The organism is Caballeronia glathei (genome assembly GCF_000698595.1).
Taxonomy (GTDB): Bacteria; Pseudomonadota; Gammaproteobacteria; order Burkholderiales; family Burkholderiaceae; genus Caballeronia; species Caballeronia glathei.
The window spans coordinates 1-57,671 of the sequence record NZ_JFHC01000040.1; the positions used below are offsets into that span (position 1 = coordinate 1).

The window sequence follows — 57,671 nt, forward strand, 5'->3', positions numbered from 1 at the left end:
CGACAAGTACAAGGACTATGTCTGAGCACGCTGAAGCCTGACGCCCCGGCATCGCGGCCGATGCTGGCCGCAATGCCGGGGCGGCTTCAGAACGAATTGTTCCGCAATCCGCTCGACGAGGTGCCATCCGCCGGACGAGCCGGACCCGCGCAAGCGCGCCCGGCACGCCGCTTTTCCGAACATGCCGTTGCAGGGTCTGCCCATGAACTTCGAATCCGGCTTGCCGCTACCCGCTGACAGCACGGAACCCTCCGCTACTCCGGAGCCGTCCGGCGAAACTGCGTCGCGTTCCGAAAACCGGAACCCTTTCATCGACGAAAACGCCGGGCGAAACGCCCGTTGCGCGCCGGAAAACGCACGGCACAAGGGCTTTGAGTACAATGTTGCCGATCCATTTTCCGGAACGGCAGACATGAAAAAAGCGGATACCCCGACCCTGCGTGCGTTTGCGCTTCTCGAACACCTGGTCGCCGCGGACGGTCCCGTTTCGCTCGCGGACATCGCGCACGAAGTCGATGCGCCGAAGGCGTCGCTGCACCGCATGCTGGCGTCGCTCGAAGCCGGGGGCCTCGTGATCCGCGAGCCCGGACAGAAGAACGCCTACGTGATCGGACCGCGGCTCGCGCAGCTCGGCCTCGGGGTGATGATGCATTCGGGGGCGCGGCGTCTGCGGCACGCGATCCTCGCGCGCCTCGTGTCCGACCTCGGCGAAACCTGCAATCTCACGATGCTGCACGAAACGGAAGTGCTCTATCTCGACCGGATGGAAGCGCCGTGGCCCTTGCGGCTCGACCTCAAGCCCGGCTCGCACGTGCCCGCGTATTGCAGCGCGAGCGGCAAGCTGCTGCTCGCCATGCTGCCGCCGGAGCAGCGCGCGGTGCTCGTGCGCGCGCTGGAACTCAAGCGCTTCACGCCCAATACCATCACCGACCCCGAACTGCTCGAAGCGGAACTCGACCGCGCCGCGCACAAGGGCATCGCCATCGACAACGAGGAATTCGTCGTCGGCATCGTGTGCGTGGCGGCGCCCGTGATGGACGCGCAGAACCAGTGCGTCGCCGCGATCGCCGTGCATGCGCCCGTCTCGCGCGCGCCGCTTTCGCGCGCGCTCGAATTCGTTCCGCGCCTGCAGGAAGCGGCGCGGGAGCTTGCCTCGACGTTCTAGGGCGCGCACGTTCGACGCGATCGCGAAAGCAGCAACGCGCGACGCGTCCGCTATCGCGCCGCCTCGGGATTGTGCAGCAGCGGCGCGAAACGCAGCGACGCCTCCTTCAGCTTCGGCACGGCCTTGAGCAGATCCTCGAGGCTCGAACGCGCCGTCGGCGCATGCACGGCGAGCGACGCGAGCACATGCTTGCCCTGCGCGTCGCGCACCGGCACGGCGACGGCCACCATCCCCCGCACGAACTCCTCGTTGTCGATGCCCACGCCGCGCGTGGCGAGCCGGTCCAGTTCCGCTTCGAGCAGGCTCACGTCTGTCAGCGTGCGATAGGTCATGCGCGTGAGCGGCAGGCGCTGCAGCACCGCGCTGCGCTCGGCGCGCGTCATCTGCGAAAGGAACAGCTTGCCGCTCGCCGTGCAGTGCAGCGGCACGCGCATGCCCGGCTGCATGTGCAGGCGCAGCGGCTCGGTCGTTTCGACGCGCTCGACGTAGAGCACCATGTCGCCGTCGAGCGCGGTGAGGTTGCAGGTTTCGCCGAGCGTCTCGACGAGCGCGCGCAACAGCGACCGGCACGCGCGCGTGAAGCTGCTGCTGCCGAGCGTCGAGAGCGCCAGTTGCGCGGCGCGCGGGCCGAGCGTGATGCCGCGGTCCGTGCCGCGCGAATCCGGCAGGTGCATCACGTAGCCCTGCGCTTCCAGCGATTCGACGAGGCGCATGAGCGTCGCCTTCGGAATGTGCAGCCGCGCCGACAATTGGGAGAGCGTGAACGGCTGCCCGGCGACGGCGAGCTGATCGAGGATCGCAAGCGCGCGCAGCACGCGGCTGTCGTCGTTCGAGTTCGGGGTCTTCTCCTTCATCGGATCTCGGTCTCCTGCCATGAATGCGCATTTCTTGCCGGTCGTGCGCAGCCGCATACGCTGGCAAACGATGTTTTAACCAGAACGAAATATATCAGTTTTTGCTTAATACAAGGGCTCCGCGGCAGGTTCGCCAAACCCTCGTCTGTCGGACCGGCGCAAGCGCGCCCTTCGCATCCGGCCCATCCCTCGATACGTCTTCGTCGCGCTCATCCCCGCCCATCAACCCGGTGCACGGCTCATTTCTGATCCGGATTCGCAAGTTTTCGTTTCACTTTCGGCTTCTGCTCCTCGTTCTTCTTGGTTTTTCGCGCCAATTGCAAGACATTGTTCTTCAACAAAACGAAACAACTCGTTCCAACGGGTTCGAAGATCCGGCGTTCACAGGCGTCATGCCGCAGGTGTCGCCGGACCATTTCAGGAGACGGGATTCATGTCGTTCGAAGTTGACTACATCGTGGTCGGCGCGGGCTCCGCAGGCTGTGTGCTCGCCAACCGTCTGAGCGAGGACGCGGGCAACCGGGTGCTCCTGCTGGAGGCCGGCGGGCCGGACAGCAATCCGTGGCTTCACATCCCGGTCGGCTACTTCAAGACCATGCACAACCCCGAGTTCGACTGGTGCTATCGCACCGAACCGGACGAAGGCCTCGCGGGCCGGCAGTTGCAATGGCCGCGCGGCAAGGTGCTTGGCGGATCGAGTTCGCTCAACGGCCTGCTCTACGTGCGCGGACAGCGCGAGGATTACGACTACTGGGCCTCGCTTGGCAACAAGGGCTGGAGCTACCGCGACGTGCTGCCTTACTTCAGGAAGTCGGAGGATCAGGAGCGCGGCGCGAACGAATTCCACGGCGTGGGCGGACCGCTCAAGGTCTCGGACCTGCGGTTGCGCCGGCCGATCGCCGACCACTTCATCGCGGCCGCACAGGATATCGGCATCCCGTTCAACGAGGACTACAACGGCGCCACGCAGGAAGGCGTCGCGTATTTTCAGCAGACGGCCTACAAGGGTCTTCGATGGAGCACCGCCAAGGGTTTCCTGCGGCCCGCGAGGAGCCGCGCGAACCTGATCGTCGAGACGCGCGCGCAGACCACGCGTGTGCTCTTCGAAGGCGGCCAGGCGGTCGGCGTCGAATACATGCGTGGCGGCGAAGTGCATCGGGCGCGCGCTCGCGCCGAGGTGATCCTCGCGGCGGGCGCGATCGGTTCGCCGCAGATCCTGCAGAACTCCGGCGTGGGTCCCGAGGACGTGCTGCGCCGCGCGGGCGTGAGGGTGCATCACGATCTGCCGGGCGTCGGCCGCAACCTGAAGGATCATCTGCAGGTGCGGCTCGTGTTCAAGACCCGCGAGCGCACGCTCAACGACGAAGTGAACAGCCCGCTTCGCAAAGCCTGGATCGGCCTGCAGTACGCGCTCTCGCGCACTGGCCCGCTCACGCTCGCGGCGAGCCAGGTGGCGATCTTCACGCGCTCGGCGCCGGACGTGGAGCGCCCGGACATCCAGTTCCACATGCAGCCCCTGAGCGCCGACAAGCCGGGCGAAGGCGCGCATCCGTTCTCGGCGTTCACCGCTTCGGTGTGCCAGTTGCGGCCGTTCAGCAGCGGCAGCGTCGAGATCCGGTCGGCGCATCCGCTCCAGTACCCGGCCATCCAGCCCAACTATCTCTCCGATGAACGCGATCACCCGGTCGTGATCGGCGGCATCAAGGTCGCGCGGCGCATCGCGCAAGCGCCTTCGCTCGCGCCGCACATCGTGTCGGAATTCGTGCCGGGCGCGCAGTTCCAGTCGGACAGCGAATTGCTTGACGCGGCGCGCCGCTACAGCCAGTCGATCTATCACCCGGCGTGCACCTGCAGGATGGGCCGCGACGCGCTGGCCGTGGTCGACGAGCGTCTGAAGGTTCACGGGCTCGCGCGGCTGCGCGTGGTGGATGCGTCGATCATGCCCGATCTCGTGTCGGGCAACACCAACGCGCCCGTGATCATGATTGCCGAAAAGGCGGCGGACATGATCCTCGCCGACCAGAGAAGAAGCCGGGTTGTCGATGCGGTAATGGAGGAAGCAGTTTGACACCGACGTGGAAAACCACGCGGCATTTATAAAAGGAGACGCACATGGAAGAGACGAAAAGCAGCGATGCGAAGCAGATCAGGCGGGTGGTCACGGCGAGCCTGATCGGCGCCACCATCGAATGGTATGACTTCTTTCTGTACGGCGTGGTTGCCGGGATTGTCTTCAACAAGCTGTATTTTCCGAGCGGCGACCCGCTCGTGTCGACGATGCTCGCCTACGGCACGTTCGCCGTCGGCTTTCTGAGCCGGCCGCTCGGCGGCGTGATCTTCGGCCACTTCGGCGACAAGCTCGGGCGCAAGAGCATGCTCGTCATGACGCTGATGATCATGGGCGTCGCCACCGTGCTGATCGGCCTCGTGCCGACCTACGCGCAGATCGGCCTGTGGGCGCCCGCGCTGCTGCTCCTGTTGCGCGTCGCGCAGGGCATCGGGCTCGGCGGGGAATGGGGCGGCGCCGTGCTGATGGCGTTCGAATATGCGCCGAAGGAAAAGCGCGGCTTCTACGCGAGCATTCCGCAGATCGGCCTTGCGCTCGGACTGTGCATTGCGTCGGGCGTGGTGGCGGCGCTCTCGTCGCTGCTCACCAACGAGCAGTTCCTTTCCTGGGGCTGGCGGCTGGCGTTCCTGCTCTCGGTGGTGCTCGTCGCCATCGGCATGTACATCCGGCTCAACGTGATGGAAACGCCCGAGTTTTCGCGGGTCAAGCAAAAGGGCGAGCAGATCAAGCTGCCGATCCGCGAGGTGCTCGCCGAATACCCGGGCAACGTGCTTGCGGGCATGGGCGCACGCTTCATCGATGGCGTGTTCTTCAACGTCTTCGGCGTGTTCTCGATCGTCTATCTGACGCAGACGCTCAAGGTGACGCGCACCGACGCCCTGCTCGGCGTGATGGCGGCGGCCGTCGTGATGATGTTCGCCATTCCGCTGTTCGGCCGCCTCTCCGATCGCATCGGGCGCACGCGCACGTACTTCTGGGGATCGCTGCTGACGGGCCTGTCCGCGTTCGCGGGCTTCTGGCTCATGAAGCACGGCAGCGACAACATCCTGCTGGTATGGCTCGCGATCATCATTCCGTTCGGCGTGTTCTATGCGTCGGTGTACGGGCCGGAGGCCGCGCTCTTCGCAGAACTGTTCGACGCGAAGGTCCGCTATTCGGGCATCTCGTTCGTCTATCAGTTCTCCGGCATCTTCGCGAGCGGCATCACGCCGATCATCGCCACCTTCCTGCTGAAAAAGGGCAACGGCGAGCCGTGGCTCATCTGCATCTACGTGCTCATGTCCGCGCTCGTCAGTGCGCTGTCGGCGGCGTGGATCGGCAACCGCGGACGTCAGGCGGCCCGGCGCGTGGAGTGGGAAGCGCAGTAAGCCGGCACGGGGGCGGTGCGGCGCGCAGAACGTCGAGCAGGTGCCGGCGATGGCCGGGCGTTATCGTTGAGCGCCCGGCAGGCGGCAGACGCGCGATGCCGGTTTCGTTCCGCGTCCGGACGCGTCGATGCTTTGGCCATTTCGAGCGAGGAAAGCCCCGCACACCCGGACGCAGGTTCTCCCTGATCCTGACGGTGTTCCCGACACCGTTGGCCCCTTATGCCGCACCGCCGACACGGTGCGGCTTTTCCCCTCCTTCCAGCGCCTCCGCCCGCGAGGCCTTCCCCTCACGCGATCCGCCACTTAAACGCCGGAGGTGTGGGTCTCCGCACGGAGCCAATATCCGGCGAAGCCTTACATTGGTAACACCCGGGAGCCGGATCGATCCACGGGGCTGCATCGCTTGCCAGCACGTGGTCAACGGCGCGAAGCGGGCACCCCGATGATCGTCCAGCTGTCCCGGCCGGCAGGCCGTAACACGCATTGCCGCGGGAGAGCCAGCAGTGACGCCGGCGGCGTTGCCTGTCTGGATGCCTTTCCACTCTACAGAACACGGCAGCAGCGACTGTGAAGCTTCTCCATGTGATCATTGCGCTTAACTCCGACGGCGCGGAACTCATGCTCCAGCGCCTCATCGAGTCGCACATCGAGCAGCCGCGCTATCGCCATATCGTCTGCTCGCTGACGACCGCCGGGCGCATCGGCGAACAGCTGTCCGCGCGCGGTGTCGACGTGCACATACTCGGCATGCGCTCGGCGCTCGACATTCCACGCGTCGTGTGGAAGCTCGTGCAGCTGATACGCGTGTCGCGTCCCGACATCATCCAGACGTGGATGTATCACGCCGATTTTCTCGGCGGACTGGCGGGGCGGCTCGCGTCGCACAAGCGGATCGTCTGGGGCGTGCGGACCACCGACGTGAAATCCGGCGGCTCCCGCGCCACCGTCGTGCTGCGCAAGATCTGCGCGTGGCTCTCCTACGTCGTGCCGCAGACGATCGTGTGCGCCGCGGAAGCCTCGCGCAAGGCGCACGTTTCGGTCGGCTACGACGCAAGGCGCATGCTGGTCGTACCCAACGGTTTCGATGTCGCGCGTCTCGATGCCTCGCCGGCGCAGCGGGAAACGCTGCGGGACCAGAACCGTTTCCCCGCGGACGCGATCGTGATCGGCGTGCTCGGGCGCTTTCACCCGGTCAAGGATCATCACAATTTCGTGCGCGCGGCGGGCCTCGTCGCGGCGCGCTTTCCGAATGTCTATTTCATGATGGTCGGCCGCGGGCTCGACGCGGACAACCCGGAACTGGCTGGCTGGATTGCAAAGACAGGGCACACGTCGCGGTTCATGCTGCTGGGCGAGCGGCGTGACGTGCCGGCCTGTCTGTCGGCCATGGATGTCTTCTGCCTGTCCTCGCGCACCGAAGGGTTCCCGAACGTGGTGGGCGAGGCCATGGCGATGAGCCTGCCGTGCGTGGTGACGGACGTAGGCGATGCCGCCATGCTCGTCGCCAATACGGGGGTGGTCGTCGCCAAGGAAGATGCCAATGCGCTCGCCGCCGGACTGTCGCGTCTCGTCGAGATGACGCCGGAGGCACGCAGGCATCTCGGGCAGATGGCGAAAGCCCGCATTCACGCGGAATTCACGATGGCACGCGCTCGCGAGCGATTCGAAGATCTCTATCAGCGGCTCGTCGAGGAACGGTGAACCGAACCCGCTTCCGGTATTCAGGTTTTGCAGATTGTCGAACTTTGGGCAGGCGTTGGGACATGGCTTGGACGTACACACACGGCATTGAACGGGGAGTCACATGAAAAATAAAGAAGACGGGTTCGGCTACAACGAACGGCTGTTCTCGGGAGGCATCCGGGGCCGCTTTCACCTGGCACGGTTCAACTGGATATCGAGCGAGCTCACGAAGCGCCGCTGTGCCGCCGGCACGGTGCTGGAGCTCGGGTGCTTCGACGGAAAGCTGATCGATCATCTTCCCGTCAAGCCGAAGCGCTATGTCGGCTTCGATGCGAACTGGGAAGGCGGCCTCGACCTCGCCGCCAAGAAATGGAACCGCCACGCGAATTTCGATTTCCGCGAAGCGCATGTGCCGGAAGACATGGCGCTGGAGCGGCGCGACAAGTTCGACATCGCGGTCTCGATGGAGACGCTCGAGCACGTGCCGCCGCATCTCGTAGATGGCTATCTGCGCAAGATCGCGGATCATCTCGACGGTCATCTGTTCGTGACCGTGCCGAACGAAAAGGGCCTCGTGTTCATCACGAAGTGGACCCTCAAGCGGCTGCTCAGCAAGGATGCGCACGCGTATACGGCCGGGGAGCTGGTCAACGCGACGCTGGGACGAATGGAGCGTGTCGAGCGCGACGAACACAAGGGGTTCGACTACGCGGCAATGGTGCAGGCCATCGACAAGCACTTCGACGTGATCTCCGTCTCCGGACATCCGTTCGGCTTCCTGCCCCGCTGGCTCTGCTTCAGTATCGGCATCGTGGCGAAATCGCGGCCGCCGGCGGGCGCGCGCGCCCGGGCGCGGATGAAGGGCGTCGATTCCCGCGTCGAAGCCTGACCATGAACACGCTCCCCGGTGCATCAATGGCCTCGTCATTCCGGTAATCGACTTGCGTACATTCCTGGCTTCAAGGCGCCTTTACTGGATCATTGCGGGGGGCATCGTCATCGGCGTGTGGCTGGCCGGTTCGGGTGTGTGGAATATCGGGCAGCGGGCCGGGCAGCCGGACCCGCTGCCCGCCATGGGCGCGCGTACCGCGATCGTCCTGCTGAGCGCGGGCACCGACCCCGCCGGTTCCGGCAGCGCACTGGTTCCCACGTCGAGCGCGATGTACCGCATCGAGAAGACCGTCGACGTCTACGACGCGTGCAAACACGGACAGCATTCCTGCACGGTGATCGTGAGCGGCGGCGATCCGGACCGCCAGGGCGCCGCGGACGCCGAGATCTACCGGCCGGTGCTGCTTTCGCGGGGCGTCGCTCCGCGCGATCTCGTGCTCGAAAGCTACAGCCGCAACACCTACGAAAACGCGAAATTCACGAGCCCGCTCCTGAAGGAAGGACAGTTCGACAGCGTGGTGCTCGTCACGTCCGCCTATCACATGCGGCGCGCCCAGCTCAATTTCGACCGCTTCGGCATTCACACCATCGCAGCGCCCGCCCACGCGGACTCGGCCCGGCCGTCGCTCGTGCCCCTGCGAAGGAATTTCGCCGTCGCGTTCCATGCGCTGCACGAACTGGCCGGGATCGCGCAGTTCTGGGTATACCGGTGGATCGGGATTTTCTGATCGGGGAGAAGCCGCATGCGCGTTGCGCAAGTCGCGCGCGTTACGGCGGCCGGGTTGCAGCGCCCCGGCGCCCCGGGGCACCGCGCAATCACATGTTCGACGCCCAGATCACGCCGTTCGACGCGTAGATGGCGAGGCTGCCGTCGTCCTGCATGTACGCGTAGGCACCGGGATGCCCGGAGGTGCCGCTCTCCCAGACGGGCACGCCATTGGAATCGAACGCCACGAGGTTGCCGTTTTCCTGCATCCGCAGCTCGGCGGAGGCGGAGCCGCCAGTGCCGGCGGACCAGATCGCCGTGCCCGCCTGCGAGATCGTGAGATCGCCGTCGGCCTGCATGTTCAGACTGGTGCGGCTGTCGCACGAGGTGAGCCTCTGGCCGCGCGCGATTCCCTGGCCCGGCGCGAGCTGGCCGCAGGCCGAAGGCGCCTGAATGGGCGGCAGGGCAGCGAGCGCCTCGAGGTCCATCGCATTGGCGATCGCCTGGAGCCCGGCTTCGTTCGGGTGCAGATTGTCGCCGCTGTTATAGCCCGGCAGGAAGTTGGCCGGGTCGGCGGGATCGCCCACCGCGCTCGCCTGGTCCAGCACCGCGTCGCAGCCGCTCGACGAATCCTGCACGAACGCGTTCACCTCCTGGCGCGTGCTTTCGATTTCAGGCGACGCATTGAACGGCGTGAGCGTCGAGCAGATCACCTTGACGTTGGCGCGATGAGCGCGGTCGATCAGTTGCCGCAGCGCGCCGATCAGCTGCGTCGAGGTGGCAGGCGGGTCCCTGAGCAGGTTGTTGACCGCGTCGTCCGAGATGACCACCCACTTCACGCCCGCCTGCTGGAGCACATCGCGATCGAAGCGCCTGAGGCCGGCCTGCCCGGCGTCGTCCGTGAAGAAATCGTTGCCGCTGATGCCCTGGTTCAGCACGCCCACGGTCATGCCGGCTCTTTGCAGGCGGATCGCGAGCCGGTTCGGCCAGCGCCGGTTGGTATTGGCTCTCGACGCGAGGCCATCCGTGATCGACGCGCCGAAAGCAACGACCGCGCCCGTTGCGGCGGGGTTCTGCACGTCCAGATTGGTCAGGAAATAGTAGGACTGGCCGCCGGCCGAGTTGGCGGTGCCGCCGGAAAAGGCGGGATCGGCGCTGACGTCTCCGGGGGCGATGTACACGTCCTGCAGGCCGTCCACGTGACCCGTCGACCTCGGCGGCGTCTGCTGCGGCAGATAGAGGCTGATGGCGACGTCGGCGAGCGCCGGCACCTGGAACGCGACGGCGTCGCTCACCACCGATGCGCCCACCGGCACCGTCACGTTCGGCTGCCCGCCGAAGGTGATCGCGCGGTCGCTGCCAGTCACCGTCTGCTGCCCTCGCGTGCGCCGCGCGATCCGGGCGTTGCCGATCACGATGGGCGCGGTGCCGAAGAGATTCGACACGCGGATGCGCGCCGAAGTCCCGCCGATGCTGGTGCGCACGATCTGCCGCACTGTCTGGTTGTTGAAACCGGGATCGTCGGTGACCGACGGCGCAACCGACCAGCTGCCGACCCAGGGTGCCGCAGACACGATGCCCTGCGCGAAATAGTGGGTCGTATCGGGAAGGATCATCAATACGACGAGTGCGGCCTTGAAGAGTCTATAGAACCATCGCTTCACTTCCGTCTCCGTTATACGACGGTGCGGCAGATGTCGGCGCACCGGAAAAACCGCGAAGCGAACGCGCCCGACGGGCACCGGCGCTTGCCTCGGCTCGCAGACTAACCGTTAGACCATAACGGAAGCGCGCCAACCGTACGTTTGCGCACATGGAGCCGCAAAACGTCTGAGCGCAAGAAATGCATGGCTCGAACGAGCATGGATGCAAAAACCGTGCGCGATCCTCGTGCGGCAGCGCAAGCGCGCCTCGAACCTCCGGCGCGAGCCCGCCATCTGACAAGCTACCTGATGATCCTCGGGTTCGAGACATAGACCCTCGGTCCGTCGCTGTCGTAGTTTTCGTTGACGAACGCGTCGCCCTTGGGACGGATCCATGTCGGCGAGTCGCTCTTGATATAGCCGGTCACGACGCGGCCTTTCGTCTTCAGGCTGGACACGCTGTACGCGGCCTCGCGGCTGCCTTCGTCCTTGTGGCCGGTGATGACAACACTGACGTGCTGGTCCTTCTCGCCCGGCAACTGCTCCAGCCACACGAGAATGCCGAACTGGCAGTTGCGCGTGACCGGACTGATGATGCGGATGTTCTCGACGATATCCGAGTTGACGTTCGGCTCGATGTCGAGGCCGGCAGACGGAAGCGTGCCCGCGATGTTCTCCCACACCGGATGATCGAACAGGATGTTCCTGCCGCTGATGATCGACACACCCTGGCGGCGGCAGCCGGAGGCATGGTGCTTCATGACCTTGACGTCGCTCGAGAACGGCTGGCCGCCCGAGAAGCTGTTCGAGATGTAGATGCCGTCGCCCCAGCAGTTGATCGTCGTGGGGGAGAGTATCGTCACGTCGCTGCTTCCGGCTATCGATATGCCCATGCCCCACTGCCCGTCCTTGGCCGCGTTCAGCTCCTTGCTGCCGTCTAGGCGCGCATTCTCGATCAGCACGTGCTTCACGTCCCAGACGCGGAGGACCTCGTAGTTCTTCCGGTCGTGCGGGAGCAGCTTGAGTGACCCGCCCGGCGTGAAGCGCACGCGGCTGTTGCTGCGCAGATGCAGTCCGTCCGCGTCCATCCGGCACGGACCCGTGATGAGCAGGGTCTTGCCGACCGAACTGTCGACGGCCTTCTGAAGCGCGGCACGGTCGTTGGTCTTGCCGTCGGCGGTGACGCCGAACCACCTGTCGACGACTTCCTCCGGCCCACCGGGCTCCGTGCTTGCCGCGTTCGGCACGTTCGCCGCCGCGACGAGCGGCTTGCCGACGGCGCCGACCATGCCGCCCAGCAGAAGGGCATTTACCGCCCTGCGTCCTTTACGCACCCCGCACCTCCTCAAGAACTAGGGAACCGGCTGGCAAGCATTCAGCCCCGCAGACGGCGCATCGCGCGCAACGGAGTCGACGTCAGAAATCGCATGGCCATGGCGACACCCGGGATCGGGGCCTTCACGTCCGCAGCCTCCTTGAATGAAATGAACTGCGCGCGGTTTCTTCTCACGAATTCGATGGTCTTCTGGATCTCCGGCTCGCTGAGCGTGTTGACATGCAGACAGATCGAATACACGCCGAAGCCGAAATGCAACGGCGTGGCGAAGAGCTGCGGAACGGCTGTCAATTCGCCGAACTGGTAGGGATAGACGCCGCACCCGTCCGTCAGATACTCGAAATTGAGCGCGGCGAGCGCACGCAGCGTCCCTTCGTCGAAGGAATGCGACGGCGCCATGAACACCGGCTGCCATACGCCCTGTGCCATCAGAATCCGCTTTCCCGCCTGCAGCTTCGCAAACTGTTCCTCGTAAGGCAGCCCCGCCAGCTCCGACTTGAGACCGAGCCTAAGGATGCCCGGATGCTGCGTCACGTACTGATGCGTGTAGCCGTGCTGCGCGATGCTCCAGCCGCGCTCGAACCAGCCGCGCACCGTGTCCCAGAACGCCTCGTTGGCCGGCTCGACGGAAAGCGTCTCGTCGAGGCAATGCGGGACCACCCCGACCAGCAGCGGCAGGTCCAGTTCCTTCGAGAGCGCATCGAACGGGTCGAACTTCGACCACGCCATTTCCGGGGTGATGTCGTCGAAGCGCAAGATGAATTTCGGCACGACCATGGTCAATCGATCTCCTTCCTCAAATCGCCGCTGAATATCGTCAAACCGCTATGCCCGCCGCTCGGACTGGTTCGCCACGCCGACGTCGAGGCGCGGCGCGTCCAGCAGGTCGCTGTACACGCGCAGCGTCTTGCCGATCACGATGGTCTCGTCGAACTCGCTCAGGGCCTTCGCCCGCGCCGCCAGGCCGAGCCTGCGGCAAAGCGCGCGGTCGTCGTCGAGCAGGCGGATCGCGTCGGCGAGCGCGGCGGCGTCGCGCACGGGAATGAGGAGGCCGTCCTCGCCCGAGCGGCTCACCACTTCGCGGCAGCCGGGAGCGTCGGTGGTGACGAGGGGCAGCGCGCACGCCGCCGCTTCGATCAGCGTCTTCGGCAAGCCTTCGCGGTAGCTCGGCAGCACCACGACGTCCACTTCGGAAAGCAGCTTCGGCATGTCGCCCACATGTCCCAGCCACGTGAGCAGTCCTTCACCGGCCCATTGCCCGACCAGTTCCCGCGACACCGATGCGGGATTGCCTTCGTCCGGCGAGCCGGCAAGAAGAAACCGCACCGACCGGCCTTCGCTCTTCAGTGTTCGCGCGGCCTCCACATATTCGGCGATGCCCTTGTCCCACAGCAGGCGGGCGGCGAGCACGATGCGTAGCGGGCCCTCTGCGTCCTCACCGCTCTGCGGCCGGGCGGCGAAGCGCGAGCAGTCCACGCCAGAGCCCTTGATGAGCCGGATCGACCGGTCGTCGACGAGCCGCGCCTTCCTGAATAGCGCGACGTCGTCGGGATTCTGCAGCACGAGCGCGCTGCCCCGGCCGTTCAGCGCGAAGCGCATCATCTGGCGCACGACGGGCCTGAGCACGCGCGCCTTCAGATCGCGGCTCGTGAAGACGTAGCCCATGCCGGCCACCGCGTTGATGCGCGCCGGCACGCCGGCCATCCTGCTCGCGAGCGACCCGTACACCGCGCTCTTGATGGTGAAGCCGTGCACGAGGTCGGGTTTCTCGCGCCGCAGAAACCGCACGAGCCACGCGAGCACGCCCACTTCGCGCAGCGGATTCAGGCTCCGGCGATTCATCGGCATCGCTTCCCAGCGAAACCCGAGCGCCTGCAGTTTCGGCCCGGAGTCGCCGGGCGGCGACAACAGGACCACCTCGTAGCCTTCCTGCCGCAGCTTTTCAGCGAGCGACAGGCGGAAGTTGTAGAGATACCAGTCGGTATTGGCGAAAAGGACAACCTTACGTCCGTTCATGTCCGCTCCTGATTTTCCGGGCGCCTCTTTGAATGCTTCGGATACGGCAGGCCACGGCCGCAACCATCGCACGGGCTCAATGCGCTGACTCCACGTCTTTCGGGCGCGCGCCGACCCGTTCGAACAACTCGTCCCAGATGCGCAATATCGTCTTCAGCGAATAGCGCTCCCGCACCGAGATCGAGGCTTTCCTGCCCAGTTCCGAGCGGTAGTGGTCGTCGGAAATCAGGCGGCGCAACGCGGCCGCCATGGAGTTCGCATCGCCCGGCGGGATGAGCAGCCCGTCCTCGCCGTCGCGCGTCAGTTCCTTCGGCCCGCTCGGGCAATCGAACGACACGACGGGCAGCCCCATCGCCATGCTTTCCATCAGCGCCATCGGCAGGCCCTCATGGCTCGACGACATCGCGAAGACCTGGGCCTTGGCAAGCTCCGCCCACGGCGTGAGTGTCCGGCCGGGCAGGAAGATCCGTCCGCCCATGCCCAGCTGCCCGATCTGCGCCTCCAGAACCGCGCGCTCCGGCCCTTCGCCCCAGATCCACAGGTCCCAGTCCGGGAATTCGTCGGCAAGCAGGGCAAAGGCGCGAATCATCAGGTCGAACTGCTTGATCTTGTGCAGGCGCCCGAGCGAAATCACGCGCTTGCGCGCCGCGGGAGCCTGCCGCTCCAGCTGGAACAGTCCGTCCGGCAGCGGATTGGGCATCACCGCGATGTCCTTCATGCCGGGCACGACTTTCCTGAACGGCGCGACCACGCCATCGGTCAAGAGCGTCAGAAGGTCCGCCTTCGGATAGACGAACCGGCACATCAGCTTCCAGAAGAGCGAGCGCCGGTCCGCAAGCGGATTCGTATGCTCGCTCACGATGATGGGAATGCCGAGCCCCCGCGACGCGAGAATCGTGGTGATGTTCACGTTGGTGAGGAACGACACGATCACGTCGGGGCGGCTGTCGCGCATCAGCGCGCGCAACGTCATGAAGCGCGCGCCGAAGGCGAGCGGCCCGCGGCCTCGCCGCGTCACGAGATCGGCGAGATACACGAACTTCACGCGCTCCGAAACAGGGTAGTTGCACGTGCCCCGCCCGGAATAGGTCGCGACGAGCGTAACCGAGTCGCCCCGCTCGACCCATGCATTGACCAGCGTGGCGGCGACGCTTTCGGCGCCGCCGTCCTGCATCGCGCTGATGAACAAGACGATATTCATGGAAGGTCAGATCCCGGCTTGAATGATCATGGCGGCGCTCACTCCGTCACCCGCACGGAAGAGCGATCGACGCTGCGCGGCAGCCTCACGCCGGTTTGCGTGAAGACTTCACGCCACATCGCGAACACCCGCGCCACGGAAAACCGCTCGACGACGTCGCGCGCGCGCGAGGCCATCAGCGCACGGGTTTCGTCGTCGGCCATCAGCGCCGACAGGGCCCGGGCGAGTTCCTGCGGGTTTCCGACATCCCGCACCAGCAACCCGTCGTGACCGTCGGTGATGATGTCGCCGGGACCCGCGTCGCAGTCGAAGCTCACGACGGCGCACCCGCTTGCCATGGCCTCGACGATCGTCATCGAAAAGCCCTCGAAGCGCGAACTCAGCACGTAGAGATCGGCGCGCCGGTACCAGTCGGGCATGTTGCCGACCTGGCCCGGCATGAGCACGCGGCCCTTCAGTCCCGCTGCCGCCACCTGTGCTTCGAGCGCCGGCCGGTCGGCGCCGTCTCCGACAATCACGAGATCCCACACGGGGAACTCGCTCTCGATCCGGGCGAACGCGTCGATCAGAATGTCGAAGCCTTTCTGCCCGGCCATGCGTCCCGCAGCGAGCAACACGCGCCGCTCGGGGCCGACCACCTGCTCAGGCGGCAGGATGGGCTCCATGACGGGAATCGGCAGGGAGATCGAATTCGGGATCACCGTGACGGCGCTGCAATTGCAATACTTCTGCAGCCAGAGCTTGCTCTTCGCGGTCAACGCAACGACCTTGTCCGCCTTGGGATACGTCCAGCGGCGCAGCGACTCCCAGAAGCGCCCCTCGGAGAGCATCGGAGGATGGATGTGCTCGGTGGCGATCACCTTGCAGGGAAGGCCGAGCCCCGCCAGGATCGCGACGATCGACGGCCTCGTTTCGATGCCGAGCACGACATCCGGTTGCGTCCGGTCGAGCACGCGGCGCAGCGCCACGATCCGGCGCGCATTCGCGCAGATGGCGCCCGCCAGGCCGCGGTTGTTTCCCGCGAGGTCGAGGCTGATGCGCTTCACGCCGTCGGAGAGCGCATAGAAGTCGCTTTCCGTGGAAGTGAGCGTCACGACGGTGACGTCCCAGCCCTGCGTCACCCATTCGCTCGAAAGGTTCACCGCCACGCGTTCCGCGCCGCCGTAGTGCAGGGAATGAATGAACAGCAGAAGCTTCATGAGGAGCCCGTCTTCTTCTTGAACGATCTGTTTGACAACGTGAGCGCCAGATAGCACCCGAACGAACTGGCGCCCATGACGCCGGTTGCAAGCATCACCCCCTCGATTCCGAACCACCGGATCAGCACGAAATTGGCCGCCGCCTTGACGGCAAAATTCGCCGCGGCGATGAAGGCCATCGCCCTGAAGCGCCCTTCGCTCGCGAGCAGCTGAACCAGCACCAGCACCGCGAAATAGAAAGGCAGTTGCAGCAGGCCCCAGCGAACCAGATCGGATACCGCGGCGGTATTGGCGGCGTCGAAGGCTCCGCGCTGAAACAGCAGCGCGACGCCCATCGGCGCGAGCAGCCACCCCACCACTACCACCACGCTGCCCAGCACCAGCATGACGAGCGACCACTTTAGCGCGATGCTCCGCGCCCGAGCGTGATCCCCCGCACTCAACAGCTCCGATAGCACGGGCAAGGTGGCGCGGCTGATCGCCACGGCCCCCATGCTGACGAGCAGCGCGATCACCCGGTTCGCATAGCCGAGCGTGGCGATCGCGCCGTCGCCGAGACCCGCCACGAAATACTGGTCGAGCGGCGTGGCGAGACTCATGATCAGCTGGCCGATCATGAACACGCCCACCGCGCGGTACATGTACGGCCACTGCGGCGAGCTGAGCGAAAAGCTGAACTTCGCGCGGATTCCGTCGGCCTTTCGCGACAGCGCGCCCAGTATCACCGCCTGAACGAGGAAGCCCAGCGTGGTGCCCCATATGAGGGGCGCCGGGGACGCCTCGCCGTGCCAGGCCATCACGAAGCCCAGCAGGAAAACCGCCGGGACGCATTCGAGCAGCGTGTTGACATGCCTTTCGCGTGCCTGAAGCCGTGCCGCGTACACGCAGATGGTGAGCATCAGGATCCCGACGGGCGCCATGCCGAGCATCATCCGGCGCGACATCGCGCGCGTCTCTTCCGACAGGTTGCGCGCCATCAGGTCGAGCGCGAACGGCCAGCAGAAGTAGAGAATGACCGCGAGCATCACGCCGACCAGGATCGCCATGACGTCGAGTTCGCCCAGGAAGCGCGCCTGCTCCTCCTTGCTCTTCGTGCGCAGCTCGACGAGCGCCGGGACGAGCACCACGCTCAGGACCGCGACGAACGTGGCGGGCAGCCAGACGATCAGCGTGAGGGTGAGCTGATAGGCGTCCACCAGATTGTTGATGCCATAGCGATACGCGATCGCCATTTCCTTGAACGCCCCCGCGCACTTCCCGAGGAGCGCGAACATCGAAACCCACACTGCGCTCCGGGCGATCCGCTTATGGTCGGGATGAATCTGCAGCAGACGGCTTCGCCAACTCGCGATATGTGACATCAAGGCCTTACCTGGTAGCGGCCAGCCCATCGCGAGCGGCCCCCGGCATCGGGCGCGGCTCGCGATGAAGGCAGGCCTGTTGGCTCATCGCCGAGATACGAACTGGATGTACCAGGGCATCGCCCTCGACAACCCTTCCGCCAGAGGAATCCGGCTTTCGTAGCCGAGCAGCTGCTCGGCCTTGTCGACATTCGCCTGCGAATGCCTGACGTCGCCGGAACGGAACGGCCCGAACACCGGGCGCTTGTCGCACGACACGCCGTTGTCGGCGAGCACGGCCTGCAGGCCATCGTGAAGCTGGATCAGCGTCGTGCGGTCGCCCACCGCGACGTTGTAGACCTGGTTCCTCGCCGCCGCGTCGGACATCGCCGCGAGGATGTTCACCTGCACCACGTTGTCGATGTAGCAGAAGTCGCGGCTCGTCTCGCCGTCGCCGTTGATCAGCACGTCATCGCCGTGGATCAGCGCCGCCGTCCACTTCGGGATGACCGCGGCGTAGGCGCCGTCCGGGTCCTGGCGCTTGCCGAACACGTTGAAGTAGCGCAGGCCGATGGCGTTGAAGCCGTACGTGCGCGCGAACACCGAGGCGTACAGTTCATTGGCGTACTTGGTGACGGCATAGGGCGAGAGCGGCTGGCCGATCCGGTCTTCCACCTTGGGCAGGCCGGGATGGTCGCCGTACGTCGAACTGGACGCCGCGTAGGTGAAGCTCGACACTTCGGCGTCGCGCGCAGCGACGAGCATGTTGAGAAAACCGCTGATGTTGACTTCGTGAGTCGCGATCGGGTCATGCACCGAGCGCGGAACGGACCCGAGCGCGGCTTCGTGCAGCACGTGATCGACGCCCTTGACCGCGGCCGCGCAATCCTCCATGCGCCGGATGTCCCCTTCGATGAACCTGAAGCGGCTCCACTGCTCCGGCGTGACGAGCGAGCGCACCTCGTCGAGATTGCGCTGGTAGCCGGTCGAGAAGTTGTCCAGCCCGACCACGGTCTGGTCGAGCTGCAGGAGCGCCTCCAGCAGATTGGAGCCGATGAAGCCGGCCACGCCGGTGATCAGCCATTGCTGCGGCTGCTGCGCGAGCCGCAGCCTTGTTGCGTTGTATCGATCAGACATCGATGCTCTCCGGATGAGACGGGCACGCCAAACGCGTGGCGATGGCGTGGCGTGCGAAATACCATGTGCTGCGCATGCGCCGTGCTGCGCGGCGCTCTACAGACGCAGATCGCTCGCCTCCGCCGGAAACAGGTACTTCAGGTCGTAGAGCACATTCTTGGGCTTGCCGAAGGCGCGAATCGCGTCCACGCCCAGTTCCGCGAACCGGCCATGCGCGACGGCCAGGATCGTCGCGTCGTAGATACCCTTGGCCGGCTGCTCGATCGGATCGATGCCGTACTCGTGATGCGCCTCCTCCTTCGAGACCCACGGATCGTAGATGTCCACCTCCACGCCATACTCACGCAGCTCCTTGACGATATCGACGACCCGCGTGTTGCGCAGGTCCGGGCAGTTTTCCTTGAACGTCAGGCCCATGATCAGCACCCGCGAACCCGAGACGACGATCTGCCGCTTCGTCAGCGCCTTGACGAGCTGCGACGCCACGTAGCTGCCCATGCTGTCGTTCAGGCGCCGCCCGGCGAGAATGATCTCCGGGTGATAGCCGATCGCCTGTGCCTTGTGCGTCAGGTAGTACGGGTCCACGCCGATGCAGTGCCCGCCGACGAGACCCGGCCTGAACGGCAGGAAGTTCCACTTCGTGCCGGCCGCCTGGAGCACCGACTCCGTATCGATGCCCATGCGGTTGAAGATGATCGACAGCTCGTTGATCAGTGCGATGTTGACGTCGCGCTGCGTGTTCTCGATCACCTTGGCCGCCTCGGCGACGCGAATGCTGCTCGCCTTGTGCGTGCCCGCCACGATGATCTCGCGGTACAGGCCGTCCACCAGGTCCGCGATCTCCGGCGTCGAACCCGAGGTCACCTTCTTGATGTCCGTCACGCGGTGCGCCTTGTCGCCGGGATTGATCCGCTCCGGGCTGTAGCCAACGAAGAAATCCACGTTGAACTTGAGCCCGGACATGCGCTCGAGCACCGGCACGCATTCTTCTTCCGTCGCGCCCGGATAGACGGTCGATTCGTAGATCACCACGTCGTCCTTCTTCAGCACGCGGCCGATGGTCTCGCTCGCGCCGACGAGCGGCCCGAAATCCGGCCGCTTGTGATGGTCGATCGGCGTCGGGACGGTTGCGATATACACGTTGCAATCCTTCAGGTCCTCGATGTCGGCCGTGTACTTCATCCCCGTGGCGGCCGCCAGTTCGGCATCGCTGATCTCGAGCGTGACGTCGCGCCCTTCACGCAGCGCGGAAATGCGGGCGTTGTTGATGTCGAATCCCACCACCGGGCGGTGCTTGCTGAACTCCACTGCCAGAGGCAACCCGACATAACCCAGACCGACTACCGCGACTTTCAGCTCGTGTGGCAAATGCATGACTGTTACTCCCTGTTTTTATGGACACGCTGCCTTCTCATCGAGAAAGGTTCAACAAGTACCGGACTTCGCACGGCCCCCCGCTATTTCGAATCGGAGTAGTACGCGGTGTAGGCGTAGCCGCCGTACCGCCGTGCCTGATCGTAGTTGCTGCGATTCACCTTGAAACCGTTGAGCAGGATGCCTTCCACCTTCGCCCCCGACTGCTCGAGACGCTTCACCGACTCGGCGATCTCGCCTGCACGCGTATCCGCAAAGCGCGCGACCAGGAAGATCGAATCCGCGACGGGCGCCATGGTCACCGTATCGGATACGGCAAGAATGGCGGGCGCATCGATGAGCACGATGTCGTACTGCTCCGAGGCGGTGCTGACCGTCTCCGTGAACCGCGCGTTCAGCAGCAGCTCGGCCGGATCCTGCGGGTAGGCGCCGCACTGCAGGACATCGAGGTTGGGCAGCACCTCCTTGTGAACGATCTCCTCCATCGGACGGTTGCCGGCGAGCACGTCGGCAAGTCCTTCTGCGCGCGACAGCCCGAAGTACTGGTTCAGATGGCCGCGGCGCAGGTCGCCGTCGATCAGCAGCACCCGCTTGCCGCCCGCCGCGAGCAGCGTGCTCAGGTTCGCCGAAAGGAACGACTTGCCGATGCCGGGCAGCGGGCCCGCGAGCATCACCACGTTGTTGCGCTCCCCGTTCAGCGCGAACTGCAGCGCCGACCGCATCGTGCGCAGCGCTTCCACGGCCGGGTCCATCGGATAGCGGAACGCCAGGGTCAGCTTCTCGGCCGTATCGCCAGCCATCTTCTTCGTCAGCTCGTTCTGACGGTCGCTGACCGGAATCATTGCGTACACGGAGAGGCCGGTGCGCGCTTCCAGGTCCTTCGGATTGGCCACGCCCTTGAACAGGAAGTCGCGCACGAAGGCAAGACCGACACCGATGAAGAGCCCCAGGATCGCGGCGACGAGCAGCACGAGCGACTTGACCGGCTTGATCGGGCGCTCGGGCACGTCCGCGCTGTCGACCAGTTGCACTGAAGCGGACTTGCCGGCCTTGACGAGCCGCAGTGTTTCGATGTTGCTGCGCAGCGACGCATACAGATCCGAGCTCACGCGCATGTCGCGCATCAGGCGCAGCGCGCCCTGCTCGGCCGACGGCATCGCCTTCACGCGGGATGCGAGGCCTTCCACATACTTGTTGGTGGCGGCGATCTGCTGGTCCACGGCCGTCACGCTCGGGTGCGTCGGCGCGAAGCGCGAGATCAGGTCCTGACGCTGGCGCCTGAGGTCGAAGAGGCGCGAGTCCGCTTCGGTGGCCTGGCGCAGGATGAGCCGGGCTTCTTCGTCCGCGTCGAGCAGGCCATGGCTGTTGCGGTAGGAGTTGTACTTCTCCTCCGCCTGCTCCATGTTGCGCTTGGCCGCCGGAAGCTGCAGCTCGAGATAGTTGAGCGACTTTTCGGCGTTCGCGCCCTTCTGATCCACGTTCTGCCGTATATATTCCTTGCCGATCTCGTTGAGCGTCGCGCTCACGAGAACCGGATCAGAGCCTTGCATGACGACGCCGATCACGTTCGACTTGTTGCCCTGCTCGCTGATCTGCAGGCGCCGCTGCAGCTGGTCGACGGTCCACTGCCGCGAGTTGCGCGTGACGTTGAACACGGTGCCGTGCTCGCCGTCGATCTTGTTCACGAGCAGCGTGATCGGCCCGCGGCTCGTCTGGAACTTCTCCTCCACGCCCGCGCGGCCGGTAACGGGCTGCTCCAGGCCCGGCCCGCTCAGCTGGTACTGGCCGGCGGTCAAGGCCATCACCTTGTACGCGCTGCCTTCTTCCTTCTTCGGCACGTCGAACGTCGCGACGTTGATCGATTCGTCGCTCCAGGCGTAGCCGCCCCAGCCGAAGATGCCGGGCGTCCACCGTGCGTCGTTGCGGCGCGAGATGAAGCCGCCGAACACCGGAAGGCGCGCAGGCTCGGCGGTGATGTACAGCTTGAGCGCATCCACGGCCTGCGAGGCGATGGAAGTCGAGCGGAGAATCTGCATTTCCCCCTCGGCCGACGATTTGTCCTCGAACAGCGAAGTCGCATTGCGCACCAGGTCCCGCGCGTCCGGAATGTTGGTCGACGTGTTGTCTTCCACCTTGATCGCGAGATTCGCCTGATAGACCGGCGTCGAGCAGAACGCGTAGAGCGCGCCCAGCGCAAGGATGACCGTAGCCGTCACCGCGATCATGACCCGGTGATTGACCAGCGTGTCGATGATCGATCCAAGATCGAATTCATCCCCACGGTCGACTAGTACGTCTGACGCTTGAATTTTCTGTTTCATGGACAGGTCTCGTCACTGAGTTTTCTTTGATCACGCGGGCATGCGGATTCAGGCATGGAAAAGACGCGCACCCTTCTCATCCGCATACCAACAATCGACATTGATCGCCGGATAAGAAAATAGGACTCGAAAAACTGATGCTCTCTGGTGAATTGATTCAGATATAAGGCAGACCGCTGCGACGGCGCTGTTTAAAAGTATTCATCATTATTTTCCCTGGAAGTCCCCGAGACGACGCGGTGATAATCGTCTTTTCTCGAAAGCAAGATACGGCAGACCATTTGGCAAGTATGCGCGATAGTGCACACAAATCGCGCCGCCACCGGCGCCCCATAAGCGGCCTCGGCAACATTCGCAGGCGCCTCAATAACCCTCTGAGGCACAAGGAATTCCTTGCGTATTCGCCGGCACACGTAATCCGGACGCTTTTGTATAACCGAATAGGGAAAACCATAAAACGTACGACCAGAAAGTCCGATATCCACATCCTGACGAATGCCTTCACGCACGCCGGGACATGAATTGAGGTCGCCGATTAAATATGGCGATATCGGCAATGATTTTAAACAGGCGCCGCTATCCGATTAACCTTTTCGCTGGCGATGAATGGTTTCAAACCGGTCGGGCTTAATGCAGCCGGTTTTACGGTCTCGTCGTCCGAACGTGTTGTTCGCGGCGTGTCGCAGCAACAGCTGCCGCGCAGCGCAGCCGGAACGAGTTCGTCGTCCGGCTGCGCGCCGCGTCGAAGGTCACGCGGCGGCGAGTTCGCGCACGAGCGTATTCGCCACCGTCGCGAGGTTCGGCTCGACGATGAGGTCGGTATGCAGTCCGTCGACCGGCTTGACGAGCAGTCCTCGCTTCGCCACCCGCACCCACGCCGGCAACGGATCGCCCTGGCCCTCCTCCCTGATGGAGGCCCGCACATACAAGATCGGACCGCCCAGATAGCGCCGCGGGCGATACGTCGTCATCGCGACGCGCATCGACTCGCGCACCTGCTGCAGCGCGATCGGCAGACCTTGCGCGCCCGGCGCGGGCTTGCGCGCCATTATCCCGAGCCGCAGGCGGATCCGGTCGGCGGCGCCGAACGCCCGGTCCCTCAGGTAGCCCAGGCGGTCGTGCGCCGACAGCGAACGAAACTCCCGCACCCGCTCGCCAACCACGCCCGACTGAAAGCGCAGCCGCGGAATCAGCGGCAAATAGCGCTCGTTCACGTAGGTATCGAGCAGGCACAGCAGCTCGATCTTTTCCCCCGCGGCGACGAGTTGCTGCGCGATCTCGAACGCCACCAGGCCGCCGAACGAATACCCGACGAGCGCATACGGGCCGTCCGGCTGCACGGCACGCATCTGCCCGATATAGGCGCTCGCCATGTCCTCGACCCGCCGCTGCGGCGCCTCGTCGCCATCGAGCCCGCTCGCCTGCAGGCCGTACACGGGCCGCTCGCTTGGAAGCGTGCCGGCGAGCGTCAGGCACTCCATGACGGAGCCCGTGATGCTGTGGAGCATGAAAACCGGCCGCCCGCGGCCCGCGCGCATCGGCACGAGGTTGGGATGCGCGCCCGGCACGCTCTCGTCGACAATCACGCCCGCGAGGCGCGCGATGGTCGGCGCGATGATGAGCGTCGCGAGCGGCAGCGTGCGTCCGGTTGCGCGCTTGACCTCGGCGAGCATCTGCGCGGCGAGCAGCGAATGGCCGCCGAGTTCGAAGAAGTTGTCGTCGATGCCGATCGGCGAGAAGCTGAAAAGCTGCTCCCAGAGCGCGCGCAGATAGGTTTCCACCTGCTCGGCTGTCTTGCCCGGCTCCGGCAGCTCGCGGCGCTCGCGCGACAGCGCGGGATGCCGGCTGATGCCTTCGACCGATGCCGGATTGGCAAGCGACGAGAGATTGCGCACGGGCAGGCCGTTCACGGCGTCGCGCGCCGCCGCTTCCGACGCCTTGCCGTTATGCGTGAAGGGCAGCGCGCCCACTTCGACGATCACATCCGGCACGAGCGCCGACGACCCCTGCCGCATCAGGTCGCGACGCACGCGGGAGGCGAGCGCACCGTTGAGCTTCTGACCGCGGCGCAGCACCAGCAGCAGCACCACGCGCTGGCCCCTGCCGCTCGCGGTGTCGGCGGCCTGCGGCACGACCATGGCCTGATGAATCTCCTCGACACCGCTCAGGATGCGGTAGATCTCGCCGGGGCTCACGTTGATGCCGCGCACATTCAGCACGCCGTCGCTGCGCCCGTGCAGGCGCGCCGAGCCTTGCGCGGAGAACTCGATGATGTCGCCGTGCGTCCAGACGCCCGGATTTTCCTTGAAATACGCTGCGTGAAAACGCGAGCCGTTGGTGTCGCCGAAGAAACCGAGGGGGCGCGACGGAAACGGATTCGCGCAGACCAGTTCGCCCGTCATCGAGGTCTGCGCGCCCTGCTCCCACGCCTGCACGTCGAGGCCGAGGCTGCGGCACTGCGCTTCGCCCGCGTAAACAGGCAGGTTCGGGTTGCCGAGCACGAAGCAGCCGATGATGTCGGTGCCGCCCGAAATCGACTGAAGCTGCAGCAGCTTCACCTGCCTGCATACCCATTCGAACTGCGAGTCGTAGAGCACGGCGCCGGTGGACATCATCGCGCGCAATGCGGTGAGGTCGAACTGCTTGCCGGGTTCGAGCGCGGCGTCCTCGCTCATCTTCAGATACGCGGGGCTCGTGCCGAACACGGTCACGCGTTCGTCGGCGACGAGCCGCCAGAGCGTGTCCACTTCCGTCACCGGCCCGTCATACGTGACGATCTCCACGCCGGCCGCGAGTGCCGAGAGCTGCCAGTTCCACATCATCCACGAGCAGCTCGTGTGGAAGTAGAGCTTGTCGCCGGGACCGAGGTCGCTGTGCAGCTGATGTTCCTTCAGGTGCTCGAGCAGCGTGCCGCCCGCGCCGTGGACGATGCACTTGGGCTTGCCCGTCGTCCCCGACGAGAACATGATGAAGAGCGGATGATTGAACGGGAAGAAGCGCCAGACGAACTGCGCGGCGTCGCCGCGCACGATCAGGTCGCGTACCAGATGCCCTTGCTGTTTCACCGTGCTCGGCAGCGGCGTGTCGTCCAGGCAGATGATGTCGGTGAGGGTCGGCAACGCGGCGGCCACCGCCGCCACGTGCGCGGCGATCGAGCCCGACGTGTCGAACGAGCGCTGCGTCGTGTGCGCGAACATCATCTTCGGTTCGAGCGGAGCGAAGCGGTCGAGGATCGCCTGCACGCCGGTTTCGGGCGCCGCGGTCGACAGGGTCGCGCCGAGCGCCGTCACCGCGAGCGCGGTGATGATCGCCTGAGCGTCGTTGCGCATCATCGCGACCACGCGGTCGCCGGGACGCAGGCCGAGCTCGCTCAGCGAATGCGCGAGGCGCGCGACGCGCCCGCGCAGGTCGCCGCGCGTGATGGTTTCGCGTTGGCCATCGGCGTAGCAGGCGGTCAGCGCGGGTGCATCGTCGGGGGCAATTTCGCGGCCAAGGAGGCTGTCCGCATAATTCAGCGCGACGTTCGGAAAGAAACGGGCGCTCTCGCAAATGTCGCCGACGCAGGCCGGCTCCGCGCTGCCGGACCACTCCATCCCTTCGGTCCAGTGCAGGAAGCACTGCCAGAACCGGCGGTATTCGCGCACGGAGTAGGCATGCAGTGCCGGGTAGTCCGCGAAGCGCTCGCCGGTGTAATCCTCGAGCGCGGCGGCAAAGCGTGACATGCGCGATTGCGCGATCCGCTCTGGTGGGTTCTGAAATAGCGGTTCACGCGCGTACATGCGCGCGTTCTCCCCGAAGATGTTGTCGCGATTCATTCGCGCACCCCGTTTTGGAACAATGCGTTATAGAGTATTTATCTGTGCGCGGCGGTGCCGGCAACCAGTCGCATACACCTATGCCTTTGATTTGACTGCGGGCATTTTTCCCTCGCGACCAGATTACTGCGACGCAGAGCGGTGCTATGTACGAACTCACACAATTCACGCCGCTTGGCTGCTTGCCGGTCGCGCCGGGGCCGCTCATGTGCCCGGCGCATGGGCCGCACAGCGCGCAGCGAGATTTGCATGACCATAGCGGCGGCATGGCGAAATGCATCGCCGGCTTCCGGCACCGCTGTCATGCGAATACCCCGGACGTGCGTTGCCCCGCCGGCCCGCGGCCGGCATCGATGTGCGGTTGCGCATAGATCACGGCCATCCGCACCGGTAGCCTCGGGGACACGGAATTTCATAACAAGATTCAACCGTCACCGGGTATCGCCAATGAGATCATTCTTCACCCAGGAATACAGGCAGCCCGGCGAAACTCCCGCCGACGTGCGGCTGCGATTGCTGTCCCTGATGGCTTTCCTTACGCTGTCAGCGCTCATCATGAGCGCGCTCGGATTGGGCGACCGCACCTACCTGCTCGACCAGGACAACTACGTCCAGTACTTCCGGGACACCAACATCTACTGGTTCACGAACCTGTGGGACGGAAGCCTGACGGGCACCATCTTCGTCATCCGGATGGTGACCGAAGAGCTCGGCTGGCGGGCCTGGGTCCTCGCGCTGAATACCCTCGGCTGCTCGCCGGAAGGAGGCGTGCGCATCACGGTGCTCGCGCTCAACGCGCTGATGATCTACGCGCTCAGCAAGACACGCTGGCCGCTCATCAGCCTCGTTCTCTGGGCCGTGATTCCCGACGCGCTCGCAACCGTCGGGCTCTTCCAGATCCGGCAGGGCTTCGCCTTTGCAATCGCCATGTACTTCGCGTTCGCCCGCAAGCAGCCCGTTCGCGGTGCGGCCCTCGCGAGCCTCGTGCATACGACCTTTGCTTATCCCGCAATCTTTCTGATCATCGCGCGTCTTTGCGTGAAGCGCAGCCAGTTGCTCAACCTGCTCTCGGTCAGCGCCGCCGCGACGACGATGGCCGTCCTGTCGTCGCTGCTGTTCAACATCTTCGGCGGACGGCGGCTAGTCGAGTACGACCAGCAGGAAAACTACACGCTCAACTATCTGATCGCGCTCGTGATCTTCACGCTCATACCGTACCTGATCGTCCGGACGCGGGACGAGCGAACCGAAGATCCGGTGAGCGCCAGCGTGACCCGCCAGATCTCGACCATGTATGCGGGCATCCTGGTGTTTCTCATCGTCTCGTTCTTCGTGTATCCGTTCGGGATGGCTCGCATCGGCTATTACTCGACGCTGATGATCCCGTTCCTGCTCCCGTCGATCCGCGTGAAGAACAAGCTCGTTCTCTGGCTGATCACGGGCATCGTTCTGGTGATCGGCTATGACGTCTTCAAAAAGTACTCGTCGGGCCTTTACAGCTACTTTCTGTGAGCGCCGCCCGCGAGCGGCTGCCGACGGACCCGGCTAAAGCGTGACACCCTTTGCGCGCAGCAGCATCGTGTACATGTCCCGGTATTTCTGCCAGCAGGCGGCAATAGAAAAGGACTGCACGATCCGCTCGCGCGCAACCTTGCCCAGGTCCCTGCGCTGATCCCGGCTGAGCATCGCCATCTCCTGCAGCGCGCCGGCAAGCCTGACGGAATCGCACGGCGGGACGATCCGGCCGGTATCGCCGACGAGTTGCCCGGTGTCGCCGACATCGGTCACCACGCAAGGCACGCCGCACGCCATGGCTTCGCCCACGACGGTCGGCAGGCCCTCGGTTCGTGAAGACAGACACAGGATGTCGAAGGCCGGCATGATCTCGTGCAGGTTATTGCGGGAGCCAAGCAGATGACAAGCGCCGCGCAGGCCGAGCTCGCCCATGCTGCGTGCGAGCGGTTCATTGCGATCGTCGACTTCCCGTCCGATCATGACGAAGTGGCAGTCGGCCACGCGCTGATGAAGCAGCGCCGCCGCGCGCAGAAAGTTGTCGTAGTCCTTGGCGGGGTTGGCGCGTCCCACGATGCCGATGAGTATCGAGCGTGCAGGCAGGCCGAGCTCACCCAGAAAGCTGGCCCTTGCCGTGGCATCGGGCACGAACTTTTGAATATCGAAGCCGTTATGGATCACCCGCATCCTCGCGCGCGCATAGCCGTAGTCGGCGTGCGTCCTGAACGCCGCCTCCGCGCAGCAGATGATCTGGTCCGGCATCCAGTTGGACGTCATCGCGCAGACCCGCGCGAGCAGCTTGAGAAGGACGCCGACCTTCACCGTGGGCACCTCGGTCCGGCGGATGCCCCAGACGAGCGCGAGCCGGTGGCCGGAGCCGTTGATCCGCAACGCCAGCCGGGCCAGCAATGCGGCGCCGCCGCCCAGAAGGTCCGCGTGGTACATCCACGTCTGGACGATGTCCGGTCTCGCCGCAACGATCCATTGGGTCAAGCGAACCAGATGCAGCGGATTCGGAATGCCCGGGCGCATTCCAAGCAATCTGACCTCGGCTCCCGCTGCGCGAAGACGCTCGGCCATCGCATCCGCGGAAGACAAGGAGATCACCAGGTGCCGCACGCCGGCCTCGCGCGATTCGGAGACGAGATTCAAAAGCGCCGTTTCCGCACCGCCCACCCGCAAACCCGAAATTACATGAACGATCTTCATTTTTTTACTGAAATCGGCAGACCAATACGACGGCAATCGTGAATGCAAACGTTGCCGTGCTTTAACAACCATTCATGCCGGTTATTAAGAAGCCGATTTCAGGCTAGAGGATCGCTCACCGGGGAAACTGTGCGAGATCGCACACAATTTCCCTCAATTAAAATATTACAACATGAAAGGAAACTATGTGCCTTCCCCCTCATATCGGACTATTTCAAGTCCGGCGCCGGGCGCCCGCGGGCGACTAAATGCTTTACATTAACAACAACGAAAGCGCGCTTTCTTCGATGATTCCATGCGATTCCTCGAAGTCGTCGAGCTTCATACAATTCAATTAAGCGCGCGACGACGCGCTATGCGAGGCCGAAAGATGAGTCTGGAATACGGCGTCTTCACCGTGTCGCTTGACTTCGAACTGTACTGGGGCGTCAGGGATAAGCGGACTATTGAAGGATACGGGGAGAATCTTCGCGGGGTGCAGCGCGTCGTGCCCGAATTGCTGCGGGTTTTCCGCGGTCATGACATTCACGCGACGTGGGCCGTAGTCGGCTTCATGTTCTGCAAAGATGCGGCCGAACTCAGGGAGAAATTCCCGGAGAGTCTTCCCACTTACGAACATCAGAGTTTATCACCGTACGATTATATTTCTGAAAATGCCTCACTGGAAAAGATCTATCACTTCGCGCCCGAATTAATAAGCGACATTTCCGCCCAGAATGGGCAGGAAGTCGCCACGCATACGTTTTCGCATTATTACTGTCTGGAAAAGGGCCAGGACGTCGCGCAATTCGAAGCGGATATTCATTGCGCAGTCGAGGTGGCAAATTCGCGCGGTTTATCCATGAAAAGCCTCGTATTCCCGAGGAATCAATGGAACGAAACCTATCTCGCCTCGCTGCCGAAGTTCGGCGTGCAGTGCTATCGGGGCAATCAGACCAGCAGCATGTACAAAGCGTCCGACAGAGCGGGACAAAGCCGGCTTCAACGAGCCGCCCGGCTCGCCGATGCATATCTGAATCTGTCCGGCCACAATACGCATTCGTTCGAATCGTGCATCCGGCGCGCGCCGTTCAATTTTCCGGCAAGCAGCTTTTTACGGCCATATGACCAGAAGCTATCGGTACTGGATGGCCTGCGGCTGCGCCGAATAAAAAATGCAATGACCGATGCCGCCGTGAACAAGCGCCTTTATCACCTCTGGTGGCATCCGCACAATTTCGGAAAAGATACGGACCGGAATATCGCGTTCTTTCGGAAGATCGCCGAGCATTACAGTGCGCTCGAAAAGACTCACGGCTTCCGCTCACTCAATATGGGCGAACTGAGCGAACTTGGAGAAAATGCATGGAAGGCAATAAGCCGCGTGTCGTGATGTTATGCGCGGACCGGCTTTCATCGGCCGTGATGTATAACAGTCTTGCAGGCGTGGTGAGTATCGAACGAGTCATCATGGAGGCCAAGCCTCCTGCAACGCATGTCATAACGAAGAAAATCAGGCGTCTCGGCATGATGAGAACGGCGGGTCAATTGCTGTTTCTCGTCGCGAATACGTTTGCGGCGAAACTGTCGGCCAAGCGGATCGATCAGCTTCTCAAGCGCTATGCATTGAATCGCGACGCCATACCCGCAAATGTCGTATCAAAAGTCGATAATATCAATAGCAGCCGGACGATCGAGCTTTTGAAGCAGACATGCCCCGATGTCGTCGTCATCAACGGAACGCGCATTATCTCCAGGGAGGTACTGCGCTGCGTCGACGTCAGCTTCCTGAATACGCATATGGGCATCACACCCAAATACCGCGGCGTGCACGGCGGTTATTGGGCGCTTGTCAGCGGCGACCCCGAAAACTGCGGCGTAACGGTTCATCTGGTCGATCCGGGCATCGATACGGGCGGCGTTCTTTATCAGCAGGTCATTCGCCCGGAGCGCCGCGACAACTTCAACACCTACCCCGTGCATCAGCTGGCGGCCGCCATTCCGCTCATGCAAAACGCAATCGACGATATCGTTTCGCGGCGAGCGGAGGTGAAGCCCGGGGTCCTGCCCTCGACCTTGTGGTTTCATCCGACGCTGTTCGAATACGTGCGCAACCGGCTCGTCAAGGGCGTGAGGTAGCCTCGCGCCGTCGAGGCGAGAAAGGCGCGCAGCGCGATCGATGTCAATTGAGCGCGACATCCCGGGGCTTTGTCCTGATGAACGGCGTGCACGCGATACCGACCACGCAAAGTGCGCTGACATAGAGCACCGGCGCATGCGGGCTGGATTTCATGATCACGGAAACCGCGATGGGCGTCAGGCCGCCGAACACCGCATACGACAGGTTGTACGAAAACGAGATGCCGGAAAAGCGCACGACGGCGGGAAACATGCTGACCATTACAAACGGAATAACCGCGACCACCCCCACGGTGAATCCGCTCAACGCATAGAGAGGCACGAGCCACCCCGGGTGCCCAGCCATTTCGCGAAACAGCAGGTAGTAGCACGCCCCCAGGGCGACCGCTCCTACAGCAATCGTCCTGCGCGGGCCGACGAGCCCGGCAATCCATCCCGCCGTGATGCATCCGAAGCCGAGCGCGAGCGTTGCTGCGGAGTTGGCGATCAGCGCAGTCTCGGCGCTCAGATGAAACTGCTTCTGCAGCACCTGCGGCGTCATCAGGATCACCACGACGATGTCCGCGGAGAGCATCCACGTCAGCACGATCGCAACGACGACCGCCAGGCGATGGTCGCGCAGCACGGCCCTGAGCGGAATCTCCGCCGCGAGCGAGCGGCGCTGCTTCATTTCGACGAACACCGGTGTCTCGCTCAGCCAGCGACGCAAGTACACCGAGATCAGCCCGAACACGCCGCCGAGCAGGAACGGAATCCGCCAAGCGTAAGCGGTGATCTCGTGCGTGCCGAAGTTCTTGTGGACCGCCGTGGCGACCAGCGAACCGAGCAGAATGCCGGCGGTGAGACCCGCGGTCAGCGTGCCGCAGGCGTAGCCCACATGCTTCTCCGGCACATGTTCGGAAACGAAGACCCAGGCGCCGGGCACTTCGCCGCCCACGGCGGCGCCTTGCAGGATGCGCAGGATCAGCAGGAACACGGGCGCCATGACACCGGCTGTCGCGTAGGTCGGAGACACGCCCATCAGCAGCGTCGGCACCGACATCAGCAGCACGCTCAGCAGGAACATGCGCTTGCGTCCCAGCAGATCGCCGTAGTGCGCCACGATGATTCCCCCCAGCGGCCGCGCCAGATAGCCCGCCGCGAAGATGCCGAAGGTCTGCACGCTGCGCAGCCAGTCCGGCATGTCCGGCGGGAAAAAGAGCTGAGCGATGACCGGCGCGAAAAACACGAAGATGATGAAATCGTAGAACTCCAGCGCGCCGCCCAGCGACGAGAGCCACAAGGTCTTGTAGTCGCCGCGCGTGAGGGGCCGGATGGCCATGGGCGATGCGGTGCTGCCCGTCAAATTGTTTGCATTCATCGTGTAAGCCGGAGCGGTCGGAATGAAAGATGAGCACGCGTCTCGCCTGGAGCCCGAGGCCAACGGCGTCATGAAGACCGCGCAACGGCTCCTGAGCGCTTCGGACCGGATGCGCGCATCGGTACGGGCCCGTCGGTTGCCGGTCAGATTGCTGCAGCAAGCGGCGTGCAAGCCGCTTGCTGAAGCACTCGTTGTCTGAGCGACGATGCCCCGCGAACAGAACAGTTCTGGAATCGGATTTATTCCGTGCGCGGCCGGGCGGCCAGTGCGGATTCACGACAGCATGAAAGGCGTCAATCCGCCTTGCTCGTGTCCGCGACGCGATGAATGCTCTCGGCTGCCTGGGCGTCGGTGCGCACGCGCCGTGATCCCGTGCCGGAACCGGCAGGGTCGTTCAGCAACGGCCGCAGTTCCGGACCGATGGACCTGAGCATTTGCAGCGCGAGCGCACTCGTGAAGTCATAGCGCGCCGCGTAGGGCTCGCGCACGTGCGCCGTGAGCGTGCCGAAGTAGCGATCGCCTATGCCGAACACGAACGTCGCGGTCCGGTTGACCTTGCGCGATTCGATGAGGCGCCCGCCGCGCGCGAACACGTTGAAGCGCTGGTCGCCGGTGCCGGTCTTGCCGTACACCTCGAGCGTGCGGCCATCGGCGGTCGTCATGCCGTCGGAAAAGCGCCGTGCCGTGCCGCCCTGCACGACGTCACGCAGCAGCCCACGCACCACTTCGGCGATCTCCGGCGCGAGCACCGGCCGCGCCGGCGCGCTCGCATGATCGAAGCGGGTCTCGTAAGGCGTGTCCTTCGCGAATTCGAGGCTCGCGAGATTCTCCGAGGGCAGCGCATTTCCGCCGCTCGCGACAATGCCGATCAGCTGCGCGAGCGCAGCCGGCCGGTCACCGGACGCACCGACCGCCGCCGCATACGACGGCGTGAGCGACGCGAACGGATACCCCAGCGCGCGCCACGACTTGGCGATCTCCGCATACGCCTGCAGTTCGACCATGCGCTTGATGCGCCGGTCCTGCGTTGCGCGATAGCGCGTCTTGAAGAGCCACGAGTAAGCGGTGGCGCGCGCATCCCAGCTCGCATCCTGCAAATCGTTCAGGGACGCCTGCGGATGATTGCGCAAGTAGTTCACGGTCCAGAGTTCGAGCGGATGCACGCTCGCAATGTAGCCGCGGTCGTTGAGATTGAACTTGTCGACGCCATACTTGCGATAGAGCGCCGCGAGATCCTCGTCAGGCAGCGTCGCCGCCGGCGTGCCCTTGAGCGCCGCGCGCATGTTCTCGTCGAACCAGACCTGCGGCGCGTCGGGTGCCACGCTGCGCAGCACCGTCGCGATCTTGGGCGGCGACTTGCGCACGTCGCGCACGAGCAGCGCGAGCGCCTCGTCCGCCGTCTTCTGGCGATACTTCTTGTAAAAGCGCGTCATGTACACGCGGCTCTCGGCATCGGCGAAATGCGTGAGATACGTGCGCCGCGTCGCGGGGTCGTCGAGCCATTCGGAGGTGGGCCCTGCGATGCGCACCGTCTCGTAGTGCACGATGTCGCGCATCATGCGCACGAACACCAGATTCACCGAATGCTGGAACGCGCGATGGACCGTGAGAATGCGCCCGTTGTCGCTCGACTCGAAGTTGTTGAACACCTGCGCGCCGCCACCCGTGTAGAACGTTTCACCCGGACTCGCGGAGTATTTCCGCTCGACCGCGGCATCGAGCATCGCGCGCAGCGACCGGTCGGATGTGTGCGCAAGGTAATCGACCGCCCAGCGCGTGAGCGCGTCCTGCCGGTCGGGCTTCACGTCGCGCAACTGCGCCGCGCTCATCGCGCCGTAACGCTCGTGCAGCGCCGAGACGATCTGCAGATACGTGATCACGGTGCGCAGCTTCGCGGTCGAACCGAGGTTCAGCCGCGCGCCGCGGTTGATGTCGAACGGCTGGTCCGCGCTGTCGGTCTGCACGCGCACGAGGTTCGCGCCGTCGCGGCGTTCGAAGAGCGTGAAGCTGTACGTGATCCTCGACGGATCGTCCTTGTCGCGCAGCATGTGATAGCCGTACAGGCCCGCTGCGCGCGCGCCGTCGCGCGTGGTCGCGCTCGCGAGCCGTTCGTTCACCGCCTGCTGGACGGCGTTGTCGAGCGTCGCGGTGGCGGTCAGGTCGAGGCGGTCGAGGTCGTAGAAACTGCCGACGCCCAGCGTCGCCATCAGGTTCGCGCGCAGCGCGGTCACGGCCTTGCGCGTGACGTACGACACGGGCGAATGCACGACAGGCGTGCGGTTCAGTTCGAGCCGCACGGCGAGCGCGGCATCGCGCAGCGCAGAAGGAACGATGCCGTTGACCGCGAGCAGGCGCAGATAGCTGTTCGTCAGGCGATCGAGTTCGGGGTTGTCCGCTCGCAGGAAGCGGGACGGCGCACGCTGCGCGATCATCAGGGAGAGGACCTGCTTGAACGCCAGCGCCTGGGCGTCGAGTGTTTCGGCCGTGCGCGCGGCGTTCAGGATGTCGTTGAACTCGTCGAAATCGCGTCCGTACCATGCGGACATGCCGTCGCCGATCCCGCTGATCTCGCCCATGCCGGGCTTCGCCGCGAGCGGCACCGAGTTGAGATAGCGCACCACGATCTCGCGGCGCGCGGGCATCGTCTGCGGCCCGCTCAGGTAGGCCCGCACCGATGCGGACGCGATCTGGCGCAGCTTCTCCGGCGGCGTGGCGGTGCGCCCGCCCGCCGAATGCCTGAACTTCTCGATCTGCGTGGCGAGCGTGCTGCCGCCCGGCTGCGGCTGATGCGCGTCGAAGACGCGCACGCCCTGATCGACGAGCGCGCGGGAGAAGCGCCCCCAGTCGATTGCCGGATTGCGGTTCGGCTGGCTTGCATCCAGCAGGTTGCGGTCCTCGATGAAGAGCAGCGCCGCCACGACGAGCGTGGGAATTGCATCGAAATTGTCGTAGACGAGACGCGGATGCTGCGCATTGAAAAGCTCGGTGCCGCGCGAATCGAGGAGCAGCAGCCCTGCCCGGTCCTTTTCCTCGTATGGAAGAAAGAGGCCCTTGTCCGCCAGCGTCGCCATGGTCGCTGAGGTGCGTGCCTGCGCGGTGACGGTGAAGCCGCGCGCGGTCAGCCGTTCCTGAAACGACGGCAGCAACGCATAGCCAAGACGCAAGTCGTAGGGGCCCGCCGCGGGATAGCGGATGCTGGTGCTCGGGCCGTCGCCGACGGTAAAACCCACGTCGCGCCCGAGTTCCGAGAAATAGCGCGCCTGCCGCTGCGAAGTCTGGAATTCCTCCCGCACCATGAGCGCGGCGATCACGCACACGGCCAGACACACCGCGATCAGCAGCCATTCGAAGCGCCGCCACGCCTGCGCGACGCCGATCGAACGAGGGACGATTCTTTCCAGCGGCCGGTTCATGACCATCTCCCCGAGGCCTGCGTGACGGCTTCCTTTTGCCCGTTTAGTAGTCTAGCGCGGAGAATGCAAAGAACAAGCTGGCAAGATGCGCGGGAGTTGCGCGCCGCCCACAGTTTGGAAAATACCGGGCGCCCGCGCGGGCAGCAAGAATTCGGCCAGACCGGTGCGGGTGGCTGCGCAACGCCGGTATTTTCGCGCGCACGGCGTCGGAGCACGCTCCGGACGCCGCGCCCGCTCGTCGCGCAGCGCACGTACGTTCGCGACTGCGTTCCCGCCCGGCCTGAACCGCCCTGAAGCGGCTGGGGCCATCGTGCGGAACGGTGCGCAACCACCGGCGGGAGCGATGGCGCAGCGCATCCGAGGCATCGAAACCGCGACGGCGCGCGATCCTCGTGATCTGGACGTCCGGGCGTCGTTCAGCAGCGCCATGCGACTGATGCCGCATTCGCTGAAGAACGCGCGCTAAATGTTGCGCTGGCTCATATGCGCGCGTGACGCGAAGGCGGGCGGCATGAAGTTCATCCGGCATGAACTGCCGAAGCGAGCGGATCTGCGAATCGGCGGCCTGCCTCTCCACGAGCAGGCCGAACAGCGCCTGCCCGCCTGCTGCAAGCATCAGTAGACGTCCGGCCGCCGGTCCCGCAATACGTGATTGAACGCGTTCAGCTGGCGGTTGCGCCGGGCGTCGGACAGGTTCACCCCGGCGACGAGGATCGCTTCATCGGTCGCGCTGGCGGGGCCGGCAACCGGCCAGCCCTGCGAATCGACGATCAGGCTGCATCCAAGGAACGGCTGGCCGCGCTCGGTGCCGACCCGGTCCGCCGCCGCCACGAACATGCCGTTCGAATGCGCGCCGCCCATCGCGAGAACGTTGGCCATCACGGGCAGCTCCGGCCGCTGCGCGGGCATCGGCACCCAGTTGGTCGGCACGCACAGGATGTCGGCGCCGCCGCCCGAAGCCATGCGGAAGACTTCGGGAAACCAGATGTCGTAGCAGATCGCGCACGCGATACGGCCAAACGGTGTGTGAAACACCGGCATGCCGAGATTGCCCGCCTCGAAGTACAGGTTTTCCGCGCCCCACAGATGCATCTTCCGATAGCCGCCCAGCACCCCGCCCGGGCCGATCACGGCGGCCGCGTTGTAGAGCGCGTCGCCGTCGCGCTCGGCGAAACCGGCAACCAGCGTGACCCCGAGACGAGCCGCGACGGCTGCCCAGGTTCCGATCGTGCTGCCGTCGGCTAGGCGCTCGGAAAGCGCGAAAGCCTCTTCCCGCGACTCGAATACGTACCCCGAGTTGCACAGTTCCGGCAGCACGATCAGGCGCGCCCCGCGCGCATGCGCTTCTTCGATCAGCCCGACCGAATGCGCCACGTTGCGCGCCTTCGCGCCGATCTCCGGCTGCATCTGGATGCACGCCACGCCCACCCTGCTTTCGTTGCCGTCCGTCATGACTGAATTCCTTTCGCGATCGGCGGCAGCGCCGCGTTCCAGTGGTGCACGCCCTCATAGGCATGCGCGACGCGCAGCACCGTCGCTTCGTCGAATGGCTTGCCGGCGATCTGCAAGCCCACGGGGAGTCCGCGTGAATCGAAACCGCAAGGCAGCGACAGCGCGGGCAGCCCCGTCAGATTGAATGGATAGGTGAGCCGCCACGAGGCCGCGAGCGGGCTTTCTTCAACGCCGCCGGTCACCACGCTCGCCTGGCCGCGCTGCCAGGCCGTCACCGGCGACGCCGGCGTCACCACGACATCGACGCGTTCGAACACGGCCTTGAAATCATCGATGAGCCGGGCGCGCAACTGCTCCGCCTTCAGATAGTCCGACGCCGACACCAGCCTGCCGATTTCGACGAGCGTGCGCACGTCGTCGGCCATCGCGGCAGTGGCGCCGCGCTGCAGGCCGAGGTCGTGGTAAGCGCTCGACGAAGCCAGCTCGATCGCGAAGATCGCGCCGAGACCGTACTGCAGGCCGGGCACTTCGAAATCGATCACCTGCGCGCCCAGCGCGGCGAGATCGTCGATCGCGCGCTCCACCAGCGCTTCGACCTCCCCTTCGTTGCGGCCGAAGAAATGATTGCGGCACACGCCGATGCGCATGCCTTCGATGCCGCCGTCGAGCGACGCCGTGTAGTCGGGTACGGGCACGTCGGCGCTGCCCGCATCGAGCGGGTCGTGACCGGCCAGCACGTTGAGCATGAGCGCGGCGTCACGCACCGAAAGCGCGAGCGGCCCCGCGTGATCGAGCGACCAGCTGTGCGGCACGATCCCGGTCCGGCTGACCCGGCCGAAAGTCGGCTTCAGGCCGACCACGCCGCAGAGGCTCGCGGGAATGCGGATCGAGCCGCCGGTGTCCGAGCCGAGCGCGCCATACGCGAGGCGCGCCGCAAGCGCGGCGCCCGAGCCGCCGCTCGACCCGCCGGGAATGCGCGACGGGTCCCAGGGGTTGCGCGTGGGAGGCGTCTCGGTGCCCCATGCGAACTCGTGCGTGCGCGTCTTGCCGATCACGATGGCGCCCGCCGAGCGCAGGCGCGCGACGGCCGCGGAGTCTTCGCGCGCAAACCGGTATCCCGGCGCGCGGCTGCCGGCGGTGGTCGGCATGTCGGCGGTGAGATAGTTGTCCTTTACCGCAACCGGCACGCCGTGCAGCAGACCGCGCCGTTCGCCGCGCCGCAGTTCGTCGGCACAGCGGCGGGCTTCGACGAGCGCAGCGGGATTCACGCATTCGTAGGCTTCGATCTCGGGGTCGAGTGCGCGGATGCGCGTGAGCAGCGCCTCCATGACCCCGACCGGCGACACCTCCCCCGATGCGATGCGCCCGGCGAGCGCGGTGAGATCGTCGCTCATTCGCCGCTCCCGCCGGCGCGCGCGCCATAGGCCCGCGCGGGGTCGAAGATCACGGCCGGATGCGTCGCCGACAAGTCGAGTTCGCGCAGCTTCGTAATCTCCGCGAGGATCGAACGGTACGTCGTCAGGTTGTGCGCGGAGCGGTCGGAGGCGAACGCGACGCCCACCCATTCGCGAAGCACACGCGCATCGCGCGCCGCCTCTTCATCGCTCGCGCCGGGCCGCATCGGCGGTGGCGTGAGCAGCAGTGCGGTGACATCGGCTGACGGCGCGCGCCCCGGGTCGTCGCGCGTCGGCATGGCCTGCACGAAGGGCGTCAGCTGCCGCTGCGCCACGCCGAATACGCGACGCAGCTCCGCCACCGGATCGGGGTGCTCGTCGACCCGCAGGTCGAGTTGCGCGTAGGCTTCGTCGCCCATCACCTTGAGCGCCGCCGATTGGCGGCCGCGCTTGTCGCCGCCGTTCATCTGCCCCGCTTCGAGCGCGCGCATCAGACGTTCCTCGAGCGCGCATTGCGCGCTCGATTCGAACGCCGCCTGCATCGCATCGAGCGTGGCCGGGCTCGTCAGCATATTGCCCTGGATCGTGAACGACGCACCCGTCCGCTGGCCGGCCCAGCCGGTGCACTGCGACCCGGTCCAGGTCGCGGTATACCCGTGCCGGTCCACGATGCCAAGCTGCCTCAGCGCCGCGGCCGGATCGCCTTCCAGCACCTGTTCGAGGGCGCTTTGCGCGCTGGCGCCGCGTTCGAGCAGGTCGAGCGCGTTCAGCGCCAGATAGGGATTGACCCACGATTGCGTCGAGACGGCCCCGACGCCTGCGCGCAGATACGGGCACATCGCGCCGACGGCCGGCACCGCCGTGCTCACCGCGACGCCCAGCTCACCCGTACGCGCGCACCTTGCGACGATCGAAAAAGTCATGGCGACTCACTCCTGGAGTTACGGCGAAAAGGTTCGAGCGACACGGTCAGAGCGACAGGAACCGCGAGACCGTCGCCTGCGCCGACGGTTCAGCCGTCTCGCCCGACGCGGGAATCTCGCCGAGTTCGAGCACGGCGTAGCGGTTGGCAACCGCGAACGCGAAGCGCACGTGCTGCTCGACGAGCAGCATCGTCGTGCCGGCCGTGTCGCGTTCGCGGATCAGGATGCCCACCAGCCGCTCGATCACCGACGGCTGCATTCCTTCCGTGATCTCGTCGATCAGGATCAGCTTCGGCTGACGGATCAGCGCGCGCGCCACCAGCAGCATCTTCTGCTCGCCGCCCGAGAGCGTGCCGGCCTTCTGCCTGAGGCGGTCCTTCAGAAATGGAAAGAGGTCGTCGATACGCGCGAACAGCGCCTTGAAATCGCGGTCGCGCAGCAGCGCGAGCTTCAGGTTTTCCTCGACGGTGAGGTCCTGAAACAGCGCCTTTTCCTGCGGAATGTAGGCAACGTCGCGACGCGCGATGCGATTGGGCGGCATGCCGGTGGTCCGTTCGCCGAACAGCGCGACCTCGCCGTCCGCCGGGCGGATGTAGCCCATCAGCGTCTTGAGCAACGTCGATTTGCCCATGCCGTTCTTGCCGAGGATCGCCATGACCTCGCCGCGCGCGAGCCTCAAGTCGAGGCCCTTGAGCACCATCGCCTCGCCGTAGCCGCTCTTGAGCGCATCGACCTGCACGATAGCCGGAGCATTCATGCGCGGCCCTCCTCTTGCGTGCCGGCGGCCGCATGCGACTCGCCCGCGTACACCGAGCGCACGAGTTCGGAATTCACTACTTCGTCCACGCCGCCGTCCATCACGATGCGCCCCTGATGCAGCACGATGATTCGCGAGCTGATCTGCTGAACGAACTCCAGGTCGTGCTCGACGAGCAGGAGGCACATGCGGTATCGCGACGACAAGGCCACGAAGATCTCGCCGATCTGCGTGCGCTCCTGCTTCGTGAGACCCGCCGTGGGCTCGTCGAGAAGCACGGTGCGCGGCTCGAGCGCCAGCACCATCGCCAGTTCGAGCGCCTGCTTCTGCCCGTGCGAGAGGTAGCGGCACTCGCGCCCGGGCATGCGGTCGAGACCCGTGAGCCGCAGCACGTCGAGCGCCGGCTGCGGAAGTTCGAGCACCGGGCTGCGTTGCCATTTCGACGGCGGCGCCACCCGATGCCGCGCAATGCGCAGCGCCTCTGCCACGGTGAGCGATTCGAACACGGTCGCGGTCTGGAACTTGCGCCCGATGCCAAGCGCCACACAGTCGTACGGCGCGAGCGTGCGGATATCGGTGCCGCCGATTTCGACGCTGCCCGCCGAGCGTTCCGCGCCATCGGCAATGCAGCGCATCAGCGTGCTCTTGCCCGCGCCGTTCGGCCCGATCAGGCTCAGCAGTTCGCCGGCGCGGGCGTCGAAGCTGATGCCGTCGAGCACCTTGAGGCTTCCGAAGTGCTTCTGCACGCCCCTGATCGAGAGCGCCGGCCGCGCCTCTTCGGCGCCGCCATGTTCACGCGCCTTCGCCACCGCGAACACGACCGGCTCCGCGTCAGCCCGCCTGCGCCGCGGCAGCGCGCGGCGTGCGCCGATGGCGACCACCGGTGCGAGCCCGCGCGGCATCGCGACGATCACCACCACGAACGCGACACCCACCAGCAACGTCCAGACATACGGAAGGTTCCCGCTGAGATACGCGCTGCCGACGTCGATCAGCATGGTGCCGGCGATCGGCCCGATGAGCGAGCCGCGCCCGCCCAGCGCCACCCAGATCACCAGCTCCGTGCCGAAGACGAAGCCGGCGTACTCCGGCGCAACCACCATCTGCACGCACGCGAACAGAAAGCCTGCGAATGCGGCGATCACGGCGCACGTGTCCATGAGACGCGCCTTGTAGCGGGACACGTCGATGCCGAGATACTCGCAGCGCGCCTCGTTCTCGCGGATCGCCACGAGCAGCCGCCCCGCGTCGCTGCGCACGAACATCCATGCCGTGACGGCGAGACAGATCAGGAACGCGCCGGCGATGAAGAACCACGCTTCGAGCGGAATATCGAAACTGTCGAACCCTGACAGCCCGCTGCTCGACCCGGTGAATTCCCCGCCCGAATAGATGCCCTGCACGAGGACGATCGGCAGCACGAGCGTCACGACCGACGCATAGAGAGGCGAGGCGCCATGGTAGAAGGCGAGCCAGCCGACCGCGCGCGAGACCAGCCACGCCGCGCCGATGCCCGCGACGAGCGCCCCCGTCGCGAGCGGCAGCGAGAAGCCCGCGTGCGTGAAGATGAGCCCGGCCGCATAGGCGCCGATGCCGAAGAACGCCGACTGTCCGAACGTGAGGATGCCCGTGTAGCCCCAGAGCAGATCGACCGTCAGCGCCACGGCCGCGTAGAGGAACGCACGGATCAGGTTGTTGACGAGGAAGGTCGGCAGCACCACGCTGCAGACGGCAAGCAGCACGAGCGCAACGCCGCCCGCGAGCAGCGCCCGGCGCCACGGGGAAGCGGCCGAAGCCCGCAATGCGTAAGCGGAATCAGCCACGAGCAAACCCCTCCGGTCGGAAACGCAACAGCAATGCCGCGAGCACGGCGATCGTGAGGCCGCCGAGCACCGGGTTGACGAAGGTGCTGACGAGCACCTGCGCGCCGCCCAGCACGATGCTCGCCACGGCGAGGCTCAGGAGCGACGACCCGGAGACCAGCACGAGCATGAACGCGCCGACGATCCACGGCACGCCCATGTTCGGATCGACGCTTGCGAGCGGCGTGATCAGGCAGCCTGCCGCCGACGCCAGCGCGGCGCCGGTGCAGAAGGTCATGAAGCGCACGCGCGAACTGCTGATGCCGAGGCCGCGCGCGAGCGCCTCGTTCATGATGACGGCGCGCGTCTGCAAGCCGAGCCGCGTGCCGTTGAGCAGCCAGCCAAGCGCGAGCGCGATCACGAGCGCCACGCCGATCAGGATCAGCCGGTACGCCGAGTACTGCACGCCGAAGAGCGGGATCGCGCCCTCGACCGGGCTCGCGACCATCTGCACGCCGCGCCCGAAGATCAGCGTCACGATCTGCCCGACGATGATGCCGAGGCCCCACGTGGCGAGAATCGCGTCGAGCGGGCGCGCATAGAGCGGGCGCACGATGAAGCGCTCCACTGCGATGCCGAGCACGAAGCCGATCGCGAGTGCGAACGGCACGCCCCACCACCACGCGAGCCCGAGGTGCGCGACGATCACGCTCGCATAACCGCCCACCGTGAGAAATGCGCCGTGCGAGAAGTTGATGATCTTCATCACGCCGAAGACCATCAGCAGCCCCGCCGACACGATGAACAGGATCGCCGCCGTGGTGGCGACGTCCAGACCGAGGTTCAGCATTGCCACGACTCCCAGGCAGCGCTCACTTGAGCGCCGGGCATTGCGCGCCCGGATCGACGTTCCTGAACGATTCGATCACCTTCACCGAACCGTCCGCCTGCACCTGACCGAGGTACATCGTGAGCGGCGTATGGCGCTGCTTGTTCATCTGGATCTTGCCGCGCGGGCCGTCGAACGATACCTGCGCGAGTGCCGGGATCACCTTGGCGGTATCGAACGTCCCCGCCTTTTCGACCGCCGCCTTGTACAGGTAGACCGCTTCGTATTCGGGCACTGAGAGGTCGTTCGGCGTCTTCAGGTCCTTGCCGAAGCGCTTTTCCATCGCGGCGAGGAAGGTGCGGTTCGCGGGCGTGTCGATATTGGTCACGTACGAACCCGAGATGTAGATGCCCTGGGCATCCGCGCCCATGCTCTTCGCCGTGCCCTCGTCGACGGCCAGGTTGCCGTAAGGCACCTTCACGCCCGCCGCGCGGAGCTGCTTCGTGAGCGTGACGTTCGGCGCGCCGCCGGCCGTCGACGTGATGATCGCATCGGGCTTCGCCGCCTGCAGCTTGCTGATGATCGACGTCCAGTCGGAGCCGTCCATCGGCAGATACTCGTTGCCGACCACCTTGCCGCCCTGCTTCTCGATGTACGACTTCGTGAAGTCGAGCATGCCGCGGCCGAATGCGTAGTCGCTGCCGATCAGGAAGAACGTCTTCGCCTTCTGCTGCTTCATGAAGTAATCGACGATCGGCGCGACCTGCTGGTCCGGCACCCACGCGTCGACATACATATAGCGGTTGCACGAGCGTCCCTCGTAGAACGACGTGTAGATGAACGGCACCTTGCCGCGCGTCACGATCGGCAGGCCCGCATTGCGGGCCGCGCTGGTTTCCATCGAAATCAGCGCGTTGACCTTCTTGTCGAAGATGAGCGAATCGAATGCTTTCTGCGCGCCGGCCGCGCCGCTGCCGTCGTCGGCCACTTCCAGGCTCACCTGGCGGCCGAGGATGCCGCCTTTGGCGTTGATCTCTTCGACCGCCAGTTGCGCGGCCTGCACGACCGATGGCGCGACCACGCTGTTCGCGCCGCTCAGGCCGACAGGAACGCCGATCTTGACGGGGTCGGCGGCGAGGGCTGCGTGGGTCGTCGCGGCGAGCGAAAGAAGCAGCGCGAGCGCCGTCGCACCGCGGGCATTACGAAAGGAGGAAGGTTTTTTCACTGTGATCAATCAGCCTGGGGTTTGAAGGAAATCCGCGCGTCGCCTGCGTTGCTCGCGATCCCGCGCATGATTCATGCGAGCGCGCCGCGGCACGGATGACAAAAACGCGAGACAAAAAAAGCCCGAAACCAGACGAGCTGGTTTCGGGCTTCTTTGGCCGGTGCCGGCCGGGACGCCTTTGTCCCAGCCGGCTCAAATGGTGCTATCGATGCACGCCACACATGGCGTGTCAGTACGTGGCTTCAAGCAATCGGCGTGCCAATAACTGGGAGCAGGCGCATCGCAGGCGATGCGCGGCACTGTCTTCCTGCCCGCGTTCATTGCCCGCGCGGCGTCATGGCGGACCGGCTTGGCGTCAGGCGCCGTGTCGCATGAAGCATGGGGATTCGCCCGTGCTCTTCGCCGTGCACGCCCGCGGTGCGTGCATGCACCGTTAGCGTTCAGGACGCACGACGAGACGAGCTTCGAGGCGCTCCCCGCCCACGCGAGACGGGTCGACAGAAAAAGCGCGAGCCCGCCGGACCGGCTGAAACGATTGCCGATCCGACGACGTCTTCGCTCTACGTGCAGTCGGTAGAGAAGGCGATGACCGTGCTGACCGACATCCTTGCGCGCACGAACCTCGTCGCCTATACCTCGGCCACCGTTTTTCAGCCGCGCAAGCTCAAGGAGCGGATCGAAGCGATCCGCAAGCAAGGTTACACGCACACGGAAGAGGAATATTTCGACCGGCGCCGCCATCACGAACTCGTACGGCCGCGCTGGCACGCGGACCGCGACGAAAAGCGGTTCGCGGATCTGGTGATATCCACGGCGTCCGCGATTTCCTCACGGCGCAGGGCCGACTGAGTTGCGCCGAAAGCCCGCAGCGGGACAGGCGAAAACGACACGCGCTGTCATGGCCGGGCGGCCATCGCATCGAAACACGGTACGCCCCTCCGGCTGCGCTACATCACCGAGCAAGCCCGTAGGTCAGAAAGCGCGTGGTCCGGTGATAACCGGCGCGCTCATAGACAGGCATGCCCGCATGCGTGGCATGCAGGCTCGTGCGGGTCAGGCCGGTCGCTTCATGAGCTGCCTGCAGGGCGTGGCGTACCGTCGCCTCGCCGTATCCCTTTCTTTGTGCATGCGGTCTCGTTGCGACGAGCGCGAGATAGAGCTGCCCCTGGTTGACGATCGCCGATGCGGTCGAAACCGCCTCCCCACGCTCGTACCCGATGAAGCTGTATGCAGTCGTCTTCCAGAACGTCGATCCGGCCAGACCCGCGCGGCCGCTTTCGTCGGGAAAGCCATAGCCCTGCGCATTGATCTCGCCATACTGTTGCAGCGCCGCTTCGTCCGTCACGCGCACGAACTCCAGCGAGGAGCGCGGCGCAGGCGGTGAATATGGAAGCATCTCGCCGGCCATGCCGAAGATATCGAGTGCGAAGTCGAGGCCGGCTTCCTTGACAGCTGCGTCGAGACAGCTCATCGCTGTTTCGCTCAGGTAGTCTTCGCAAAGATAGAGAAGGCCTCCGTGCTTCTTCGACCGCATGTACGCCGCCGATGCTTCGAGCCGCTGCATGAGCACTTCGGCGCTGGAGATCGGATCGGGCACGAAGAGGGCGTTCCAGAAGGGAAACGGGCTGTCGGCCCAGCACACGGACAGTCCGTTGCGATCCGCTAGGTCCGCGCCCGGGCGATCGCCGGCAAGAACCTTCCACATCGATATGTATTGAGCGATGGATTCGTCTATTTCGGATACTTTCATGTTCACGTGCCGCACTATGTTGGGATAAGGGACGACCGCGGCAACTGCGCGGCTGCGATGCTGCGATGCTGCGCCCGAATGGTTCGTCCATCGATGCAGCATGACGCTCTTGATAGAACGCGTCATCGGGACAGGTATTCCTCGTTACCCCACGCTTCGGGTCCACGCGCACGCACGCCACGACGGTTATGAGCAAGCCGTGTCCGTTCCGGACAAGGCTTGAAAGTCGGCATGAATGTCAACGATCGCCGTTCAATGTAAAGTCCGGAAACGATGCGCCGATCCACTCGCTGCTCATGCGCGATTCAGGAACACGTTGCATCAATGGCATTCGGCACCGGCACGAAAGGCGTTAAAGCAGGTCCGCTGCGATGCTTTGGTCAGGAAGTTGAATGCTGTGTGAAATCAGACGAAGAGAGGGTGCGGTCGATGCAGAATCGCCGTTCTTCTCCGGCTGAACCGGGAAAGTCCGCACCGCTCGCGTCAAAGGGTGCCCTCCCCGGCGTCCTCGAGGCTCGGCAAGCGTTATGGTTGAAAAACATCAGTGGTCACATTACGCGGACTTCTATCGCGAATCGGCGTACTCCGTCTTCCGTCAGGAGCATCGCGACGTGCGGGGCCGGACGCCCTTTCGGATGATCGAAGTCGAACAGACCGATCATGACTTCAGCGATCCGGACGTTCCCGAATGTGTACTGGCCATGCCGCTTTCCGCGTCGGCCGAGAATCGCTGGTCATGGGACATGGGCGACGGCTGGCGTAACGATTCAGCGGTGCCGGGCCGCATTCTCGTGCTGCCCGCCGGGGTAGAAAGCCGCTGGCGGGTCAGGGGCCGGCGCAATCTTCTGCTGTTGACCATTCCGTCGAGCACGCTTCGGCGCATTCTGGGCGCCGCCATGCCCGACGACCCGACCGGCGCGCTTCGTCCGCTCGCGCAGTGCACATGGGAAGATCAACTCGTGCAGCAACTGATGCTGTGCCTGTGGCACGCGTCGCTCGCGGGCAACGCAACGGACCGCCTGCTGGTGGACGGAGCGATGACCACGCTCGTGTCGCATGTTCTGCAGCGCGCCGGGATCGAGGAGCGGCCTGCGCGGCATGTCACGCTTGCCGCGTGGCGCCTGAAGCGCGTCCACGAATTCGTCGATGCGCACCTTCATGAAGAGATCGACATCGTCACGCTGTCGGAAGCGGCGGGACTCAGTGTGCGGCACTTTACCCGTGCCTTTCGTGAAGAGGTCGGCGTGACGCCGCATCGCTGGCTGATGGCGAGGCGCATCGAGAGGGCGATGGAACTGATCCGGCACGGCGACCAGCCGCTGACGCAGATCGCGCGATCCTGCGGTTTCGCCGCGCAGAGCCACTTCACGCGGGTCTTCAGGCAGGTCACGGGCGAACCCCCGAAGCGGTGGCAGCAGTTGCACAGAACTCGCTGACCCGCGCGGACGATACGCGAAAACGCGAGTGCCTCCATGTGTGATTGCGAGGCGTCGATAAACCCTCTTCCCGAGGATCACCGTCATGCAACTCCATCTCTGGGTCACCTATGTGATCGCGTGCTGTGCGATCGCGATATCGCCGGGCGCGGGCGTGGTGCTGTCGATGAGTCACGGCCTGTCGTACGGCGTAAGGAAGACCACGGCGACCATCGCCGGGCTCGAGATGGGACTGACGTTCATCCTGCTCGTTGCGGGGGCTGGCGTAGGCTCGCTGCTGCTTGCCTCGGTGTGGGCCTTCTTCGCGGTCAAGCTCTGCGGCGCCGCGTATCTGATCTATGTCGGCCTGAGCCAATGGCGCTCGAAAGGGACAGCGCCAGGCGCCCCGGCGCAGGTTCAACCCGCCGGATCATGGCGCAAGCGCTGCGCGACCGGGCTCGTGACAAACGCGACCAACCCCAAGGGCATCGTCTTCATGGTCGCGGTGCTGCCGCAGTTCATCGCCGCAGACCGGCCACTCGTCCCACAGCTGGCCGTCATGGCCGCGACCATGTGCATCATCGACATGCTCGTCATGCATGCGTATGCGTACGCTGCGAGCGCAATGCGCCATGTCCTGCGAAGCGAGCGGGCTTTGCGCATGCAGAACCGCTTCTTCGGCACTCTGCTGATGACCGTCGGCACCGCGCTGTTCTTCGTGCGGCGCGCCCGCCCCCTCTGAGCAACGCGGCTGGCGGGAACCGCAAGGCCCGTCATCGTGCGGCCCGTGCGTCAGACGACGCCTGGCGCCAGCAGACACTTGACCTTCGCCGGGCTCTCCGGGATCTCGCACATGGTGCGGGTCCTGCCTTCGATTGTCGCGACGAAATCGCTCGCCTTCGTCCGCCTCCATGAAGCTTCCTGGATCGCTTTGACGTGCGGGATCACGTACCAGCACGGAAGCGCCGTCGAGCGCCAGGAGACGGGCGGCCCGCCGTCGGCGGTCTCGACTTCTCCCGCGAGGTGCAGGCGGCACACAACGGGTGCGCGGACTGCATCGCATGCCGGATGTTGGTGCGTCCCGGCCCGCTCGAACGCCCGCCGATCCCGAACCGGCACATGGCATGGCTCATGCTTAGTGAATGTCGTTCAAGTTACTTGACTCATATTCACAAACCTTTCTCGTGGCGCAAAGCCCTCAAGGGAGCACACATGCACATGCCTTTCCGCACCATGATCCTGTCGCTGGCCGGCGCGCTCGCGCTGTGCGCATCCGCCCCCGGCTGGTCGCAGGGCAACGACCTGCTGGCCCGCGTCAAGTCGAACAAGGAAATCACCATCGCCACGGAAGCGCGTTACGCGCCGTTCGAATACGTCGAGAACGGCAAGATCGTCGGCTACGACGCCGACCTGATGCAATACGTGCTGAAGTCGCTGCCCGACGTGAAGGTCAAGCAACTCGATCTGCCGTTCCAGGGCTTGCTGCCCGGGCTCGACGCGAAGCGCTTCGATATCGTCGTCACGGCCGTCACCGTCAACAAAGACCGCGCAAGCCATTTCGCGTTCACCGTGCCCGTCGCGGATGCGACCACCGGCGTGCTGCTGCGCGCGAACGAAACCTCGATCAAGTCGCCAGACGATCTGAACGGCAAGGTCGTCGGCTCGCAGACCGGTTCCGCGCAGCTTCAGGCCCTGATGTCGCTCGACAAGAAGCTCAAGGACGCAGGCGGCCCGGGCATCAAGCAGATCAGGCAATACGTCGCGTTCGACGAGGCGTACGCCGATCTCGCCGTCGGACGCCTCGACGCCGTCGCGCAGTCGGTGGCAAACCTGGGACCGCTGATGAAGGCGCGCCCGGGCGTGTTCGTGGTGATGCCGCAGACGATCGGCCCGAAGAGCTACTTCGCCTGGGTCGCGCGCAAGGACGCGGACAGCGCGGCGCTTGCCAAGCTGTTCAGCGACGGCATCGCGCGTGCGAACCGCGACGGCACCATGAAGAAGCTGCAGCAGAAGTGGTTCGGCACGACGATGGACGTCCCCGCCGACGCCGTGCCCGAACCCACCATGTAACGGCGCGCCATACGACCCGCGAGGCGACATGAACGTTCCCGACCTGCTCACCCGCTGCATCGGCTATCTGCCGCAACTGCTGGACGGCGCGCTGACGACGCTGTGGCTTTCGGCGGTCGCGGTGGTCTGCGGCTTCTTCGCGGGCATCTTCATCTACACGATGTCCGCGAGCGACAGCCGCCTGATGGCCACGACGGCGCGCGTCTACGTGAGCGTGTTTCGCGGCACGCCGGTACTTGCGCAACTGCTGGTGTTCTACTACGTGCCGTCCGCGCTCGGTCTCGCGTTGCCGGGGGCCGTCGCGGCGGCGGTGGGACTGTCGCTCAATACCGCGGCGTACCAGTCGCAGATTCTGGGCGCGGGCTTCCGTTCGATCCCGCGCGGGCAGATCGAAGCGGCGCGCACTTTCAACCTCACGCGCCGTCAGACGCTCTGGCACATCGAGGTTCCGCAGGTGATCGCCGCGACGCTGCCGGCGCTCGTCTCGGAGATGATCGACATCGTCAAGGCATCGGCGGTAATCTCGGTGATCGCGGTCACCGACCTGACGCGCGTCGGGCAGCAGCTCGCCTCGTCCACCTACCGGCCGCTCGAAGTCTATACGCTCGCCGCATGCTTCTATCTGGCGATCACGACGCTGCTTTCGCTCGCCGCGCACGGCTACGAGCGCCGCATCGCGAAGCGCGCCTGACACGGAGACACATGCATGGATGCCTTCACCACGCTCATACCGCGCTTTGCCGCAGCGATGCTCGTCACGCTCGAAGTGAGCCTCCTCGCCGCGTTGCTCGGCATGGCGGGCGGCTTCGTGCTCAACATGCTGCGGCTGCGCTTTCCGGGCGCGCTCGCCTGGCCGTACCGCGCGTACGTGTGGATCGTGCGCGGCATGCCTTATCTGTCCCAGCTCATGATCGTGTACTTCGGCCTCGCTGTGGTCGGCCTGACGATGACAGCGGTGCAGGCGACAATCGTCTCGCTCGCGTTCTATTCGGCCGCCTACTTCGCCGAAATCTTTCGCGCGGGCTGGGCAAGCATTCCGCGCGGCCAGATGGAAGCCGTGCGTGCCTTCGGCATCGGCCGGTGGGCCGCGTTCCGCACGATCGAGCTGCCTCAGGCCGTCGCGTTCGCGCTGCCGCTGCTCGCCAACCAGGTGATTCTCGTGATCAAGGAAAGCGCGGTGGCGTCGATCATCACCGTGCCCGAGCTTACGATGACTGCAAGCGATATCGTCGCCTCGACCTATACATACATCGTGCCGTACGCGATGCTGATCGTGTGCTACTGGCTTCTGACCCAGTCCGTCGCGCTGCTCGCGGAGCGCGCGGCGAAGCTGATCCCCTTTCTGCGGACAACGTCATGAGTGCTCTACCCGTCATCCAGCTTCGCGCCGTGGGCAAGTCGTATGGCGCGGCGCGCGTGCTCAAAGGCATCGACCTCGACGTGATGCGCGGCGAGATCGTCACGCTGATCGGCCCCTCCGGCTCGGGCAAGACGACAGCGCTGCGCTGCATGAACTTCCTCGAACCATACGACGAAGGGGAAGTCTGGATCAAGGGTCAGCTGCTCGGCTACCGGTCGGCGGGCCGCACGCCGCGCGACCGCGACAGCGAAGCCTCTATCGCCGAAGTGCGCCGCCCGGTCGCGATGGTCTTCCAGCAGTTCAACCTGTGGCCGCACATGACCGTGCTCGCGAACGTGGCCGCGCCGCTCGTGCTGTCGAAGAAGATCGGCAAGAACGAAGCGCGGCGGCTGGCGCTCGCGGCGCTCGGGCGCGTCGGCCTCGCGCAGAAGGCGGATGCCTATCCGTCCCGGCTGAGCGGCGGCCAGCAGCAGCGCGTGGGCATTGCACGCGCGCTCGCCATCGAACCGGAAGTGATGCTGCTCGATGAACCCACTTCCGCGCTCGATCCCGAACTGGTCGAGGAGGTGCTGAGCGTGATCCGCTCGCTTGCGCAGGAGGGCATGACGATGGTGATGGTCACGCACGAAATGAGCTTCGCCGCGAAGATCTCCGACAAGGTGGTGTTCATGGAAGCGGGTCAGATCGTCGAAGCGGGCCCGCCCGCGCAACTCTTCGGCAACACGCGCACGACACGGCTCCAGCAGTTCCTCAAACCGTGGTTCGACCGGAGTCTCCCGCTTTCCAGCGGCACTTCCGCCGACACCGCGCTTCAGACGAGCGCGCCCGTTTCCGGCGCCACGACAGGAAAGGCAGCATGACACCGCATCGCACGGACGAGGCCGCGCGCCTCGCCTCGGGACACGTCAGCCCGGCTCGCCTGCTCGCATCCATCGAGGCGCTCGCCGCATTCGGCACGCGCCCGGACCACGGCGTGGACCGCCCCGCGCTCTCCGCAACCGATTTCAAGGCGCGCCGCCATCTGATCGAGCGCGCCTATGCGCTGGGATGCACGGTGACAACCGACGCCTGCGCCAACCTCTTCATGCGCCGCGCGGGGACCGAAGACCTCGCGCCGGTCATGACCGGCAGCCACATCGACACGCAACCGACTGGCGGCAGGCTCGACGGCTGCTATGGCGTGCTTGCGGGCATCGAATGCATCGCGGCCCTGAACGACGCCGGCGTGAGCACGCGCCGGCCGCTCGAAGTCGTCGCGTGGACCAACGAAGAAGGCACGCGCTTTCAGCCGGGCGCGATGGGATCGAGCGCGTTCGTCGACCCGGCGCTGCTCGAACGCTACGGCCGCGCCGCCGACACATCCGGCACCACGCTCGCCGATGCGCTCGACGCGCACCGCCGCACCTTTCCCGGGCTCGCCATGCGTGCCGAGCAGGATCGCGCCCATGCGTTCATCGAACTGCATATCGAACAGGGCCCCCAGCTCGAACTGGCGAACGTTCCGCTCGGCGTCGTGAGCGGCATACAGGGCGTGCGCTGGTATGCGCTCACGTGCAAGGGCGTCGCCGCCCACGCGGGCACGACGCCGATGCACGCGCGCCATGACGCCATGACGCTCGCAATCGCGCTCGGCACCGAAATCGAAACCTTCGCGACGGCGCTCGGACGCGAGCACACGCGCGTGACCTTCGGGCGCTGGTCGGTGACGCCGAATTCGATCAATACGATTGCGTCGGAAGTCACCTTCACCGTGGACTTCCGCCACCCCGACGCCGACGTGCTCGCCGCATTCGATCATCGGCTCGCGCAATGCGCAGCGCGCCATCGCGTTGCGACCGAATCGCTGTTTTCACACGAGCCGGTGCGCTTCGACGACGCGCTGATCGCACACCTCGGCGATGCGTGCGCCGCACAGGGCGGGCGCATGCTCACGCTGACGTCCGGCGCCTTTCACGACGCGATTTATCTCGCGAAACATTGTCCGACCGCCATGCTGTTCGTGCCGAGCCGCGGCGGCATCAGCCACAACCCGAACGAAGCCACGGACGACGATCACCTCGTGCTGGGCACGCGCGCCCTCGCGCACGCGCTCGCCGCCCTCTGCAACGAATCCTGATACTGGAGCCACGAATGAGCACATCGCACACAGAAGACCTTCATGCGCACGACAACGGCACCGAACTCGGCCTGAACGCCACGCTGCAGGAGCCGATCTCCGCTGACGGAATGCCCGAGCCCGGCAAGACCTATACCGTGCCGGCGCGCTGCGGCCGCGCGGTGCGCGTGAAGGCGGGGCAGACCATCCGCATCGCCAACCCGCACGGCACGCAGGTCTGCGACATGTGGATCTTCAACGCCGGGCATCTGAACGAATTCCTGTCGTTCGAACATACCCGGGCCTATCTGGACAAGGTCATCCCGCAACCGGGCGATCCGCTCGTCACGAACCACCGGCGGCCGATCGCGGAACTCGTCACCGATACTTCCCCCGGCGTGCACGACACGCTGATCGCGGCCTGCGACCTGTATCGCTACAGGAATCTCGGTGTCGAGGGGTACCACGACAATTGCTCGGACAATTTGCGCCTCGCGCTGAAGGCGATCGGCCTGCGCGCGCGCGAGGTGCCGCAGCCGTTCAACCTGTGGATGAACATTCCGATCAAGCCGGACTATTCGATCGACTGGCTGCCGCCCGTGTCCAGGGCGGGCGACTATGTGGACATCAAGGCCGTGATGGATTGCGTCGTCGTGATGTCCGCCTGCCCTCAGGATATTATTCCGATCAACGCTTTGAACCCGCTCGAAGTCGAATTCACGGTGCTCGGGTAGGCCGCTTACTTCCACATTCAGGTATCGCTCACGGTGGCATCCACAAAACCTTCATCGAGGCGCGCGCCCGCGGCGGCCAGCGGCACGGCAACCGGCCGCCGCGCCGCCCCGCAGGCATCGGCGTCCGCGCCGGGCGATTCGCTCGGCGTGCGCCTGAAGCACGCACGCATGGTGCGGCAACTCACGCTCAAGGCGCTCGCCGAGCAGGCAGGCTGCTCGGAAAGCCTGCTGTCGAAAGTGGAAGGCGGCCACGCGACGCCCTCGCTTGCCACGCTGCACCGCATCGCGATAGCGCTCGCCACGAATATCGCCACGCTCGTCTCCGGGCCGGATGTGAACATGTCGCCGGTGCAGCGTGCGAACGAGCGTCCGACCGTCAGCTTTCCGAGCGCCCGCAACCGTGGCGCGATCACGCTCGAACGGGTCGTCGTGCCCGGCGCCGGCCAGCTCCTGCAGGGCGACATTCACGTGATCGAACCGCGCGCGAACAGCGACGAGCAGATCAGCCACGCCGGCGAGGAGCTGGGCTACGTGATCGAAGGAGAGCTGGAACTCACGCTCGACGACACGCTGTATCTGCTGCAGCCCGGCGATTCGTTCTATTTCCCGAGCACCGTGCCGCACAGCTATCGCAATCCGGGCAAGCTGGTCACGCGCGTGCTGTGGATCAACACCCCTCCTACCTTCTAGGAAACCTCATCGTGTCCGGCACCGATCTCACCCAGATGCAGTTGCCGCGCTTCAGCGGCATCCCCACCTTCATGCGCGTGCCGGCATGCACGGACCTCGCCCAGCTCGACATCGCGCTGGCCGGCGTGCCGTTCGACGGCGGCGTCACGGCGCGGCCGGGCGCGCGCTATGGTCCGCGCGAAATCCGCAACATGTCGACGATGACCCGCACGACGCACCATGTGACGCGCTTCAATCCGTTCGCGGCGTGCCGTGTCGGCGATATCGGCGACGTGCCGTTTACCGATCTCTATCATCTCGAGCGCGCGCACGAAGACATCCGGCGCTTTTTCGAGCCGGTTTTCGCCGCGGGCAAGATCGCGCTGAGCGCGGGCGGCGACCATTCGATCACGTATCCGATCTTCCAGGCGATGGCGCCGAACGAGCCCATCGCGCTCGTGCACATCGACGCCCACACGGATACGTGGGACAGCTTCAAGGGTTCCAAATTCACGCACGGCGCGCCGTTTCGCCGCGCGGTGGAAGCCGGCCTGCTGGACCCGAAGCGCACGATTCAGATCGGCATCCGCGGCGCTCAGAATTCGGACGAAGGCTGGCGCTATTCGATCGAGAACGGCATGCGGGTGGTGTTCATCGAAGAGTTCGAGGCGCGCGGGCCCGCGGCCATCGCCGAGGAAGCGCGACGCGTCGTGGGCGATGCGCCGGTGTATCTCTCGCTCGACGTCGACGGACTCGACCCGGTCTTCACGCCCGGCACCGGCACGCCGGAGATCGGCGGCCTGACGACACGCGAGACGCTTGCGCTCCTGCGCGGGCTCGACGGATTGCGCTGGGTGGGCGGGGACGTCGTCGAGGTTTCGCCGCCGTACGACCCCAGCGGCAACACTGCGCTGGTGGCGGCCACCTTGATGTACGAGATGCTATGTCTCTTCGCGGCGAGCCGGTTCCGGAGCGCGTGAGGCAGCGGCGGGAAGGCGATCGCTGCGCCGGTCGCCTTCCTGCGGCTTATGACGATTCGCCGCCGTCCGCCTCGTCGCGTTTTTTCGCGAGGCGCATGCGGGCGGACGCTATCGACTGGTGCAGCTTGGCTTTGAGCGCCTCGCGCGAAGGAAGCACGGTCAGGTATTCGGCGACATGGATGCCGCTGCGGTCCACTTCCAGCAACTCGATCTGTTCCTGCTTCTTGCCCGCGCACAGAATGATGCCGAGCGGCGGCGCTTCATCCGGTTCCTGCTCGTACCTGGCGAGCCAGCGCAGGTACAGCTCCATCTGGCTCTTGTACTCGGCCTTGAATGCGCCGAGTTTCAGTTCCACCGCGACGAGCCGCTTCAGCTTGCGGTTGTAGAAAAGCAGGTCGAGGTAGAAATCGTCGTCGTCGATCTGCAGCCGCTTCTGCCGCGCGACGAACGTGAAGCCGGCGCCCAGTTCGAGCAGGAACTGCTCCATCTCGCGCAGGATCGCGTCCTCCAGATCCTTCTCGAGGTAGTGGTCGCTCATGCCGAGAAAGTCGAGGATGTACGGGTCCTTCAGCAGCAGTTCCGGCGACAGCGTCGACTTGGCCCGCACCTGCTGCAGGTCGTGGCGAATCGTTTCGTCCGGCTTGCGCGAAATGGCGCTGCGCTCGAAAAGCATCGATCCGATCCGCTCCTGAAGCTGCCGGGAGGACCATCGCTCCACGCGGCAGAGCTCGAGATAGAAATCCCGTTTCAGGGGATCGTCGATATAGATCAGCGTCTTGATGTGCGTCCAGCTCAATTCTCTCCGCACCGCGGAGAGAATTGCCTCGTCGCCGAAAGTCTCCGCAGCGCGGAGACAATGCCGCAATTGCTGCTCGCTCCATCCGCGCCCGTATTCGGCGGTGAGCGACCGGGCAAGCGACGCGACGACCTGCTGGCCGTAATCGGCCCGCGCCCCGCGCAGCACTTCGTCGCGCAGCAGCTTGCCGATGCGCCAGTACAGCAGCGTGAGTTCAGCATTGACGGCGAGCGCGGCCCGCTCGCGGGCTGCGTTGATGAGGTCCCGTACCTCGTTCAGAAGGGGAACAGGCGTCAATGCGTTCATGGGCAGTCGGGCAACGTTCGAAGGGCGCGGCGCGCGCCGGCCACGGGTGGGTGCTCATCCGTGCGGTAAAAGCGAAACGTATTCTACCGCTGAGATGGCGGCAAACCCGTCGTGCTGCCTCCGCGACGCGATGCGCGCGGGCAGCATCGGCGTTGCCCGTGATGAACGGCGCCGGCGCGCGGCGCATCCGGTGGACGCGTATGCCCGATTGCGGCCGGCGCGAAGACCCCTGCCCGCGGCCCGCGCGCTATTTCGCCGATCCGGACTTCGCGCCCGCCACGCCGGCGGCCATGCCGAACTCGTTCGGCGAGCGTCCGACCCGTGCGACGCACACCGCCGACACCAGCGCCGCGAACACCACATACGCGCACACGAGCCACGGCTGCCCGCCGTTCACCCGCAGCAGGATGGTCGCGATGATCGGCGTCAGCCCGCTCGCGAAGATGCCGGAAAACTGGTACACGAACGAGATGCCCGTATAGCGGACGTGAGGCTCGAAGAGTTCGGCAAAGAGCGCCGCCTCGGGCCCGTAGATGATCGCGTAGAACACCCCGAACGGAATCACGATCGAGATCCAGACGGCGAGCACGTGCACCGGCTGGCTCGACATCAGCCAGAACGCGGGAAACACCGAGCAGCCACAGATCACCGCGCCCCAGAAGAACGTCCGAGCGCGTCCGAGGCGGTCCGACAGCTTGCCGAAGAAGGGTATGAAGAAGCACATCACGAGCGCGGCGGCCATCACGCCGATGAGCGCGTCGGTGCGCGTGAGGGAGAGCTGCTGCGTGAGATAGCCGATCGCAAACACCGCGAACAGGTTGAAGAACACGCCCTCGATATAGCGGATGCCGAGCCCCAGCAGCACTTGCCGTCCGAAGTCCGACATCAGCGTGGCGAACGGCAGCTTCACGGCCTCGCCCCGGTCCTTGACCGCCTGGAACTCGGGCGTTTCCATCAGCTTCAGGCGAATCCACAGCCCGATCGCGATCAGGATCACCGAGGCGCCGAAAGCGACCCGCCAGCCCCACGCCAGGAACTGCGCCTCGGTGAGCACCTGCGAAAGCAGCGCGACGAGGCCCGACGCGCCGCACAGGCCAATCGACACGCCCATCTGCGGCAAGCTCGCGTAGAAGCCGCGCTTCTCGGGCGGGGCGTATTCGAACGCCATCAGCACCGAGCCGCCCCACTCGCCGCCCAGCCCGATTCCCTGGAGAATGCGCAGCACGAGCAGCAGGATCGGCGCCCAGATGCCGATCTGCGCGTAGGTCGGCACGAGCCCGATGGCGGCGGTCGCCACGCCCATGATGACGAGCGTCACGACGAGCATGCTCTTGCGCCCGACGCGGTCGCCGAAATGCCCGAACACGATGCCGCCGAGCGGCCGCG

Annotated in this window: 48 protein-coding genes and 1 pseudogene (1 of these 49 running past the window's edge); 24 read left to right on the top strand and 25 right to left on the bottom strand. The window is 65.2% G+C overall.

Annotation, left to right across the window (positions count from 1 at the left end):
* A partial coding sequence (locus BG61_RS43705; RefSeq protein WP_206540610.1) for a hypothetical protein occupies window positions 1-237 on the top strand: 237 nt, incomplete at its 5' end.
* A 175-nt stretch (window positions 238-412) separates the two neighbouring features.
* Complete coding sequence (locus BG61_RS23080) at window positions 413-1,165, top strand: IclR family transcriptional regulator (RefSeq protein WP_035934364.1); 753 nt, start codon at window positions 413-415, stop codon at window positions 1,163-1,165.
* 50 nt (window positions 1,166-1,215) lie between these two features.
* On the opposite strand, the gene BG61_RS23085 is transcribed toward BG61_RS23080, so the two are convergent.
* Window positions 1,216-2,019: an IclR family transcriptional regulator gene (locus BG61_RS23085; RefSeq protein WP_035934598.1), complete on the bottom strand. Its 804-nt coding sequence runs from the start codon at window positions 2,017-2,019 to the stop codon at window positions 1,216-1,218.
* A 433-nt stretch (window positions 2,020-2,452) separates the two neighbouring features.
* Here BG61_RS23085 and BG61_RS23090 point away from each other — a divergent pair, with 433 nt between their 5' ends.
* The 5 genes from BG61_RS23090 (at window position 2,453) to BG61_RS23110 (ending at window position 8,756) form a co-directional block, all read left to right on the top strand.
* Complete coding sequence (locus tag BG61_RS23090; protein WP_035934365.1) at window positions 2,453-4,087, top strand: GMC family oxidoreductase; 1,635 nt, start codon at window positions 2,453-2,455, stop codon at window positions 4,085-4,087.
* Between the two features lie 44 nt (window positions 4,088-4,131).
* Window positions 4,132-5,454: an MFS transporter gene (locus tag BG61_RS23095; protein WP_035934366.1), complete on the top strand. Its 1,323-nt coding sequence runs from the start codon at window positions 4,132-4,134 to the stop codon at window positions 5,452-5,454.
* Between the two features lie 567 nt (window positions 5,455-6,021).
* Window positions 6,022-7,155, top strand: a complete 1,134-nt coding sequence (locus BG61_RS23100) for a glycosyltransferase family 4 protein (protein WP_035934367.1) — start codon at window positions 6,022-6,024, stop codon at window positions 7,153-7,155.
* A 103-nt stretch (window positions 7,156-7,258) separates the two neighbouring features.
* Entirely contained in the window at window positions 7,259-8,026 is a 768-nt protein-coding gene (locus tag BG61_RS23105; RefSeq protein ID WP_035934369.1) for a class I SAM-dependent methyltransferase, read from the top strand.
* A gap of 52 nt (window positions 8,027-8,078) precedes the next feature.
* Window positions 8,079-8,756 (top strand): YdcF family protein, encoded by a 678-nt coding sequence (locus tag BG61_RS23110; RefSeq protein WP_051672729.1) that lies wholly within the window; start codon window positions 8,079-8,081, stop codon window positions 8,754-8,756.
* 88 nt (window positions 8,757-8,844) lie between these two features.
* Here the strand turns inward: BG61_RS23110 and BG61_RS23115 are convergent, their stop codons facing one another.
* From BG61_RS23115 to BG61_RS23165, 11 genes are all read right to left on the bottom strand, one after another.
* Complete coding sequence (locus BG61_RS23115; RefSeq protein WP_035934370.1) at window positions 8,845-10,398, bottom strand: GDSL-type esterase/lipase family protein; 1,554 nt, start codon at window positions 10,396-10,398, stop codon at window positions 8,845-8,847.
* Window positions 10,399-10,679: 281 nt separating this feature from the next.
* On the bottom strand, window positions 10,680-11,711 hold the full coding sequence (locus tag BG61_RS23120; protein ID WP_232256262.1) for a right-handed parallel beta-helix repeat-containing protein: 1,032 nt from the start codon (window positions 11,709-11,711) through the stop codon (window positions 10,680-10,682).
* A gap of 41 nt (window positions 11,712-11,752) precedes the next feature.
* Window positions 11,753-12,490 carry a DUF2334 domain-containing protein gene (locus BG61_RS23125; protein WP_051672731.1) on the bottom strand — a complete coding sequence of 246 codons (738 nt, stop codon included), beginning with the start codon at window positions 12,488-12,490 and terminating at the stop codon, window positions 11,753-11,755.
* A gap of 48 nt (window positions 12,491-12,538) precedes the next feature.
* Complete coding sequence (locus BG61_RS23130; RefSeq protein ID WP_035934372.1) at window positions 12,539-13,729, bottom strand: glycosyltransferase family 4 protein; 1,191 nt, start codon at window positions 13,727-13,729, stop codon at window positions 12,539-12,541.
* Between the two features lie 76 nt (window positions 13,730-13,805).
* Window positions 13,806-14,930: a glycosyltransferase family 4 protein gene (locus BG61_RS23135; RefSeq protein ID WP_035934374.1), complete on the bottom strand. Its 1,125-nt coding sequence runs from the start codon at window positions 14,928-14,930 to the stop codon at window positions 13,806-13,808.
* A 38-nt stretch (window positions 14,931-14,968) separates the two neighbouring features.
* Window positions 14,969-16,129, bottom strand: coding sequence for a glycosyltransferase family 4 protein (locus BG61_RS23140; RefSeq protein ID WP_035934375.1), 1,161 nt, complete (start codon window positions 16,127-16,129; stop codon window positions 14,969-14,971).
* On the bottom strand, window positions 16,126-17,490 hold the full coding sequence (gene murJ / locus BG61_RS23145) for a murein biosynthesis integral membrane protein MurJ (RefSeq protein ID WP_051672732.1): 1,365 nt from the start codon (window positions 17,488-17,490) through the stop codon (window positions 16,126-16,128). Before murJ ends, BG61_RS23140 begins: the two co-directional genes overlap by 4 nt.
* Before the next feature lie 84 nt (window positions 17,491-17,574).
* Window positions 17,575-18,606, bottom strand: a complete 1,032-nt coding sequence (locus BG61_RS23150; protein WP_035934377.1) for an NAD-dependent epimerase/dehydratase family protein — start codon at window positions 18,604-18,606, stop codon at window positions 17,575-17,577.
* A gap of 96 nt (window positions 18,607-18,702) precedes the next feature.
* Window positions 18,703-19,980, bottom strand: a complete 1,278-nt coding sequence (tviB, locus tag BG61_RS23155; protein WP_035934378.1) for a Vi polysaccharide biosynthesis UDP-N-acetylglucosamine C-6 dehydrogenase TviB — start codon at window positions 19,978-19,980, stop codon at window positions 18,703-18,705.
* A gap of 83 nt (window positions 19,981-20,063) precedes the next feature.
* Window positions 20,064-22,301 carry a polysaccharide biosynthesis tyrosine autokinase gene (locus tag BG61_RS23160; protein WP_035934379.1) on the bottom strand — a complete coding sequence of 746 codons (2,238 nt, stop codon included), beginning with the start codon at window positions 22,299-22,301 and terminating at the stop codon, window positions 20,064-20,066.
* Between the two features lie 749 nt (window positions 22,302-23,050).
* A complete protein-coding gene (locus BG61_RS23165; protein ID WP_035934381.1) occupies window positions 23,051-26,116 on the bottom strand; it encodes an acetoacetate--CoA ligase in 3,066 nt (1,021 codons plus the stop codon).
* A 447-nt stretch (window positions 26,117-26,563) separates the two neighbouring features.
* Between BG61_RS23165 and BG61_RS23170 the strand changes: the two genes are divergently transcribed.
* On the top strand, window positions 26,564-27,628 hold the full coding sequence (locus BG61_RS23170; protein WP_052040553.1) for a hypothetical protein: 1,065 nt from the start codon (window positions 26,564-26,566) through the stop codon (window positions 27,626-27,628).
* Window positions 27,629-27,661: 33 nt separating this feature from the next.
* On the opposite strand, the gene BG61_RS23175 is transcribed toward BG61_RS23170, so the two are convergent.
* Window positions 27,662-28,837 (bottom strand): glycosyltransferase, encoded by a 1,176-nt coding sequence (locus BG61_RS23175; protein WP_035934382.1) that lies wholly within the window; start codon window positions 28,835-28,837, stop codon window positions 27,662-27,664.
* 370 nt (window positions 28,838-29,207) lie between these two features.
* Between BG61_RS23175 and BG61_RS23180 the strand changes: the two genes are divergently transcribed.
* The gene (locus BG61_RS23180) at window positions 29,208-30,209 is read left to right on the top strand and encodes a polysaccharide deacetylase family protein (protein ID WP_035934603.1); all 1,002 of its coding nucleotides are present in this window, start codon (window positions 29,208-29,210) and stop codon (window positions 30,207-30,209) included.
* Window positions 30,182-30,955, top strand: a complete 774-nt coding sequence (locus BG61_RS23185; RefSeq protein WP_199241973.1) for a formyl transferase — start codon at window positions 30,182-30,184, stop codon at window positions 30,953-30,955. Before BG61_RS23180 ends, BG61_RS23185 begins: the two co-directional genes overlap by 28 nt.
* 43 nt (window positions 30,956-30,998) lie before the next feature.
* Here BG61_RS23185 and BG61_RS23190 read toward each other — a convergent pair whose 3' ends face one another.
* A complete protein-coding gene (locus BG61_RS23190; protein ID WP_035934384.1) occupies window positions 30,999-32,315 on the bottom strand; it encodes an MFS transporter in 1,317 nt (438 codons plus the stop codon).
* A gap of 22 nt (window positions 32,316-32,337) precedes the next feature.
* Between BG61_RS23190 and BG61_RS42905 the strand changes: the two genes are divergently transcribed.
* On the top strand, window positions 32,338-32,514 hold the full coding sequence (locus tag BG61_RS42905; RefSeq protein ID WP_161783694.1) for a hypothetical protein: 177 nt from the start codon (window positions 32,338-32,340) through the stop codon (window positions 32,512-32,514).
* 94 nt (window positions 32,515-32,608) lie between these two features.
* On the opposite strand, the gene BG61_RS23195 is transcribed toward BG61_RS42905, so the two are convergent.
* Entirely contained in the window at window positions 32,609-35,728 is a 3,120-nt protein-coding gene (locus tag BG61_RS23195) for a transglycosylase domain-containing protein (protein WP_051672745.1), read from the bottom strand.
* 343 nt (window positions 35,729-36,071) lie between these two features.
* Here BG61_RS23195 and BG61_RS44665 point away from each other — a divergent pair, with 343 nt between their 5' ends.
* Complete coding sequence (locus BG61_RS44665) at window positions 36,072-36,194, top strand: hypothetical protein (protein WP_267908573.1); 123 nt, start codon at window positions 36,072-36,074, stop codon at window positions 36,192-36,194.
* A complete protein-coding gene (locus tag BG61_RS42910) occupies window positions 36,195-36,350 on the top strand; it encodes a hypothetical protein (protein ID WP_161783695.1) in 156 nt (51 codons plus the stop codon).
* On the opposite strand, the gene BG61_RS23200 is transcribed toward BG61_RS42910, so the two are convergent.
* The 7 genes from BG61_RS23200 to BG61_RS23230 are packed head-to-tail and all read right to left on the bottom strand — an operon-like array spanning window position 36,344 to window position 44,059.
* Window positions 36,344-37,180: a nitrilase family protein gene (locus tag BG61_RS23200; protein WP_035934385.1), complete on the bottom strand. Its 837-nt coding sequence runs from the start codon at window positions 37,178-37,180 to the stop codon at window positions 36,344-36,346. The genes BG61_RS42910 and BG61_RS23200 overlap by 7 nt on opposite strands.
* Window positions 37,177-38,574: an amidase gene (locus BG61_RS23205; protein ID WP_035934386.1), complete on the bottom strand. Its 1,398-nt coding sequence runs from the start codon at window positions 38,572-38,574 to the stop codon at window positions 37,177-37,179. The genes BG61_RS23200 and BG61_RS23205 overlap by 4 nt, the downstream gene beginning before the upstream one ends.
* The gene (locus tag BG61_RS23210) at window positions 38,571-39,497 is read right to left on the bottom strand and encodes a DUF1028 domain-containing protein (protein WP_035934387.1); all 927 of its coding nucleotides are present in this window, start codon (window positions 39,495-39,497) and stop codon (window positions 38,571-38,573) included. The genes BG61_RS23205 and BG61_RS23210 overlap by 4 nt, the downstream gene beginning before the upstream one ends.
* Before the next feature lie 46 nt (window positions 39,498-39,543).
* A complete protein-coding gene (locus BG61_RS23215; RefSeq protein ID WP_035934388.1) occupies window positions 39,544-40,254 on the bottom strand; it encodes a branched-chain amino acid ABC transporter ATP-binding protein in 711 nt (236 codons plus the stop codon).
* Window positions 40,251-42,077 (bottom strand): branched-chain amino acid ABC transporter ATP-binding protein/permease, encoded by a 1,827-nt coding sequence (locus BG61_RS23220; RefSeq protein WP_206540611.1) that lies wholly within the window; start codon window positions 42,075-42,077, stop codon window positions 40,251-40,253. The genes BG61_RS23215 and BG61_RS23220 overlap by 4 nt, the downstream gene beginning before the upstream one ends.
* Window positions 42,070-42,903, bottom strand: a complete 834-nt coding sequence (locus BG61_RS23225; RefSeq protein WP_199242003.1) for a branched-chain amino acid ABC transporter permease — start codon at window positions 42,901-42,903, stop codon at window positions 42,070-42,072. Before BG61_RS23225 ends, BG61_RS23220 begins: the two co-directional genes overlap by 8 nt.
* Before the next feature lie 25 nt (window positions 42,904-42,928).
* The gene (locus BG61_RS23230; protein ID WP_035934607.1) at window positions 42,929-44,059 is read right to left on the bottom strand and encodes a substrate-binding protein; all 1,131 of its coding nucleotides are present in this window, start codon (window positions 44,057-44,059) and stop codon (window positions 42,929-42,931) included.
* Between the two features lie 645 nt (window positions 44,060-44,704).
* Here BG61_RS23230 and BG61_RS44095 point away from each other — a divergent pair.
* Window positions 44,705-44,959: pseudogene (locus BG61_RS44095) on the top strand (IclR family transcriptional regulator domain-containing protein); the annotation flags it as partial.
* 103 nt (window positions 44,960-45,062) lie between these two features.
* Here the strand turns inward: BG61_RS44095 and BG61_RS23240 are convergent.
* Window positions 45,063-45,860, bottom strand: a complete 798-nt coding sequence (locus tag BG61_RS23240) for a GNAT family N-acetyltransferase (protein ID WP_035934609.1) — start codon at window positions 45,858-45,860, stop codon at window positions 45,063-45,065.
* Between the two features lie 527 nt (window positions 45,861-46,387).
* Between BG61_RS23240 and BG61_RS23245 the strand changes: the two genes are divergently transcribed.
* From BG61_RS23245 to speB, 10 genes are all read left to right on the top strand, one after another.
* Window positions 46,388-47,296 (top strand): helix-turn-helix domain-containing protein, encoded by a 909-nt coding sequence (locus tag BG61_RS23245; protein ID WP_035934390.1) that lies wholly within the window; start codon window positions 46,388-46,390, stop codon window positions 47,294-47,296.
* An 85-nt stretch (window positions 47,297-47,381) separates the two neighbouring features.
* Window positions 47,382-48,017: a LysE family transporter gene (locus BG61_RS23250; protein WP_035934391.1), complete on the top strand. Its 636-nt coding sequence runs from the start codon at window positions 47,382-47,384 to the stop codon at window positions 48,015-48,017.
* Between the two features lie 470 nt (window positions 48,018-48,487).
* Complete coding sequence (locus BG61_RS23260; RefSeq protein WP_035934394.1) at window positions 48,488-49,345, top strand: transporter substrate-binding domain-containing protein; 858 nt, start codon at window positions 48,488-48,490, stop codon at window positions 49,343-49,345.
* A gap of 28 nt (window positions 49,346-49,373) precedes the next feature.
* The gene (locus BG61_RS23265) at window positions 49,374-50,036 is read left to right on the top strand and encodes an amino acid ABC transporter permease (protein WP_035934395.1); all 663 of its coding nucleotides are present in this window, start codon (window positions 49,374-49,376) and stop codon (window positions 50,034-50,036) included.
* Window positions 50,037-50,051: 15 nt separating this feature from the next.
* The gene (locus tag BG61_RS23270) at window positions 50,052-50,705 is read left to right on the top strand and encodes an amino acid ABC transporter permease (protein ID WP_035934396.1); all 654 of its coding nucleotides are present in this window, start codon (window positions 50,052-50,054) and stop codon (window positions 50,703-50,705) included.
* Window positions 50,702-51,565, top strand: a complete 864-nt coding sequence (locus tag BG61_RS23275) for an amino acid ABC transporter ATP-binding protein (protein WP_051672736.1) — start codon at window positions 50,702-50,704, stop codon at window positions 51,563-51,565. Before BG61_RS23270 ends, BG61_RS23275 begins: the two co-directional genes overlap by 4 nt.
* Window positions 51,562-52,821, top strand: coding sequence for a M20 family metallo-hydrolase (locus BG61_RS23280; RefSeq protein WP_035934397.1), 1,260 nt, complete (start codon window positions 51,562-51,564; stop codon window positions 52,819-52,821). Before BG61_RS23275 ends, BG61_RS23280 begins: the two co-directional genes overlap by 4 nt.
* A 14-nt stretch (window positions 52,822-52,835) precedes the next feature.
* Window positions 52,836-53,534 (top strand): DUF1989 domain-containing protein, encoded by a 699-nt coding sequence (locus BG61_RS23285; protein WP_035934398.1) that lies wholly within the window; start codon window positions 52,836-52,838, stop codon window positions 53,532-53,534.
* Window positions 53,535-53,567: 33 nt separating this feature from the next.
* On the top strand, window positions 53,568-54,224 hold the full coding sequence (locus BG61_RS23290; protein WP_232256267.1) for a helix-turn-helix domain-containing protein: 657 nt from the start codon (window positions 53,568-53,570) through the stop codon (window positions 54,222-54,224).
* 11 nt (window positions 54,225-54,235) lie between these two features.
* Complete coding sequence (gene speB / locus BG61_RS23295; RefSeq protein WP_035934400.1) at window positions 54,236-55,183, top strand: agmatinase; 948 nt, start codon at window positions 54,236-54,238, stop codon at window positions 55,181-55,183.
* 46 nt (window positions 55,184-55,229) lie between these two features.
* Here speB and BG61_RS23300 read toward each other — a convergent pair whose 3' ends face one another.
* Window positions 55,230-56,285, bottom strand: coding sequence for a PDDEXK nuclease domain-containing protein (locus BG61_RS23300; protein WP_035934401.1), 1,056 nt, complete (start codon window positions 56,283-56,285; stop codon window positions 55,230-55,232).
* A 247-nt stretch (window positions 56,286-56,532) separates the two neighbouring features.
* Window positions 56,533-57,671 carry the 3' portion of an MFS transporter gene (locus BG61_RS23305; protein WP_035934403.1) on the bottom strand. Its footprint extends 193 nt past the window's final position, so the window shows 1,139 of its 1,332 coding nt (coding positions 194-1,332); its start codon lies beyond the right edge, outside the window; its stop codon occupies window positions 56,533-56,535.

Coding starts and splice junctions, on each gene's coding strand:
- BG61_RS23095 (WP_035934366.1), top strand. CDS start 4,132: ATGGAAGAGACGAAAAGCAGCGATGCGAAGCAGATCAGGCGGGTGGTC.
- BG61_RS23080 (WP_035934364.1), top strand. CDS start 413: ATGAAAAAAGCGGATACCCCGACCCTGCGTGCGTTTGCGCTTCTCGAA.
- BG61_RS23135 (WP_035934374.1), bottom strand. CDS start 14,930: ATGAATATCGTCTTGTTCATCAGCGCGATGCAGGACGGCGGCGCCGAA.
- BG61_RS23160 (WP_035934379.1), bottom strand. CDS start 22,301: ATGAAACAGAAAATTCAAGCGTCAGACGTACTAGTCGACCGTGGGGAT.
- BG61_RS23125 (WP_051672731.1), bottom strand. CDS start 12,490: ATGGTCGTGCCGAAATTCATCTTGCGCTTCGACGACATCACCCCGGAA.
- BG61_RS23250 (WP_035934391.1), top strand. CDS start 47,382: ATGCAACTCCATCTCTGGGTCACCTATGTGATCGCGTGCTGTGCGATC.
- BG61_RS23275 (WP_051672736.1), top strand. CDS start 50,702: ATGAGTGCTCTACCCGTCATCCAGCTTCGCGCCGTGGGCAAGTCGTAT.
- murJ (WP_051672732.1), bottom strand. CDS start 17,490: ATGTCACATATCGCGAGTTGGCGAAGCCGTCTGCTGCAGATTCATCCC.
- BG61_RS23190 (WP_035934384.1), bottom strand. CDS start 32,315: ATGAATGCAAACAATTTGACGGGCAGCACCGCATCGCCCATGGCCATC.
- BG61_RS23185 (WP_199241973.1), top strand. CDS start 30,182: ATGGAAGGCAATAAGCCGCGTGTCGTGATGTTATGCGCGGACCGGCTT.
- BG61_RS42905 (WP_161783694.1), top strand. CDS start 32,338: ATGAAAGATGAGCACGCGTCTCGCCTGGAGCCCGAGGCCAACGGCGTC.
- BG61_RS23245 (WP_035934390.1), top strand. CDS start 46,388: ATGGTTGAAAAACATCAGTGGTCACATTACGCGGACTTCTATCGCGAA.
- BG61_RS23105 (WP_035934369.1), top strand. CDS start 7,259: ATGAAAAATAAAGAAGACGGGTTCGGCTACAACGAACGGCTGTTCTCG.
- BG61_RS23170 (WP_052040553.1), top strand. CDS start 26,564: ATGAGATCATTCTTCACCCAGGAATACAGGCAGCCCGGCGAAACTCCC.
- BG61_RS23205 (WP_035934386.1), bottom strand. CDS start 38,574: ATGAGCGACGATCTCACCGCGCTCGCCGGGCGCATCGCATCGGGGGAG.
- BG61_RS23130 (WP_035934372.1), bottom strand. CDS start 13,729: ATGAACGGACGTAAGGTTGTCCTTTTCGCCAATACCGACTGGTATCTC.
- BG61_RS23270 (WP_035934396.1), top strand. CDS start 50,052: ATGGATGCCTTCACCACGCTCATACCGCGCTTTGCCGCAGCGATGCTC.
- BG61_RS23180 (WP_035934603.1), top strand. CDS start 29,208: ATGAGTCTGGAATACGGCGTCTTCACCGTGTCGCTTGACTTCGAACTG.
- BG61_RS23175 (WP_035934382.1), bottom strand. CDS start 28,837: ATGAAGATCGTTCATGTAATTTCGGGTTTGCGGGTGGGCGGTGCGGAA.
- BG61_RS23090 (WP_035934365.1), top strand. CDS start 2,453: ATGTCGTTCGAAGTTGACTACATCGTGGTCGGCGCGGGCTCCGCAGGC.
- BG61_RS23150 (WP_035934377.1), bottom strand. CDS start 18,606: ATGTCTGATCGATACAACGCAACAAGGCTGCGGCTCGCGCAGCAGCCG.
- BG61_RS23200 (WP_035934385.1), bottom strand. CDS start 37,180: ATGACGGACGGCAACGAAAGCAGGGTGGGCGTGGCGTGCATCCAGATG.
- BG61_RS23215 (WP_035934388.1), bottom strand. CDS start 40,254: ATGAATGCTCCGGCTATCGTGCAGGTCGATGCGCTCAAGAGCGGCTAC.
- BG61_RS23260 (WP_035934394.1), top strand. CDS start 48,488: ATGCACATGCCTTTCCGCACCATGATCCTGTCGCTGGCCGGCGCGCTC.
- BG61_RS23140 (WP_035934375.1), bottom strand. CDS start 16,129: ATGAAGCTTCTGCTGTTCATTCATTCCCTGCACTACGGCGGCGCGGAA.
- BG61_RS23195 (WP_051672745.1), bottom strand. CDS start 35,728: ATGAACCGGCCGCTGGAAAGAATCGTCCCTCGTTCGATCGGCGTCGCG.
- BG61_RS23300 (WP_035934401.1), bottom strand. CDS start 56,285: ATGAACGCATTGACGCCTGTTCCCCTTCTGAACGAGGTACGGGACCTC.
- BG61_RS42910 (WP_161783695.1), top strand. CDS start 36,195: ATGTTGCGCTGGCTCATATGCGCGCGTGACGCGAAGGCGGGCGGCATG.
- BG61_RS23165 (WP_035934381.1), bottom strand. CDS start 26,116: ATGAATCGCGACAACATCTTCGGGGAGAACGCGCGCATGTACGCGCGT.
- BG61_RS23285 (WP_035934398.1), top strand. CDS start 52,836: ATGAGCACATCGCACACAGAAGACCTTCATGCGCACGACAACGGCACC.
- BG61_RS23085 (WP_035934598.1), bottom strand. CDS start 2,019: ATGAAGGAGAAGACCCCGAACTCGAACGACGACAGCCGCGTGCTGCGC.
- BG61_RS23265 (WP_035934395.1), top strand. CDS start 49,374: ATGAACGTTCCCGACCTGCTCACCCGCTGCATCGGCTATCTGCCGCAA.
- BG61_RS23240 (WP_035934609.1), bottom strand. CDS start 45,860: ATGAAAGTATCCGAAATAGACGAATCCATCGCTCAATACATATCGATG.
- BG61_RS23210 (WP_035934387.1), bottom strand. CDS start 39,497: ATGACTTTTTCGATCGTCGCAAGGTGCGCGCGTACGGGTGAGCTGGGC.
- BG61_RS44665 (WP_267908573.1), top strand. CDS start 36,072: ATGGCGCAGCGCATCCGAGGCATCGAAACCGCGACGGCGCGCGATCCT.
- BG61_RS23280 (WP_035934397.1), top strand. CDS start 51,562: ATGACACCGCATCGCACGGACGAGGCCGCGCGCCTCGCCTCGGGACAC.
- tviB (WP_035934378.1), bottom strand. CDS start 19,980: ATGCATTTGCCACACGAGCTGAAAGTCGCGGTAGTCGGTCTGGGTTAT.